Source organism: Streptomyces africanus, from assembly GCF_030816955.1.
Lineage (GTDB): Bacteria > Actinomycetota > Actinomycetes > Streptomycetales > Streptomycetaceae > Streptomyces > Streptomyces africanus.
This window is the reverse complement of the sequence record NZ_JAUSYP010000001.1, coordinates 677,612-735,282: the sequence shown is the minus strand read 5'-3', so window position 1 is coordinate 735,282 and position 57,671 is coordinate 677,612. Positions and strand designations below refer to the sequence as shown.

Below are 57,671 nucleotides of genomic sequence, written 5' to 3'. Positions count from 1 at the left end.
TGCGCTGCGGCCACATCGGACTGCCCCGCCGCCGTATCCCGCTCTCCCAGGTGGCGGGCGCCACGTACATCTCGCACGTCACTCCCCGGCACTGGGGTGGCTGGGGCTATCGATGGCGGCCGGAGAAGGGCACCGCGGTGGTCGTGCGACGGGGTGAGGGCGTCGTGCTGGAGCTGTGGGACGGACACACCTTCACGATCACCGTGGACGACGCGGAGGCGGCCGTACAGGTGATCAAGGCGCGGCTGGGGCCGACCAAGCCGGGCGCCCCCGCGCACTGAGCGGACGTCCGGTCACCACGCCGGGGTGCGTCCGGCGCCCCGGGGACGCGCGTCCGGTGTGCGGCTCGACGGTTCCTCGGTGAGCGGCCGGGCCGTGGCCATGCCCGCCAGCAGGCCCGCACCGACCGACACCGCGGTGAAGCTGAGCGCGTTGCCGATCGCGGCGATGACCGCGAGCGCCGTCAGGGCCGCGCCCGCGGTGAGCGCCACCGGGGTCGGGCGCGGGCTGCGCCACAGCGCGTACAGCACCCAGCCGAACGCCGCCGCCAGCAGGGCCACGCCCACGATCCCCTGTTCGGCCGCCTGCTGCAGGGGTGCCGAGTGGGGCTTGCCGTCGGACAGCAGTGACTGCGCGGACGTCTGGCTCAGCTCCCCGAAGCGCCCCGGGCCGACGCCCAGGGCGGTGTCGTCGCGCAGCAGCTGCCAGGCGTCCTGCCAGAGCCGCACGCGGTGCGGTGTCAGCCGCTCGTCGAGCGCGGCCGCGTGCCCGCCCGGTACGGCCCGCGCCGCGACCGCCCACGTCAGACCGGTCACCAGGACGGCGACGGCGCCCAGGACAGCGAGGCCCGCGCCGCGGTGACGGGTGCGGCCGGCGGCCAGCGAACACAACAGCACCGCGACGGAGGCGACGCATCCGGTGGCCGAGCCGAGCACGGCCGCCAGCACCGCGGCACCGGCGGCCGGCAGCCGCAGGGCGAACCGCACGGCCGGAACGCGAGCGGCCCAGGCCGCGCAGCACGCGGCACCGGCCGACAACGTCAGCACGGCGGCCGTCGCCCCGGCATGCCCCAGAGGTGTGGTGATCTGCGGGCCCGGCGCGAGGTGCGGCACGGCCACCGTCAGCCCGATACCGGCCAGGGCCCCGGCACAGGGCGCGCCGACCGGCAGAACCGCCCCGCCGATCCGCCCGGCGGCGTACCCGGCCGCCACGGCCAGCACCGCGAGCAGCACACCCTCGGGCCGGCCGTCGTGCATCGCCGCCGTGACCAGCGACCAGCCGGCGCAGGCTCCCAGCACCACGACGCCGGCGGCGTCCACAACAATTCGTCTTTCACCGTCCGCGTCCTGCCCGGACGCGGACGTCAGCCCACTGGAACCCACCCCGCCCCCCCGCGCCACGTCGCCCCCGACCTGTGAAGAACCCGGCCGCACGGGCCGCCACCGGCCGCGCGACTGAGGCTTCGGGACACCGTAGCCGCTGGTGGACGGTTTGTGGATGTGTCGTGACGAAATGAGCAGGAACGTTGCGGCAGACACGCCGCGAGGATGTGACGCCGCCGCCTCGTGGACCGCGCTGTCGGCGTCAAGGTCACTCGCCTTACACTCCGGGAGTGACCGTCACCGCAACCTCCGTCGGCGAGTCGGACCAGCTGCGGCCGCGGACCGCGCGAGGAGCGCGGACCTGGGCCCCGCGTCTGGTGCGCCTCCTCCCGGCCGCCGCAGCCGCGCTCTCCGGCCTGCTCCTCTATGTCAGCTTCCCGCCCCGCACCCTGTGGTGGCTGGCCCTGCCGGCCTTCGCGGTATTCGGCTGGGTGCTGCGCGGCCGCGGCTGGAAGGCGGGGCTCGGCCTCGGTTACCTCTTCGGGCTCGGCTTCCTGCTGCCGCTGCTGGTGTGGACCGGAGTGGAGGTCGGACCGCTCCCCTGGGTCGCCCTGGTGGCGATCGAGGCGATCTTCGTCGCGCTGGTCGGCGCGGGGGTCGCCGTCGTGTCCAAGCTGCCGGGGTGGCCGGTGTGGGCGGCCGCCGTGTGGATCGCCGGAGAGGCGGCACGCGCGCGCGTGCCGTTCGACGGTTTCCCGTGGGGGAAGATCGCCTTCGGGCAGGCCGACGGTGTGTTCCTGCCGCTCGCCGCGGTGGGCGGCACCCCGGTGCTCGGCTTCGCGGTGGTCCTGTGCGGCTTCGGACTGTACGAAGTCGTCCGCCTGGCCGTGGTGTGGCGGCGCACCGGCACGGTGCGCCGGGCCGCGGCGGCCGTGGGTCTGGTGAGCCTGGCCGTCCCGGTCGTGGCGGCCGTGGCGGCACGCCCGTTGGTCAGCGACAAGGCCGAGGACGGCAGCGTGACCGTCGCGGCGATCCAGGGCAACGTGCCCCGAGCGGGGCTGGAGTTCAACGCCCAGCGGCGGGCCGTGCTCGACAACCACGCGCGCGAGACGGAACGCCTGGCCGCGAAGGTCAAGGCCCGCAAGGTCGCACGGCCCGACTTCGTGCTGTGGCCGGAGAACTCCTCCGACGTCGATCCGTTCGCCAATCCCGACGCCCGTGCCGTGATCGACGCGGCGGCCAAGGCCATCGGCGTGCCCGTCTCGGTCGGCGGCGTCGTGGAGCGGGACGGCAAGCTGTACAACGAGCAGATCCTGTGGGATCCGGTGAAGGGCCCCGTCGACACCTACGACAAGCGGCAGATCCAGCCGTTCGGCGAGTACCTCCCGCTGCGCTCGCTCGTCGGGGCGATCAACAAGAACTGGACGGAGATGGCCCGCCAGGACTTCAGCCGGGGCACTGAGCCGGGCGTGTTCACCATGGACGGCGCCAAGGTCGGTCTCGTCACCTGCTACGAGGCGGCCTTCGACTGGACCGTGCGCTCCGAGGTCACCGACGGCGCCCAGATGATCTCCGTGCCGAGCAACAACGCCACGTTCGACCGCAGCGAGATGACCTACCAGCAGCTCGCCATGTCCCGTGTCCGCGCGGTCGAGCACAGCCGGACCGTGGTGGTGCCGGTGACCAGCGGTGTCAGCGCCTTCATCATGCCCGACGGGAGGATCACGCAGAAGACCGGCATGTTCGTCGCCGACTCACTCGTGCAGAAGGTGCCGCTGCGCTCCTCGCAGACGCCCGCCACACAGCTCGGAGTCCTGCCGGAGATCGCCCTCGTGCTGGTCGCGGCCGGCGGACTGGGCTGGGCCGTCGGCGCCGGACTGCGCGGGCGACGCGCCGGTGACGTGTAGTCGTACGCCGGTCGCACACCTCTGGAAACCCGCCGGGGCGCCGCAACCCGCCTATTAGGGTCGGGCCATGGCTACTCCCGATTTCATCCGCACCCTCCGCGCCTCGGCCGGTCACCAGCTGCTCTGGCTCCCCGGAGTCACCGCCCTCGTCTTCGACGACGAGGGCAGAGTGCTGCTCAACCGCCGGGCCGACACCCGCAGGTGGTCGGTGATCGGCGGCATCCCGGAACCGGGTGAGCAGCCCGCGGCCTGCGCCGTGCGGGAGGTACACGAGGAGACGGCCGTGCACTGTGTCGCCGAACGGGTCGTCCTCGTCCAGGCCCTGGAACCCGTCACCTACGGCAACGGCGACATCTGCCAGTACATGGACATCACCATCCGCTGCCGGGCCGTCGGCGGCGAGGCGCGGGTCAACGACGACGAGTCGCTGGACGTGGGCTGGTTCGACATCGACGCCCTGCCCGCGCTGGACGAGTTCGGGCTGTTCCGGATCAAGCAGGCCCTGTCGGACGCCCCCACATGGTTCGACCCCACTACATCCGGCTGAACTGTAGGGCGTCACCACATGGGGCGCGACCATCGTGCTGCCTAGGGTCGAGTCATGACCGCGCCCCATGTCCTTCCGGCTCCCCCCGCCTTGCCGCTCGACCTCGGCGGCCGCACCGCGCTCGTCACCGGCGCCGCCGGCGGCATCGGCCGCGCCTGCGCGCTGCGGCTCGCGGCCGCCGGGGCGAAGGTGAGAGCGGTCGACCGGGACGCCGCGGGACTGGAGGCGCTCGCCGGACAGGGCCGCGACCTCGCGGGCACCGTGGAACCGCACGTCCTCGACCTCACCGACCTGGACGCCGCCGAACTCGCCGCCGCGGGCACCGACGTCCTCGTCAACAACGCCGGGCTCCAGCTCGTGCGCCCCATCGAGGAGTTCCCGCCCGACGTCTTCCACACGGTGCTCACCGTGATGCTGGAGGCACCCTTCCGGCTCATCCGCGGCGCCCTGCCCCACATGTACGGACAGGGCTGGGGCCGCATCGTGAATGTGTCGTCCGTCCATGGACTGCGCGCCTCGGCCTACAAGTCGGCCTATGTGGCCGCCAAACACGGGCTGGAGGGACTCTCCAAGACCACCGCCCTCGAAGGCGCGTCCCACGGTGTCACCTCGAACTGTGTGAACCCCGCCTATGTGCGCACCCCCCTGGTCGAGAAACAGCTCGCCGACCAGGCCAGGGCGCACGGCATCCCCGAGGAGCGCGTCCTGTCCGAGGTGCTGCTCCAGGACAGCGCCGTCAAGCGGCTCATCGAACCGGAGGAGGTCGCCGAAGCCGTGGCGTATCTGTGCGGTCCGCAGGCGTCCTTCGTGACCGGTACCTCACTCCTGCTCGACGGCGGCTGGACCGCCCACTGAGCCTCTGACCCCGTCGGCCCGGGAGTTGTCCACAGGGCTGACGGGACGGCCCGGTCATGGTGAATCCTGAGAGCATGTCCAGCGATCACGTCCAGTCAGCCGAGCGCTCCGCCGGCCGCGCCGAACCGCCACCGGCCGGCGCGGAGACGCCGTATCTCGAGCTCCTGGCCCGGGGCGCGTCCGCCGACGCCTACGAGCAGCCGGTGCTGCTCGCGCGCGCCGAAGGGCGCCCGGCGGAGTGGATCGCCGCACTCCAGCGGGCCAAGCCGCTCGCCCTGCGCGTGCGCTCGGAGCTGGAGGGACGGCGCCGCCGCGAGGCCGAGCTGTCCGCACTGTTCGAGACCGCCCACGACCTCGCCGGGCTGCGCGACCTGGACGCCGTGCTCCAGGCGATCGTGCAGCGCGCCCGGTCGCTGCTGGGCACCGACGTCGCCTACCTCAGCCTGAACGACCCGGTGAGGGGCGACACCTACATGCGGGTCACCGAGGGCTCGGTCGCGGCCCGGTTCCAGCAGCTGCGGCTCGGCATGGGGGAGGGGCTCGGTGGACTCGTCGCCCAGACCGCACGTCCGTACGTCACCGACGACTACTTCAAGGACGACCGCTTCCAACACACCCTCACCATCGACGCCGGCGTACGGGACGAGGGGCTGGTGGCCATCCTCGGCGTGCCGCTCACACTAGGGCACCACGTCATCGGCGTGCTGTTCGCCGCCGACCGCCGCGCCCGGGTCTTCGAGCGGGAGCAGATCGCCCTGCTCGGCTCCTTCGCCGCCCTCGCCGCGGCCGCCATCGACACCGCCAACCTGCTCGCCGAGACCCGGTCGGCCCTCGCCGGTCTGGAGCGGGCCAACGAGATCATCCAGGACCGCAGCGGCGTCATCGAACGCGCCTCCGACGTGCACGACCGGCTCGCCGAGCTCGTCCTGCGCGGCGGCGGGGTCCACGACGTGGCCGCCGCCGTCTCCGAGGTCCTCGACGGCACGGTCGAGTTCATGGAGGCCGCCGCGGCACCGGGTGAGGCGCTGGAGGCGTCCCGCGCGGAGGGCCACGCCGTGCGGCACGAGGACGACTGGATCGCCGCCGTCGCCGCCGGCGGAGAGCTGCTCGGGGCACTCGTGCTGCGCGGCCACCCGGGGCTCGACCCCGTCGACCAGCGCACCCTGGAGCGCGCCGCCATGGTCACCTCCCTGCTGCTCCTGGCCCGCCGGTCCGCGGCCGAGGCCGAACAACGCGTGCGCGGCGAACTCCTGGACGACCTGCTCGACGCCCGCGACCGCGACCCGCGCCTGCTGCGGGAGCGGGCGGCCCGCCTCCACGCCGACCTCGACGCGGTCCATGTGGTGCTGGCCGCGCGACTGGAGGGCGACGCGCCCGACGCCGACCAGGAGGCGGACGCCCGCAGACGCCTCGCCGCAGCCGCGTCCCACCTGGCCGCGACCCGGCACGGCCTGGCCGCCGCACGCGACGGCGGCACGGTCCTGCTGCTGCCCCTCGGCCCCGGGGACACCGCCACCGAACTGGCCCGCCGCGCCGCCCGGCATCTGGGCACAGCGGTCCACGCACCGGTCACCGTCGGAGCCTCCGCACCCGCGGAGGAACTCGCCACCCGCCCGGACTCCGTGGCCACGGCCTACGCCGAGGCCCGGCGCTGCCTCGACGCCCTGCGGCTCCTCGGCCGCTCGGGGGACGGGGCCGCCGCCGACGACTTCGGCTTCCTCGGGCTGCTCCTGGCCGGTGACCGGGACATCCCCGGCTTCGTCGAGCGCACCATCGGCCAGGTCGTCGCGTACGACCGGCGACGCGGTACGGAGCTGCTGCGCACCCTCGACGCGTACTTCGCCTGCGGGATGAGCCCGGCCCGCACCAAGGACGAACTGCACGTCCATGTGAACACGGTCGCCCAGCGCCTGGAGCGCGTCGGCCGCCTCCTCGGCGACGACTGGCAGAGCCCGGCCCGCGCCCTGGAGATCCAACTCGCCCTGCGGCTGCACCGGTTGTCGGCGCCGGCACGGCACTGACCCCCGTGCGCGGGCCCCGCAGACGGGGACGGACGCACGGGGGCCGGTGCCGGATCGTCTCAGAGGGTCCGGGCGTCCGCCGCCGGTGCCGCGGTCCGGTCCGCGTCGGCGGGCGGGGCGACGTCGGCCAGATCCCGGTGGCGGGTCTCCTTGGCCGCCGCCACCGCGATCACCGTGAGCACGGCGGCGGCGATGACGTACAGGGCGATCGGCGTGGAGCTGCCGTAGTCGGACAGCAGCGCGGTGGCGATCAGCGGCGCGGGCGCCCCCGCCGCCACCGAGGCGAACTGGGCGCCGATGGACGCGCCGGAGTAGCGCATCCGCGTCGCGAACATCTCGGAGAAGAACGCGGCCTGGGGCGCGTACATCGCCCCGTGCAGCACCAGCCCGACCGTGACGGCGAGGATCAGGTTGCCGAAGCCGCCGGTGTCGATCAGCGAGAAGAACGGGAACATCCACAGCCCGACCCCGACCGCACCCATCAGATACACGGGACGGCGGCCGATGCGGTCGGAGAGCGCGCCCCACGCCGGGATGGCGGCGAAGTGCACGGCCGAGGCGATCAGTACGGCGTTGAGCGCGGTCTGCTTGGAGACGCCGGCCGAGGTGGTGGCGTAGACGAGGATGAACGCCGTGATGACGTAGTAGCTGATGTTCTCCGCCATGCGCGCCCCCATCGCCACCAGCACATCACGCCAGTGATGCCGCAGCACGGCGACCAGCGGCAGCTTCTCGGCTTCCGCGGCCCGGTCCGCCTTGCGGGCCTCGGCCTGCGCCAACGCCTGCTTGAAGACGGGAGATTCATCGACAGACAGACGAATCCACAAACCGACGATCACCAGCACGCCGGAGAGCAGGAACGGGATCCGCCAGCCCCAACTGCCGAACGCGGCGTCCGACAGCACGGCGGTCAGCACGGACAGCACACCGGTGGCGAGGAGTTGCCCCGCCGGTGCGCCGGTCTGCGGCCACGAGGCCCAGAACCCCCGCCGCCGCGCGTCCCCGTGCTCCGACACCAACAGCACGGCACCGCCCCACTCGCCGCCGAGCGCGAACCCCTGGACCAGCCGGAGCACGGTGAGCAGGACCGGCGCGGCCGTCCCGATGGTGGCGTGCGTGGGCAGCAGCCCGATCGCGAAGGTCGCCCCGCCCATCAGCAGCAGACTCAGCACCAGCAGCTTCTTGCGCCCGAGCCGGTCGCCGTAGTGCCCGAACACCAGCGCGCCCAGCGGCCGGGCGGCGAACCCGACCGCGTACGTCAGGAACGACAGCAGCGTGCCGACGAGCGGGTCGGAGTCCGGGAAGAACAGCTTGTTGAACACGAGCGCGGCGGCGGAGCCGTACAGGAAGAAGTCGTACCACTCGATGGTGGTGCCGATGAGGCTGGCGGCGACGATGCGTTTGAGGCTGGCGGGGGGTGGGGGAGCGGTTGCGGGGGCGGGCATCGGCACCACTTCCAGGCGGTTGGCGGGGACTGTTGTGTGTCGCCATACCGTAGGAATCCGCAGGTCAGCGGCACATGTGGTGGGACACCATAGTTTTGGGCGTGGAGGTGCGTGCGGCCACCATGGGACTTCTCCGTGCTCGGCAGCAGAGGTCAGAGCACCGTTGGCGACCGACCAGCCGACGTTCGCGCCGGTGCGTTCGGGTATGACGTCGCGAACGGCGTGATGGGCGGCGATGAACGGTGCAGCGAACTCAGGGGTCGGCACGGGAAGGTTCGCCGCGATGTGTTCCCGCTCGGCGTCGCCGTCGACGGTCGGGCTCTGCCACTGCGAGACCTTTCCTGAGCGCATGGCCTCCTGCACCATCGCCATCATGTTGGGCTCGTTGATGGTCACAACCCACTCGACACCGTCGAGAATCTCGCTGGCCCGGTTCACGTATGACACGAAGCGGTCGGTCGCTTTCGGGGAGAGCCAGCCGCCCTGTTCGGCGAACCATAGGGGTCTGGTGAAGTGGTGCAGGGGCACCACGGGCGTCACACCGAGCTCGAGAAGAAGACATGGGTGTTCCCGGCAGGCCGGTGGCGAGGACCGTCACCAGAACCGCTCCGTCGCCGGGGACAGGATCGGAGTGCTGCTGGTAGCGGGGCGGCTGCCCGAAGGGCTGACCGCGCCTCACCAGGCCGGCCTCCAGGAACCGGCCCGACCCTCGTGGTCTTCGGGCGCCCATGCCTTCTCGTCCGGAGCCGTCGGCGACTCGTCGTCCCGCGAGCCGGATCCGTTCGCCGACCCGCACGGACGCGCGCCGTCGCGCGTCCGTCGCCACAGCCCGCCAGCCACCGCTCACCGTGGCCCCGCCCGGTCCAGCACAGAGAGAATTTGCATGGCTGGAGTCGACCTGGACTCCCTCTCGCTCGAATTGAGGGCGTCGTTGCTCACCGGCAGTGGCTTCTGGCCCACAGCGGCCATTCCCCCGTTCAGCACGCTCCGCCCCGGCCACAGCTGACACCCACACGTCTCACGACGGTACCCCCGTGTTCTGAAGGAGGTGAGTGCCTGCCGCGAGGGTCCTCGCACAGCGTGGATGCCGGTGCACCCCACACCGACGTCCGGCGCAGGGGCGTGCGCCCGAGACCTGCGTCGGAGGTACGCCTGGCACCGCACAAGCCACGCCGCGGAGTTCAACAACCCCGTCCTGCTCCCGTCGATTTCGGGTCCGCGCTCTCCTGCAGCTCACGAAGTATGCGGGCCTTGTCGGCCCGGTAGCGCTCGACGGTCGCAAGTTTGACGCCTTCGTATCCGCGAACGGCATCCGGAAGCTCCGCGAGCCGGTGGACCTCGGCCAGGTTCTCCTCGTTCAAGAGCCCGAGCGCGGTGTTGATCGACTCGCGGTACTCGTCGACGAGTTCACGCTCGATCCGTCGCATGTGCTGAAGTCCGAACACATCAAGGCGGGTCCCTCGAACGCGCCGCAGTGCTCGCAGCAGGCCGAGGATCGGACGGAACCAGCTCCCCAGAGCGACTTTCCTCTTCATGCCCGCGGCTCGCAGAAAGGGCGGATGCAGCCGGTAGGAGCGTCGGCTCGCGCTTCCGAATGTGGCAGTGATGTGGTCGTCCACGACGGGATCGAGGGCGAGCCGCGCCACCTCGTACTCGTCCTTGTACGCCATGAGCTTGTGGAGATAACGGGCGACAGTTTCGGTCACCTCGGTGGAACCGCCGCCCGCAGCGCGTTCCGCCACCGCCACCGCCTTGACGAAGTCGACGTACGTGCGGGCGTAGCGCCTGTCCTGGTAGTCGATGAGGTCGGCCACGCGCATGGTGAGGAGACGATGCAGCTCCGACTCCTCGTCATCGGTGACCGAGGCCACGAGCTCGGTGGTTCCGGCGGCGAGCCGCGGCTCCGCCTCCGGGAATGTCGAGCCCGTCAGCGCGGCACGCAGCGCCTCCGGGTCGGCGACCGCCTGGCGGCCTCGCCGGAAGGCCTGCACGTTGCGGTCGACGGCGACGCCGTTCAGGGCGATGGCCTCTTCGATGGCCGAAGCCGGCATCGGCAGCAGCCCCGTCTGGTACGCGGCTCCCACCAGCAGCATGTTGGCGTACTGCTCGTCGTCGAAGAGCTGCCTGGCCAGTGAGCCGGAGTCCAGAGCCACGAGCTGGCGCGCCGCACCGCCGACGGCGTGGCGCACGGCATCGGGAGCCGGAAAGCCGACTGTCGTGTCGACCACCATCTCCCCGGTGGGTATCTCGGTCGTGGTCATGACCGCGACAGTGCGGTCCGGGGAGGCGGCGGACAGGTACTTCGGATCGGTCGCGACGAGCGGGTCGCACGCAAGGTAAAGATCGCACTGCCCCTGACCGATCTTGGCCCCTTGTTCCACGACACCTTCTGTGATCTTGATGTCGGAGACGACGGCGCCGCCCTTCTGGGCGAGACCGGTCTGGTCGAGGCTGCGCGCGTGACGGCCGTCGATGACAGCCGCCGTCGCCAGCACCTGCGAGGTGGTGACGATGCCCGTCCCTCCGATTCCGGTGATCCGCATGCCGAAGGAGCCGGCACCGGCCGTGCGGGCCGGCTCGGCGACGTCGGTGGCCGCCAGGGCGGGAAGTTCCGCGCGCTGCGGCTTACCGGCAGGCTCGATGGTCATGAACGCCGGGCAGTCGCCGTCGAGGCACGAGTAGTCCAGGTTGCACGAGGACTGGTCGATCGTGGTCTTGCGGCCGAACTCGGTCGGGACCGGGTGCACCGACAGGCAGTTCGACTTGCGGCCGCAGTCACCGCAGCCCTCGCAGATGCGCTCGTTGATCCAGACTCGCGTCGTCGGGGCCTGGGCCTTGCCGCGCCGACGGGCACGCCGCTTCTCGGCGGCGCATTCCTGGTCGTGGATGAGGACCGTGACGCCGGCGGTGGCCTTGAGCTCCGCCAGTGCGTCCTCGATCACGGCCCGGTCGAGAACCTTCACCGACTTCGGAAGCCGGGCCCGCGGGATGCGGGCCCGGTCCTCGGTCGTGATGATCACCTTGGTGACGCCTTCGTCGAGGAGCGTCGCGGCGAGCCGGTCGACCGGCAGGGCGCCGACGGCGTCCTGGCCGCCGGTCATGGCGACCGTCCCGTTGTAGAGCAGCTTGAACGTGACGTTCACCCCCGCGGCGATCGCCGCCCGGACGGCCAGACTGCCCGAATGCATGAAAGTGCCGTCCCCGATGTTCTGCACGAAGTGGTCGGCGTCGACGAACGGCTCCATCCCGATCCACTGAGCCCCTTCCCCGCCCATCTGGGTCATGCCGACGACCGGGCCGACCTGTTCGGGATCCATGAACACGACCATGGAGTGGCAGCCGATCCCCGCACCGACCGGCGAGTCCCCGCCGGCGGTGGTCGAGGTGTTGTGCGGACACCCCGAGCAGTAGTACGGGCTGCGGGCCAGGAGCGGCAGTGCCGACGCCGTACGGGCCCTGGGCCGCTGACGCCATGCGCGGGCGGCAACGATACCGAGCCGCGCGAGCACCCTGGACAGTCCGGTGGCGATGCCGTCCGCGTCGAGCTCCCCTGAGCGGCTGAACAGCGACCGCCCGTCCTGGTCCTGCTTGCCGTGGACGAACGGGGCATGGGAGCGGCCGAAGAGGATCTCCTTGACGGCGGCTTCCAGGAACGGCCGCTTCTCCTCGACGACCACCACCTGGTCGAGACCGTCCGCGAACTCGATGACGGCGTCACGTTCGAGGGGGAAGATCATGCCGAGTTTGAGGATCCTGATCCCGTACCGAGCGAGGTCCTCGTCGGTGAGTCCGATGATGCGCAGAGCCTCGCGGACGTCGAGGTAGGTCTTGCCGGACGTCAGGATGCCGATCCTGTCCGACGGCCCGCGCTGGATCACGCGGTTGAGGCCGTTGAGCCGGGCGTACTCCACGGCGCGGGGGAGCCGGACCTCGTGCAGGCTGCGCTCCAGCGCCATGAGATGGGCGCCGAGGAGCATCGAGCTCGGCTTGTGCGGGCCGGCGCCCATGTCGCCCTCCACGACCGAGATCCGGTCGCGCGCCACGACGGCCGTGGACGCCGAGTCCGCGACCGCGGTGGTGATCTTCAGGCCCGACCACAGGCCGCTGAACCGGGAGAGGAACTGCGCGTGCAGCCCGAAGTCGAGGACGTCCTGCGCATCGGCCGGGTACAGCGTCGGGATCGCCAGGTCCGCGAGCGTCACCTCGCTGGCGCACGGCACGCTGGACGACTTGGCTCCCGGATCGTCGCCGACCAGAGCGACAGCGCCACCGGACGGGCCCGTGCCCACCAGGTTCGCGTGGCGCAGGGCATCGGAGGCGCGGTCGAGGCCGGGGGACTTGCCGTACCAGATGCCCACGACGCCGTCGCACCGTGAGGTACCGATCTGGCCGGCCAACTGGCTGCCCATGACCGCGGTCGCGGCGAGTTCCTCGTTGAGCCCCGGTCGGTGGACGACGTCGTGCTCGTGCAGCAACGCCTCGCGCCGTGCCAACTCGATGTCGTACCCGGCGAGTGGTGATCCCTCGTACCCGGACACGAACGTCGCGGTGTGCAGTCCGTTCAGACGGTCACGCCTGGACCGATCCAGCAGGACGCGGACGAGAGCTTGGATTCCGGAGAGGTGCAGGACGCCTTCTTCACGCAGGTAGCGGTCTTCCAGGCGGAAGCGTCGGCCGCCCGGCTGCTGCGCCTCGGTGATGGATGCGGTCATCGTCCTCTCCCTGACAAATGATTCGGGGCCGCTGCCCCTCGGATGGCCGTTGGACGGCGAACTTCGCCGGCTGCCTCCGGGCAGGGCAGAGCCGGGATCTGCGACGGAGTTCCTCACCGCGGCCCCGGTTCGGTCAGCCGCGCGGTCGCCCAGCCGAGCAGCGCGCCGCGGAACGCCGACACCAGCCGGTGCGTGATCTGCGCGGGCGACAGCGCGAGCGTGTCACGGAGATCGAAGATCTCCCGGGGGTCGAAGAGGACGTTCCACAGGAAGGCGGCCTCGTCCTCGACGCCGACGAGCTCGCCGACCCCGAGAATCGCCACGAGTTCGCGGATGGGGCGGGCGAGGGCCTCCGCCTGGCCTCCCAAGTACGGCTCATCGGCCTTGTACCGCGCGAGGAACCCTTCCGACGACCGGCGGTGCACCAGCGCCGCGCCTTCGGCGAGGATGAGGTTCACCCAGAAGCCGCAGACACTCTCGAGCAGGGCCAGACCGTTGCTCGGCTGCTCGAGACTGTGATCGCGGAACTTGCTCACGATGTCCCGTCGGTACGCACTGAGGGCGTCGTCCGCGGACTCGAAGTGCCGGTAAGCCGTCGCGACCGACACGTCCGCCTGCCGAGCGATGTCGGTGAGACTGATCGGCTGCTCGCAACGCTCGAAAAGCTCTGCGGCGGCCTGGATCAGCTTGGCGTTGTTCAACCGCTGATCCCTGCGCATGCGCGCCCTCTTCATGTACGCGGCTCATTTCGTGGGCGCTTGCTTGGCCTGCATGCGCATGCCCTGCTCGGATTCCGCGATCTGCGCCAGCTCGGTGGCGATGTCGTGCGCCTTCTTCAGGGGTACTGCGACGATGCCGTCGGCGTCGGCCACGACCACGTCACCGGGGTTGATGACGACACCGCCGATGGCGACGGGCGTCCCGACGGCTCCCGGGCCGTGTTTCCACGGCCCTGCCGGCGTGACCGAACGCGACCACACGGGGAATTGCTGCTGCCGGATCTCGTCGCGGTCCCTGACCGCTCCGTCGACGATCGCTCCCACGGCTCCCCGCGAGGAGAAGTACTGGGTGAGGATGTCGCCCATCACCGCCCGGCCCGGGTAACCGAATCCGTTGATGACGAGGAAGTCGCCGGGTTCGATGTGTGCGACGGCGTCGATCACGGCCAGATCGTCTCCGGCGACCGTCAGGACGGTCAGGGCGCTGCCCGCGGCACGGCAGCCGTCCCAGAGGGGTGTGATGCCACCGTCGGGCATGCCGAGGCGCCCGAGTGCGTCACCGATGTTCGCGACCGAGTGCCGCTGGAACTGTGCGAGCAACTCCCCGTCAGGACGCTGCCACTTCGGGCCGACCTCGATGTTGGGCGAGCCGGCCGCTGTCGGCGCGTAGGTCATTTCTGTCCTTCCCCTGTCACGTGATGAATGGGTGCCTGGACGACGTCGATCTCGATGGAGGCGTCCGGGAGTCCGTGTGCCCGGGCTGTGACGGTGATCCGCCCCGTTTCCCCGGTGGCCCGGACGATCGCCAGGGCACGTCCCTTGAACGAAGTGGCGGAATCGCCGAGGAAGCTCTCCTCGGTGGACGGCGCTCCCGTACCGAATCCTTGGAGGACACCGGGACCGTCCACCTGGATCGTGATCTTTGTGTCCCGGTTCGGGTTGAGCACACCGCTGTCGTCGATCAGGGTGATGTCGATGTGGACCAACCGCTGCGGATCGGCGCCGAGTTCGGTGCGGTCCGTCTCCAGGCTCAGGTGCGTGGGTTCGCCGGCGGTGCGCAGCGCCGAGCGCCCCACCTCCGCTCCGTCGCGGTACGCCACGACCTCCAGGAGACCGGGCTCGTAGGGCACGTCGGCTTCGGCGACGAAGTTCCGCTCGGTGCCGACGGTCACGGTCGCGACGGTGGTGCCGTTGAGCCGGAACTCGACCTCCTCGGCCGCCGCGTACGCCTCGACATGGAGCGGCGAGCCGTCAGGAACGTCGAAGGTCCAGCTGGGGGAGACATCGGTCCAGGTCCATGCCCTGGGCTTGATGACGTAGCCGTCCTCGCGGGGGCGTCGCACGGCGAGGTAGGGCGTCTGTGTGAGCCCGTAGACGATCTCGCGGTAGTACGAGATCGGGTGACGCTGTCCGATGATGTCGATGTCCCCGCATTCGGCGGTGAGCCACGGGTAGGGGGCGCGGTGCACCTGCTGGTCCTCGGGATAGACGTGCCGGCCGGTTCCGACCTCGCCGAGGAAGTCCCATGCGGTCCAGGTGAAGTCGCCGATGACGTGGGGGTTCTCGGTGACGAGCTGCCACAGCCGGTCGATCTTCGTCGGGAAGGTCTCCGAGCCCACGACCACGCGGTTGGGGTGGGCCTCCTTGTCCAGCACGTATCGGCTCTCTCCGTAGTTGAGCCCCACGACGTCGAGCACGGAGGCGGGCTCGGCGAGTCGCTCACCGACGACCGGCGAGGCCATGAGGGCGTCGATCAGATGCGTCACCTGGCCCAGGTAGTCGTTCAGCCCCCGGACAGGGGCGGAGTCCTGCCCCAGTTCCGCCTTCAGCGCGGGGATCTTGTCGCGGGCGATGTACATGCCCTGGAGTGCGTGGGTGACCAGGCGGGTGGGGTCCTGCGCGCGTACCCGGTCGGCGATGCGGCGGCCCAGGCGCGTGCCGTGCGGGGTTCCGGCTTCGATGATCTCGTTGCCGATCGAGTACATGATCACGCTGGGGTGGTTGAAGTCCTTCGCCACGAGCGAGTCGACGTCGCGTTCCCACCACTGCGGGAATCTGCGCGAGTAGTCGTCACCGGACTTCGCGACCGTCCACACGTCGAACAGCTCGTCCATGACGAGCATGCCGAGACGGTCGCACGCGTCGATCAGGGCAATGCTCATCGGGTTGTGCGCGGAGCGTACGGCGTTGAAGCCCGCGGCCTTCAGCATCCGCACCCGCCGCTCGGCGGCGTCGGCGAAGTCGGCGGCGCCGAGGATGCCGTTGTCGTGGTGGATCGCACCGCCGCGGAGCTTGACGGTCTCGCCGTTGATCCGCAGGCCGCGGATCGGGTCGGCGGTGACGGTGCGGATACCGAAGTGCGTGGAAGCCGCGTCGAGCGGGCCGCTGTCGTCAAAGAGGCGCACGGACGCGTGGTAGAGGTGGGGCGAGTCGACGCTCCACAGTGACGGCCGCTGGACGTAGGCCCGCTGATGGGTGGTGATCCCTTCGCCCGCCAGGAGCGTGACCCGGGCCCGGTCGGACGCCACCACCTCGCCGCCGGCGTCCAGGATCTGGAGAAGCACTTCGACGACGCGAGTGGAGACGTCCTCGTTGACGATCTCGGTCGCCGCCACCACGGTGGCGAGATCGGCGTCGATGTCCGGCGTGGTGAGTCGCAGGCCGGTCGGGGTGACGTGGACGAGGTCGCCGACGAGAACGTTGACGGGGCGGTGGAGGCCGCCCCCCGAGTACCAGCGGGAGTCCTGGTGTGCCTGTGCGTCCACCCGGACGGTGTTGACCCGGCCGTACTGCAGGAAGGGGTCCGCGCTGACGTGGAAGCGGGAGTATCCGCCTGCCCACTGTCCGGCGAGAGCACCGTTGATGTAGACCATCGCGTCGCGGTAGACACCTTCGAACTCGAAGGTGACTCGCTTCGTCGCCCATTCCTCCGGCACGTCGAACTGCTTCTCGTAGGTCCACTTTCCGTCGCGGAAGTAGCCCGTCTGCGGTCCACCGGAGTTCTCCGCGGACCGCCCTCCCCCCAGCATGGCGTCGTGCGGCAGGGTGACTTCTTCCTCGCCGGCACCGGCGACCACGATCGCCTCGTGAACGGACACGAGAGGGCCGACGCGCCACGCGTCGTTGAACGGGATGCGGATCATTGAACTTCCTTGCTCGATCGTTCTAGAGGGTCGCGGCCGTGGGGTCCCAGTCCTCGTCCAGGGGAGCCGGCGATGCCACGGTGGATTCGAGGGTCAGCGGTGTCCCGGCCCGTGCCGCCTCCTCGACGGCGAGGAGCACGTCGAGAACGTGGCAGGCGAGAGCGCCGGAGGCGCGTTCCGGTACGTCGTCGCGTATCGAGCGAGCGAGCTCCAGCACCCCCACTCCCCGGCCCCACGTGGACCCGACAGCGGGTACGTCTTCCGGTTCCGCATGGAGAGGGACGAACCTGCCTGTTCCAGCGAAGCGGTTGGGGTCGGGGACCTCGAGTGAGGCTTCCGTGCCGTGCAGTTCGAGGAGGTCGCGGCGGATGCCCGAATCGAAGCTCGTGACGAGGGTCGCCCGAGCGCCGGAGGCGAACTCGAGCAGAGCCATGTGCTGACTCGATACGCGCACGTCGAACTCGGTCCCGGCGCCCGCCCCGACGAGGACGCGCCTGACGGCCCGTGCGGTTGAGGAAACCGAGCTCACACGCCGGACGGCACCCATGGTCTGCACGAGCGCGGTGACGTGATACGGCCCCATGTCCAGCAGCGGGCCGGCTCCCTGGTCGTAGTAGAAGGCGGGATTCGGGTGGGTGCCTTCCGGTCCCGGGGACTGCATGATCGCCAGCGCGCTCTTCGGTTCGCCGATGCGGCCCGCGAGGACCGCTCGTTGTGCCGTCTGCAGGGCACCACCGAGGAACGTGTCGGGCGCGCAGGCCATGCGAAGTCCTCTCCGACCGGCCTTGTCCAGCAGCAACCGTGCGTCGCGGCGGCTGACGGCGAGGGGCTTCTCACTCCAGACGTGCTTGCCGCTCGCGAGGATCCGGGCCGACACGTCGAAGTGGGCGGCGGGGACGGTGAGGTTCAGCACGATCTCGATGTCGTCGTGGGCCAGGAGCTCGTGGACGAGCAGGTGCCGCAACCCGAACTCCCGCGCACGAGCACGGGCGCGCTCCTGGTCGAGGTCCGCTATCGCGACCACGTTCAGATCAGGGAACCGCGTCAGGTTCTCGAGGTAGTTGCTGCTGATGACGCCGGCGCCGATGACGCCGACACCCACTCGCTTGGAGTTCACTGGTCGACCTCCACCAGGTGACGCAGGCTCTGCCGCACGGCTTCGAACGGGTCGCCCGCGTAGTCGTCCAGTTCCACGACGCGGACCGCGTCCGGTGCGGCCTTGAGGATGTCCGCCATCGGCATCGCACCCTGGCCTACCGGCTGCTGCTCCAGGAGGGTTGTGGTGTACGGGCCGTCCTTGAGGTGCAGGAACCTGACGCGCGCCCCGAGCCGGGAGATCAACTCCACGGCGGAAACCCCACCGACCTCGGCCCAGAAGGTGTCGAGTTCCAGGACGACGTCCTCGTCCAGCGCCTCCGCGAAGACTTCGAGGCCGGTCCTGCCGCCGAAGTCCTGACGGACCTCGTGGTCGTGGTTGTGGTACCCGATGGTGACGCCTGCGTCCCGGGCAAGCCTCGCGACGCCGTTCAGACTCGCAGCCGCCGCTTCGATGTCCGCCCGCGTGGTCCAGCGCTGAGCGATGATGTGCGGTTCGATGAGCGTGCCGATTCCGAGCTCTGCTGCCATGCGGACAGCCGCGGAAGCGTTTCCATCGACAAGGCTCGCGTGTGCGCTGAGCGGGCGCAGCGGTGTCTCGGCCAGCGCACGCCGGTACGCGTCGCGGTACTGCTCGAACCTCCACAGCTCCACGTTCTCGAATCCCATCGCGGCAACACGCGCGAGTGTCCCCGGGAGATCGGTCTCGATGGCGTTGCGCAGCGTATAGAGCTGCACTGAGTACAGGCGCTCCGTCATTCGCGTTCTCCCTGGTCCGGCACGAGTTCTCCCGCATGAGCCGTTGTCACCGTCTCGGCCAGGACAGCGAGCGCGTGGTCCACCGGTTCAACCGAAGAGGGCAGGTTGAGGAAGCCGTGCAGTACGCCGGGCACCGTGACATGCCGCACGGGTACGCCCGACTTCACGAGTGCGGCCGCGAATGCCTCGCTGCTGGCGCGCAGATCGTCGTACTCGGCGTCGAGCACCAGGGTGGGACAGAGTCCGTCCAGGACGGTGCCCGCGGGGAAGGCGTAGCCGTGCGGATCCGGCGTGCCGCCCAGGTAGTTGGCCGTCATCTCGGCCACGTCCTCCGGCAGGATCCGGACCATGCGCGGCAACGGCGCGAATGCCTCGGCCAGCGCCGGCGCGAGGGGCGGCGAGACGGCGTGCATGGTCGCATAGGCCAGTACCAGGGTGGCGGGCAGCCAGTTGTCGTCGTCCCGCAGGCGAAGTACGGCTCCTGCGGCGAGGTTCGCCCCCGCGCTCGCGCCACCGACGGTGATCCGCGCCGGTTCGATGCCGAGCACCGCGGCGTTCTCGCGCACCCATCGGACGCCCGCCACGACGTCGTCGTGCGGCACCGGATACGTCACGCCGTCGACCGCGAGCCGGTAATCCACGCTCACGACCACGACGTCGGCCCTGGCGCACACCTCGCGGGCGGTCCAGTCGGCCTCGTGCATGTCGGGATCGCCGAAGACCCATCCGCCGCCGTGTACCCAGACCAGGCCAGGGCGAGGCCGCTGCGGTGCTGACGGCGGCCGGTAGACGCGGACGGCTATCGGGCCGTGCGGGCCGGGAATGCTCTCGTCGCTGGTTTCGACGGAGGGCAGTGCCGCTGCCGCCTTCCAGGTCCGGTATTCCTGCAGGCGCGGTTGCACGGCCGGATCGGCGAGTGCCTCGCGCCAGGACGGGAGGTCCTCGATCTGGCTGAGCCGCGCGGAGATGCTGGGATGCAGGGCCATCAGGGTCAGGTCTCCAGGGGTGCGGGGGAATCGGGTGCAGCGCGCGTAGGCGGGAGGCGGTGGGGGGATGTCCGCTCAGCCGCGTGGCCGGCCGGAATGCCGGGCGGGCAGGCCTACTTCACGCTCCCGGCGGCCAGTCCGGAGCGCCAGAACCGCTGCAGGACGAGAAACGCGACGATCAGAGGGATCACCGAGAGGAACGCGCCGGTGATGGTGATGTTGTAGGGGATGCCTTGGTTCACCCCTTCCCTCCAGTTGGCCAGCCCGACGGTGACCGGCTGAAGTTCGTCGCTGTTGAGCATGAGCAGGGGCAGCAGGTAGTTGTTCCAGATGCTGACGAACTGGAACAGGAAGATGGTGACCAGTGCGGGAGACATGATCGGCATGGCGACCCGCCAGAAGATCCGGGTCTCGCCGGCACCGTCGAGTCGCGCGGCTTCGATCAGTTCGTCCGATACCGACGCTCCGGCGTAGATGCGCGACAGGTAGACCCCGAACGGGCTGACGACGCTGGGCAGGAAGACGGCCCAGTAGGTGTTGACGAGGTGGACCTGGCTGAACATCAGGTACAGGGGCAGCGCGAACATGACGTCCGGGATCAGGACGGCACCGAGGATGACGTTGAAGGTCAGGTCGCGACCGCGGAAGGCGTACTTGGCCAGTGCGTACCCGGCCATGGCCGACAGCGTCGTGCTCACCGCCGCGCCGCCGATGCTGTAGAGGGCGCTGTTCAGCAGCCACCGGGCGAAGATGCCGTCCTGTTCCTGGAAGACATCACGGATGTTGGTCCACAGGTCGAAGTGGGAGAACCACAGCCCGTTCGTGGTGAACAGGTAGCCCTTGTTCTTCGTCGCGGTGACCAGCAGCCACCAGACCGGGATGAGCGTGTACAGGGCGAAGAGCGCCATGACCGCGAACACGCCCGCCCGGCCGGCCAGCGATGACGTACGCAGTCGCCCGGGAGACCCGGCGGCGGCACGTGTTGCTGTGGGAGTGACGGTCGTCATGCGAAGGTGCCCTTCCGCTGGGTGAACTTGAGGAAGCCGAACGACAGCACGAAGGTCAGCAGGGCGAGGATGACCGACTGGGTGGCCGCGTAGTTGTAGTTGTTGATGTCCGCCGACTGCTGTGTGGCCAGGATCGGCGTGTAGGTCGGGGAGACGGTCGGGGCGACCTGACTCAGCACCGCGGGCTCGTTGAACAGCTGGGCGGTGCCGATGATGGAGAACACCGTGGTGAGGATCAGCGCCGGCCGTACCGCGGGAATCTTCACGTGCCAGGCGACCCGCCACCCGGAACAGCCGTCCATCACAGCGGCTTCGGTGAGTTCGCCGGGGATCGCCTGCAAGGCCGAGTAGATGATCAGCATGTTGAAGCCGGTCCAGGCCCACGTCATCATGTTGCCGATCGAGGCGAGCACGAGGTCGTCGGACAGGAAGTTCACTTCGAGCCCGACGTGCCGCAGGGCAGCGGTGAACGGGCTGACGCTCGGTGCGTACAGGAACGACCACATGATCGCGGCGATCACGCCCGGCAGCGCGTAGGGCAGGAAGTAGATCTGCCGGAAGACCTTCTTGAACACGGCGCCACGCGAGTCCAGCAGCAGCGCCAGGAGGAGCGCCAGGCCCAGCATCACCGGCACCTGCACGATGCCGAGTGTGAACACCCGCAGGAACGACGACATGAACCGGCTGTCGTGCAGAGCCGTCACGTAGTTGTCGAACCCGGTGAAGACAGTCGTCGACGGTCCCAGTCCGAGGCCGCTGCGGTGCGTCCTGAAGAAGCTCTGGTACACCGCGTAGCCGATCGGTGCGAGCAACATCGCCGTGAACAGCAGCCCGAACGGTGCCAGGAAGAGCACCGCGGAACGAGTGTGGCCACGGCCGGGGATACGCTTCGCTGCCGAGCCGGCGATGGGGTGGGCGAGAGCGTCGCCAGGCGTTCTTGTCGCCATGCCTGCTCCTTGCTCGAGAAGTGGTCCCGTGAAGGGAGGGACCGGCTGGTCATTGGTGCTGGTCGGGCTGGTCGTCGCCCTGCGGGGGCGCGGGCGGTGGTGGCACGGGGGAGGACGGACCCCCGCATGTCGGGGCCGAGGGTGTGAAGTTGCGGCGCCGGCGCCCGGCAGGTCAGGAAGGCCGCCGGGCGCCCGCCGCCGTTCTCCGCGCGCGTCACTTCCCGACGCTCAGCCCCTGGCCCTTCATGGCCGCGACGGTGCTGTCCTGGACGGAGGTCACGGTCTTCGGGATGGTGCCCTGTCCGGCTCCGGCCTTCTTGAGCCCGTCCTTCATGTCGGACTGAACCTGGCTCATCGTCGGGCCCCACACCCAGCCCGTGCTCGTGTTCGCGGCCGCTGTCTTGAACACTTCGTAGATGTTCTGTCCGCCGAAGTACTTCGACGGCTGGTCCACGGCAGGCAGCTGCTGTCCGCTCGTCGCGGCCGGGTAGATGCCCGTGTTCTTGATCAGATTGGTGACACTGTCGCTGTTGGTGCTCATCCAGGTCGCGAACTCCGTGGCTTCCTTCGGGTGCTCGCAGCCCTTGAGCACCACGGTCGCCGAGCCTCCGCGGTTACCGGCCGCCTGCTGCCCGGCGGACCACTGGGGCATGGGCGCCACGGCCCACTTGCCGGACAGCTCGGGCAGGTTCTTGGAGATCAGCGGAGCCGCCCACACGGCGCTGACGAGCGACAGCAGCTGCCCGTCCTGCACCTTCTTGAACCAGGCCGTGTCCAGCATCGGGTCACTGGTGACCAGCTTCTTGTCCAGCAGGCCCTGCCAGTACTGCGACACCTTCTCCGTCTGCGGGTTGTCGATGGTCACCTGCCACCGGTCGTTCGCGGTACCGAACCACTTGCCTCCGGCCTGCCAGGTCAGCGCCCCCAGGTCATAGGCGTCCTGCGGCGTGGTCGTCAGGTAGGCCGAGGGGTTGGCGCTGTGCACCTTCTGCGCGGCCACAGCGAAATCGTCCCAGGTCTTCGGTGGCGAGATCTTGTACTTCTTGAACAGGTCGGTGCGGTAGTACATCGCCATGGGCCCGGTGTCGACCGGGATGCCGAACACCTGGTCGCCGACGCTGGACATCTGCCAGGTCCACGGCACGAACTTGTCCTTGCTGGCATCGGCGTACTCGTGGATGTCCTCCAGCGCGCCGGTGGCGATGAAGTTCGACAGGGTGTCGTAGCCCACCTGACCGAGACAGGGTGCGTTGCCGGCCTTCACCGCGTTCTGCATCTTGGCGTAGCCGCCGATGCTGCCCGCCGGGATCTGGCTGTACTTGACCTTGATATCCTTGTGCGTCTTGTTGAACAGCGCCACGGACTTGTCGAGGCCGACCGCCGCCCCCCAGAACTCCACCGTCACCGGCTTGCCGCCGGAACTCGAACCGCCCGAGTCGCCGGAACCGCTACAGGCGCTGAGCGTGACGAGCGAGGCAACGGCCAACATGACCCCAGCCTCCCTTGCCCACCGTGAAGCCATGGGAACTCCTTCCGTCGGCCGTCCGCCTAGCGGAGCCTGCCGGTTGATCTGCGAGCGGCGTGTCGCGCACGGAGTCGTTGAGACCTTCCCGTCATCGGGGACTCATCCCTACGAACACTGCCGAACGGCTTGCGATTGGGGTTTCACTTGAGGTGTGCGCCAGCCCTTGTTGGCCCGTCTGGCCTACGTGATGCGCCGGCCCGCAGAGCAGCGTCCGAGGCTCGGAGTGCTTGCGTTCGAACCGAGCGGCTCACTCTGAAGTGCGAAGCGAATCTCAGTTGCGTTGACTATGGGGCCGGGTGCGCCGCCTGTCAACGCTTTCTCGTCGACTTTTGGTAAAGAGCTTGGCTCTTCATCAAAAGGGTCGCTGGGGATCACGGACTTCGGGACCTCCGTGACGCACTCGAGATCTCCGGGGTCCATGTATATGCGCGCTGTCGGCCGAGTCGATATGTGATCGAAATCGAGGGGGCGGTGCTAAAGCGCGTTGATGACGTGCGTAAAGCGGCGCAGACCCTCTTCGAGTGCAGCCTCGTCCGTGGCGAAGGACAGGCGTACGTGCCCCTCGCCCGACGGGCCGAATTCGGACCCGGCGCGTACGAGCACGCCTCCGTCGGCGAACCGTTGCACGAGTTCGACGGAGGACAGGGCGCTGTCGATACGGGGGAATGCGTAGAACGCTCCGAGAGGCCGAACGACGCTCACCGCATCGAGACCGTCGAGGTGCCGCATGACCAGATCACGGCGGCGCTGGAAGCGCGCCGAGAGTGCGTGCAGATCTTTGTCGGGAATGCGTAGCGCCTCGACGGCCGCGTCCTGGACGAAGGTGTTCAGAGGCCCGTTGATCGTCCGGTGAACGAGGTTGATCTTTTCGGCGACAGCGGCTGCGGCGCAGATGAAACCGATGCGCCAACCGGTCATCGAGTACGACTTGGAGAACGTGCCGGAGAGTACCACCCGGTCCCGCACGGAGATCAGTTCAGCTGCCGAGGTGAAGGCGATCTCGTCGAAGACGATGTCGCTGTATGCCTCGTCCGACAGGAGGTAGAGGTCGGGGTGATCGCGGAGAATGGCGCCGACTCCTTCGATATCGGCCTTGGAGAACACCATTCCGGTGGGGTTCACGGGATTGCACAGGATGAGCATGCGGGCACCCGCTGCGGCCGCCGCGAGTTTGTGCAGGTCGATCGAGCCATCCGGCCGAGTGGAGATCCACTCGACCTTGGCCCCTGCCATGGCCGCGTGGTCCGCGTACAGGGAGTAGGTCGGTTCGGGGAGCAGCACTCGATCGCCCGGGTTCAGCAAGGCGAGGACGGTGGCTGCGAGGCCGGCGCTGCCTCCGTGAGTGACGACGACATTGGCCGGGTCGACCCCGGGGCCCTGGGAAAGCGCCAGGTGAGAGGCGATCTCCCGGCGGAGGTCCGGAGACCCGGTGATCTGCGAGTAACGAGTGCGACCGGCGCGCAACGCCCGGACGGCAGCCTCCACCACTGGCTGCGGCGTGTTGCTGTCTGGTTCACCCATGGCCAGAGAGACGGCGCCCGGCACCGCACCGCCCAGTGTTTTGGGCCGCCTCGACGCTGCTCTGATGCGTTCCGGGAGAGAACCGGCCGTTCGGGAGGGGAGGGCGCTCATCCGATCTCCAGGGGGTCACGACGGATGTAAAGTGCGAGCACATTCTCACATCGTGATGAGCGGTTCAAGGGTGGCGGCGCGGCTGGATCTGCCGGAGGCAGGTGGTTGCACATGCCCGAGCGGGTGCGCGGTGGGCGCGCTGTGGTCCGGTGGGCATGCCTGAAGCCCACCGCAGACGCCGTGGGTGGTTGGCTCCTGGTGCTGAGCTACAGCCCCCGCGGGGAGCCGCCCCTCACCGGCTGCCGGTCCGTGTGCCTCAGGCGCCGGCCCAGCCCTGGAGAGCCCCGTAGTAGGCCGTCGTCAAACGGCTGATCGCTTCCTCCTCCGGGAGGCCGGTGCTGATCAGGTCCAGGATCTCGCGTGGATCGAACATGGCGTTGTACAGGAACAACGCGTGATCGAAATGCTCATCCGGCACGTCCAGGTGCCGCATCACACTGCGAATGGGGCGTTCCCAGGCGTCCCGGACCGGGGTGATCACCTCGTCGTTGCTGCGCAGGCGGGTGAGGAAGCCCGTGCGCGATCGGATCTGGACCATGGCGGGGCCGTAGCTGCGGACCAGGCGAGCCCATTCCCGCACCACGTCCTCGAACAGGGCCGGGCCGGTCTTGGGGCAGTCGTGGCTGTAGTTGCGCAGCTGGACGATCACGCCGAGCAGGTAGGCCTTGAGGAGCTCCTCGACCGACGGGAAGTACCGGTAGGCCGTGGCCAGCGACAGGTTGGCCCGCTCCGCGATGACCGCCATGGTCATCCCGCCGGGCTCGGTCCTGAGCGCTTCTCCCACGGCCTCCAGGAGCTTGCGCCGGTTACGGACCGCGTCGCGGCGCATGCCGCGCCCAGCACCCTGTTCCTCGTTCTTGACCGTCAGGGGGAGCCTCCTGGGATGCCTCATCGGAGAGAGGTGTCTCACCTCTGGGCAAGACGATAGTGACGTCCGTCCGAGTCGCTCAAGCGGCGGGGCCTTGCCCGGTGCCGGGATGCGCATGAATGGCTCTGGCCGAGCTGGTGCCAAGGCTGCACCATGCGCCGTTTTCCTCGGTGTCCCCCCGGGCCTCTGACCCGGAGGGCTGGGCGAGCAGATCTCAACGCGGCTGATCGTCACCTCGGCCCGGTTGAAGCGGGAGCTGTTACCCCTGGTGTGGAACGGCACGTCGTCAGGGCTGGGGCCCGTACTCGACGACTCGGCCCGCGGCGAGTACTGCTGGTGCGGGTTGCCGGTGCCCAGTACGAGGGGAATCGTCAAGCGCCCCTGGGCGTCGGCGGTGGCCGACCGCGCTGAAGCGCCCTCGTGGTCGCGGACGGTGACGCGATACCGCGTGCCCGGGCGAGCCAGTGAGGGCGTCCGTACCGTGGCCGTGCCGTTCCCGACCACCGTGAAGCGGCGCTGGCGCGCAACGTTCAGCGCACTGAACTCGGTGACGCCCCGCCGCATCCGTACGGTCCAGCCGTAGGCGCTGTACTGCGGCCTGATCGACGACAAGGTGAACGACCGGGGAGTGGCGTGGTGCTGCGCGTGGCGGGCGAAGTAGGACTTCAGGTGCGGTATCCAGGCCCGGAGGTCGGCCTGCCAGTAGGGCCATGTGTGGCTGCCGGGTCCGTAGTCGTGCCACCGGTGCCGGATGCCGAGATCCAGCAGGCGCTCGTGGAAGGACACGTTCTCCTGCCGGATTCGTTGTTCCGTGGGGTCCACGGCCTCGCCGTCGTGCCGGGGCCGGCCGTTGCCCGTGTACAGGGACACGTCCGTGTGGGCCAGATTGGCCGCCAGGTCCCAGGGGTTGTCCCCGCGCCAGCGGACTTCCTGCGTCGCCCACGGGCCCCAGAGGGAGGGGTGGAGCTGCTCGATGATGGTGCGCATCTCCCGCCGGCCGAGGCCAGCAGCATCATCGCCCGCCGGTACCGCACCGAACTGGTGCTGCCCCGGCGCACGATACGCTGTAGCCGCTGTCCTTCCTGGTCGGTCAGTCTGCGCGCACGGACAGGCTCGGCCACTGCACCTCCAGCGGTCGGATCGGACGTCACCGCACATCCAACCGCCACGACCACCGACCCGGCGAACCTCTGCGGTCACAGCACTAGTCGATCCAGGGGCAGTCGTCGTGATGACCTTTCAGACGGCTGCGCGAAGGATTGCCGCCGCCATGTCGGGACACTGCCCGCCCTGTTGCCCGAGCGGTGCCCCGACAGGTTCCGGTCAGACGCGGCGGCGGGTGAAGCGCTGGTTGGGGTTGCCGGTGTAGGTGTACTGGGCGATGCGGGCGCCGTCGGCGGTCGAGTACTCCCAGACATCCATCGCCAGGCCGGACTCCCGGTTGACGAGGCTGATCACGCCACTGCCGTGGTCGACCACGCGCCACTGCTGGCCGGTGGCGCCCGTGTCGGCCTGTTGGACGACGTCCGCGCCGGTCGCGGTGCCCGTGGGCTGGAGGAACAGGCCACTGTGCAGTGCCTTGACGCGGACGTGGCCGTTACCGGCGTCGACGAACTCGAACTGCTGGTTGGGGCGACTGTTGGGGGTCCGCTGAACGAGCTGTGCGCCGGCGGCGGTGGAGGCCGCGTTGATCTCGGCGGCCTTGCCGCTGTGCTGGGCCAGCAGGGTGTAAAGGCCCGGACCGCCGGGCGAGTCGCCCAGTTGGGCTTCCCACCTGGTGTTGGACCCGGACGCGTCAGCCGGGAGGCGGTCCCGGGCGGCGGTGTCGCCGTACATGGTCCAGCGGGCCCAGTCGACGACGGTCCTCGGGAAGCGCTGGTCGCTCCAGAAGCTGGTGTGGCTGCCGCCGACGAAGGTGAGGAACGCCTTGGGCCAGGTGATCTCCGAGTACGCCTGCCGGGCCGAGGAGTACTGCGTGGTCGAGTCCCGGTCGCCGTGGACGAACAGGACCTTGGCCGAGACCGAGCTGGACGGGTTGCCCATGTCCACGCAGGACTGGGGGTTGGCGGAGATGATCCGGCTGTCGGGCCAGGAGGTCAGCAGACCGTGGGTGACCATGCCGCCCAGGGAGTGGCCCGAGACGCCGACGCCGATGCCGGTGTTGATGTGCCCGGCCAGAGGTCCGCTCGCGTTGAGCGCGAGGGTGTTGGTGAGGATCTGCGAGACGTCCTTGGAGGTGTTGCCGTTGTTGACGTCGGTGAAATTGTGGTTGAAGTGCGGGGCGGGGACGATGAAGCCCGCCGAGGCCAGGGCCCGGATGATGAACAGGGAGTTCTGCGGGCTGCTTCCGTAGCCGTGGGTCATGTTGTAGACGGGGAAGACCCCGCCCGCGACTGGGGCGTCCGTCACCGGGTTGCCGCCGGCGGTGCCGGTGGCCGGGTAGTAGACGTAGGTGGTGCACGGGCGGCTGCCGCGGGTCCAGTTGTACCGGCGCACGCCGACCGCGAACGGCGTGGTCGGTGCTGTGTCCAGTGGCCCGGCGGCGGCCGGTGCCTGTCCTGCCCCTAGCAAGGACAGGCCCACGCCCGTCGCTCCGGCCGCGCTCATGCTGAGGAAGGTCCGTCGTCGCAAGGTCATGGTGACTCCTTGGGGTGCGGGGATGGGTGGGGGGTTTGGCGTTCGGCTGGTCCCGTTGCCGGGTGCGTCCCGTCGGCGACAGAGGCCGACAGGCCGACGGGGCGCACGGTGCAACAGTCGGTGTGGGTGTTCCTGCCACCCGCGAGGGGCGACAAGAGCGGCGTGCGGTTGGTCGGGCGCACCGGATGTCGGGGGGAGTGTGGCCGTTCCGGTCGAAAACGGCCTGGTTCTCCCAGGCGCTGCCGCAGTTGTTGCCGTCGCCACCGAGTGGGCGGAGCACTGCTGTGAAGCAGTGATGATGTCGCCGGTGCCGTCGTGGCCTCGACGGTGCGACGTCGCTGAAGCAGGCTATGAGGTGGTCACGTCACGTTCGCCGTGGCTGGGCATGACGTCGATGACCGCCGTGACCGGCCCTGTGCCGGTCGTCCCGGTGATTGTGACCTCACCCGGCCTGTCGGTCGCGCCAGGTGGCAACGGCTGCCAGCGGACGGGGACAGTGGTGATCTTGTTGTTGGCGGTGGTGAGCATGCGGATGGAGGAGGGCAGCTTCGGGGCGGCTCCCACCACGGTGGCGGTGTGGACGGTGTCCTGGAGGATGTGCTTTGCGCGGCTGGCGTTGAAGACGTTGATGGACGCGTGCGGCTCCCATGTGTTCGCCAGTCCGGGCACGGCCCGGAACATGGGCTGGTAGCCGGCCGGCTCCCACACCAGGACACCTGAACCTCGGTTGTCGACCACGTCGTTGGCGGCCTGGAACACCCTCCGGATCGCGTCAGCCTGCCCCTGAATGGTTCGCGGGTACGGCGAGTTGGGCAACGGCGAGCCATCGCCGCCCGACGCGGGGTAGGCGGTTTCGGCGATGTCGATCTCGTAGCCGGGATAGGTGGTGGCCATGGTGTTCAGGTTGAGATCCAGTGCCTCGGGCGTACCGTGCCATTCCGGGTAGTACGAGACGGCCAGCACATCGGGGTTCTGGCCCTTTGCCCTCACCCGGGTGAGGAACTGGTGCCAGAACTCCATGGTTTTGGCGAGCTTGTCCTTGTCGACGATCACGTGTATCTCGACCTTGGATGTCGGTGACGCGTCGCGGACGGCCTTGATCCCAGCCGCGGCCAGGGTGGTGAACCGGTCCCACGACTGGTCGTAGAGCTGTTGCTCCACCGGGTCGGTTGACCGCCAGTACTTCCACAGCAGGCCACCGCCGGGTTTGGACTGGTAGATATCGGCCTGGTCGACGAAATACGGCGGATTCGTCGTGCCGATGTGGGCCGCCTCGCTGCCGTACATGAAGCCATTGATGATCTCGTTGCCGACGGCCACCTTCTCCGGCGTGGTGCCCTGACGGATCAGCCGCTTCAGATAGTCGGCGGTGAAGTCGTACACGGCCTTGGACAGGTCCGCGAACTCCAGCTCGGCCCAGGCGCGTGGTTTTGGTTGCTTGCTCGGGTCCGCCCAGGAGTCCGCGTAGTGGAAGTCGATCCCCAGGCCCATGCCCCGCTGCTTGATCCACTTGGCTGAGGCCAGTGAGCGCTCCGGGCCCTGGCGCGGTATCGGCGTCGGTCGACCGGTGCTCTCGCTGCGCGGCTCGTTGAATATCCGCAGCCGGCTGTACTCGATGCCACGGTCCTTGGCCACGTCGAGCAGGTGTGGCCCGGCGCCGCGGTCTTCGGCCAGGGGGTCGACCCAGTACTGCTGGTCCTGGACGTCGTCCATCCAGGACAGATCGGCGCCGAGGGTGAGGTCGTCGCGCAGGTAGTTGAAGACCTGGAGCTCGCTGACACCTGCCCGGGCACGGCCCGACCCACCTGTGAAGGTCAGCCGGACGAAGCGCGTTGCCGGCCGGGTGAACAGGTGCACTTCCCCCCGCGACACGACTCGGTTGTGGGACCTGTCGGCGATGGTCTTCCACCGGCGACCGTCGGATGAAGCCTCGACGACGTACCGGTGGGCCACGCCACGGTCCGGGAAGAGCACCTTGACCTTACGGAGGTTGTCGTAGGTTCCACCGAGGTCGACGGTGAGCCACTGCCGGGCGCCGGCACTACCGGGTTGCCAGGACGTCGTCGGGTCGCCGTCGATGGCCAGACGGGCGTTCGACGAGCCGGTGGCGGCCGTCGCCGAGGCCCAGGGCTTGGCAGCGATATTGCTCTCGATCGGCTTGATGTCCGCGGTTCCGAAGGTCGCGTGGGCCGGCTTGGGCACCATGAGTAGATTCGCGGACATTATGGTGACCAACGTCGTCGTGACCGCGATGGCGCGGGGCAGACGCTTGCTGCTCATGTCCTTCTCCTGACGATGTGACGTACGTGCGGCATGGGCTGTTCCGTACGCTCTGCCGGTCGAGAAGACCGGCGGAGCACGGGATGTCAGCCGGCCGCGGCACCGACATCGAGGTAGTCGACGTTGGGCAGTCCGGTTGCCGTGGTCGGATCCAGCCGGATGGTGTTGCTGCCGGCGATCAACGGGACCGTCACGGTCTTGGTCGTCCACGTCGTCCACGCACCGGTGGACTCGAACGAAAGCGCCCCTGCCGTGGCTCCGTTGACGACGAGGTTCGCGGGCCTCGCACCGGTGGTGGCGCCATTGGCGAACCGGATCCCCAGCGTCGCCGTACGGGCGGTCTCGGAGTTCACGGTGAACTCCGCGAAGGCCCCCACAGCGGGGTCGCCGTTGCAGAACCCGCTGCCGGAATAGCCGGCTTGATTCGAGTCGATCGTGCCCCGGCACTGCGCCGGAGCGGTCTCTGCCTCGTAACGCCCCGAAGGTGCTGGTGTGCCGGCCGAGGTCTTGACGAGTGAGAGCTGGTCGACGGTGACGCCGCCCGAACCCGACGCCCGCACAGTGACGGTGGCGGCCCCGCCGGGCAGCTCGATACCGGTGAGCTCGCGCTTGGCCCAGCCGCTCGACGACGGGATGCCGAGGGTGCGTTGGCTGCCGTTGGCGCCGGTGATCACGACCTGTCCGGCGCTACCCCGAGCGTGCAGGGACAGGGTGTAGGTGCCTGCGGGCACCGACTCGACCCGCTGCTCGACGCCGCCGCTGTTGCTCACCTGAAGGGCGAAGCGAGACCCGTTCACACCACCGTTGACGTTGGTCACCGAACCACCGAGGTTCCGCCATCCCCGTACGCTGGAGACGATGACGCGGTCGGCCTGGATGTCGGGGTTGAGGATGTAGTTGTTCGTCGGCCCGACGCGCCACTCCCCGGTCGTGGCGTTGAACTGCCACTGGCTCACCGAGTGGAACTGCGGCCTGGCGCCGGTCTTGGTCACCGGCATCCACTGGTTGTACCCGATGCCGTTCCAGGCGAAGTCGGCCCAGCGGTCGCCGGCGAAGATCACCGTGTTCTGCTTGGTGCCCTTGACCGTCACGAAGAACCCGGTCTGGGTCACGTGGCTGTAGTCCATCTCGGTGCCGGCAAGCGTGTACTCGCCGGTGTAGGAACCCTGGATGTTGCCGCTGGTCGACTCCAGGACGTGCGCGACCGAACTGTTCCAGCCGTGCAGGTCCGACGCCGCGTGGTAGTACTTGCCGTCGAGTTTGAACATGGCGTTGCCCTCGCGGCCGGAGGAGTTCTGGCCGATCTGCACGCCGGGCTCCGCCCGCAGCGAGTCGGACTCCCTGAGCTTGCTGACGAAGGCGCGAGAGCGTCCTTCGCGGTTGGAGAAGATCAGGTAGTCCTTGCCGTCGTCGTCGGTGAAGACGGTCTGATCTCCGGTGCCGGTCGTGGGCGAGTTGGTGATCTGGGTCTGGAAGTAGCCGTAGTCGAAGGTGTCGGTGGGTGAGTCACCCTGGAGGAACAGGACCCCGTGCCCGCCTCCGACATAGGCCTGGGTGGCGAGCACATACTTTCCGGTGTTCTCGTTGTACGAGACCCCCAGCCGCCCGACCCACCCTGCCTGACCGAGGGTGGCGCCGTTGTTGATCGCGGTCGAGCGCGTCGCGACCCGGTTCTCGAACTTCCAGTTCACCAGGTCCTTGGACGAGTACACGGGGATCGAGACGAAGCTGACGTTCCCGTCGTACTTCCTCGTCGGATTGGCGCGGTAGAGCTCGGCGCCGGTGTAGTGCACGCCGTACCAGTAGTAGGTGTCACCGAACTTGAAGACCCCACCGCCCTGTGAATAGATGGGGTTGCCGCTGGTGTCGTTCCAGAAGGTGTTGTTCGTGACGGTCTGGAACGTGCCCTCGTCAGCGGCCTTCAGATCGGCGGCGGCGGTCATCAGTGCCGTCTTCGCGTCGGCGACGTCCGACGTGGTGGCCGAAGTGTCGCCGGCGACCTGGGCCGCGGCGGTCAACGCCTTGGCGAAGGGCTTCCAGGAGTCAGCCGTGTACTTCGTCGGAGTGCGCGTCTGGTAGTCGGACACCAGGTACTTGAGGCCGCGATCCACCACCGGTCCAGCAGCCGCCCCCTGGTCCTGGAGCTCCGTTGCCTGCCTCTGCGTTGCAGGTGTCTCCGCCGCGGCGGTGCTCGCCGAGAGCGGCGCCGCCAACGCCACGGACAACAGGGTGGCGGCGGCCAACTTCCAAAACTTCGAGACGACACGCGATCGTTGCCTCAAGAGGTCACCTTCCGTCACTCTCAAAGGCGCCGAGATCCGGCGCGCTTCCGTTGAAGGGCAGCCCCACGTCGGTGCCCTTGTCGATCAGGGCACTGTTCGCCGCGAGACCGAGGTGGGGCAGGACGGGCAGGTTCCCGTCGGTCTGGCGGGGCGCGTCCCAGCCGGACGTCGACACACTGCGGAACTGGGAGTCCGACAGGGGGACGCCGAGGTTCCAGGAGTTGTACGCGGCGTTCGTGCCGCTCATGTTCGACGTCGCCGTTCCGGTGTAGGCGATGTTGTTGCGCAGGTTGCCCCGGCCGACGGCGGCGCCGCGCGAGTCGATTCCCAGCATGTTGAAGTTGGGGTGGTTTCCATAGCCGGTGTTGTTGAAGAAGTCGTTGGCCACCGGGTGGTGGTTGGCGTAGAAGCCGGCCGCCTTGTTGAGGAACGCCACCGAGGAGCGGACGGTGTGCTTCGGCGCGTTGGCCTCGTAGTCGCCCCCGTAGCCGCCGGACTTGAAGCCGGCTCCGTTGCCGGAGGGCGCCGTCGTCCCCGGCACGTACCCGTTGCGCCAGGCCCACGAGTTCTCGATGATCACGGGCGAGTAGGTGGAGATGAGGTCGAACCCGTCATCGGCGTTCCACCACGCGCGGCAACCCTGGAACACGTTCGCGGGGCGGCCGGCCGGCGTGTAGTGCGAACCGAACCCGTCGGCGTTCTCGCCGGGCCCGTCGTTACTGTGCAGGTCGTAGTTGTCATGCGCGTCCGAGTTGAGGACGAGGTTGCCGCCCCCGCCGCTGATGAACAGGCCGGTCCCCATGTGGTGGTGGGTGTTGATCTGCTCGAAGACGTCGTTGCTGCCGGAAACCCAGATCCCCCAGGACTCGGCGTTGCGGTTGTTGTTCTGGGGAACGCCCTTGACTTCCAGTCCTTTGAAGTGGATCCAGCTGCCGGTGACGTTGAAGCCCTTGATGCGGCAGTTGTCCGTCATCCGCGAGAAGTCGAAGACCGGCTTCTCGCCCGGCTGGGCCCAGTACCGGATCGGGTTGCCCGAGCTGCCGCTCTTGTTGAGGGTGATCGCGTCGACCTTGGCGGTCTGGCTCGGGCAGGCGCTGTTCGCGCGGGTGTAGGCGTAGGTGCCGCCCCGGAAGTAGACCGTGTCGCCCGCCTTGGCGACGGCCTGTGCACGGGCGATCGATGCCCACGGAGCGGCCTGCGTACCTGCTGCTCCGTCGTTCCCGTTCGGGGCGACGTAGTAGGTGTTTGCGGCCGCCGCGGCGCTCGCGGACGCCGAGCCGGGGGCCATGGCGACGGAACTCGCCGTGACCACCGAGAGCAGGAGTACAGGGGTGCCGAACTTCGCGGTTCTCACAGCGTCATCTCCCGAGTGGACCGTCTTCGTGACACTGCCATGGACGCGTGTACCACCTTCCGAGTGAGCGGCCCACTCCCTGATCGCTCGGGCGGGGGCCGAACAGACATCGCGAACCGGTTGCTCTGGTTGAACGGGGGCGGCGTGTTGAGGAGGCTCAGCACTGCCGCCGACACGCCGCACACATCGCTGACCACGAGCGGCGGTGCGGACCTCATGGCCCACGGGACGAAGTGGCCGCGCAGTCCGTGTCCGCAAGCCCGGGCGGCCGACCTCCGGCCATGGAGAGGCCTCCTGTCACCACCGATGCAGAGCTTGCTTCGCCGGTCGTACCCTCGCCCCGGCCTCCGTCTGCGTCGCACGCCCCGCGGCCCGATCGGAGCCGAGCCGTTTCCGTACGCCAGCGTCAGGTTGGTAGGGACGACTGCGTCCTAGGTCTGCTGCACCGCCGTCATCGAGACCACCCGCGACCGACCGGCCTCGGTTCGCGCCCACCGCCGCGTCCTACGTGAGATACGCGGCGAGCGGGAGGTTCTGGCGGCGCACGTCACCGGCGACGAGCCCTGCGACCCGCTGGGCGCCGTAGGTGTCGAAGTGGGTGTGGTCGTTGCAGAAGAAGGTGCCCAGGGGACCGCTGCCCCCGTAGTCGCCGTTGTTCGGGCAGAAGCGCAGACTGTTGTAGAGCGAGACACTGAGCGTCTGCAGGTCGATGACGGGGGCCCCGGTGGCGGATCCGGCGGCGAAGGTCTCGCCCACGAAGCCGCGGTTCTTGGTCGCTGTGCCGCCGGAGCAGGTGATGGCGGCCACCGGGGTGAGCAGCACGGGGTGCGCGCCCCGGGCCAGGGCGGCCTGGGCCATCATGGTCATCAGATGTCGGTACCGGGCCGGGCCGACGTGCCGGGGGCAGGTCGAAGAGGAGTCGTTGATGCCGAACTGGATGAACAGGTAGTCACCGGCCTTCATACCGGTGCTCGCGTTCAGCATCGCCTGCCAGCGGGACGAGTACGTGGTGGACGTGAGGCGGCACTCACCGTCCGAGCCCTTGGTGCCGCTCACGTTCCCCTCGTACAGCCAGGTCTGGATGCTGCGGCCTCCGACGGCCTGGTTCTTGACGGTCACGTCGCTGTTGAACAGGGCGTCGAACTGGCTGCCCCAGCCGACCGGACAACGGCCGGAACTCGGGTTGGCCATGGTGGAGTCGCCGGCCAGCCACACGGTGACCGGCGCGGCGACCGCCCGTGCGGCCGGGGCCTGGGCGCGGGAGGCACTGGCGCAGTTCGTGGCGACGCGGTCCCCCGCGGATGCGGCGCTGAGACCGAGGCTCGACAAGGCGATCACGAGCGCGGTCGTGATGAGAATCCGTAAGTTCCTCAACGGGTCCCTCCTTGGGACTGGCGCCGGGCGTCGGTCAGCGCAGGTACGCGGTCAGAGGCAGGCGCTGCTCGCGGATGCTCTGGAGCACCAGCCCGCCCATCTGGCTCGCGCCGTACTGCGAGAAGTGGGTGTTGTCCGTCACGCCGTCGACGGAGGAGCGCAGGAAGAGCTGTGCGGAGGCGGACGGGCCGAGGGACTCGACCAGCGTCTTGCTCTTGGTGGTCAGATCGATCACTGGCACGTTCTGCGCCGTGCCGACCTGGCGCATCTCCGCGGGCAGGTTCACTCCGAGGCCGTTGACGTGCAGTGCTGTGGGCGTGAGCCGACTGCCGTTGAACTGCCGGCGGACCGGCGGGGTCACCAGGACGGGGATGCCGCCCTTCGCACGGACCTGCGTGATCATGGAGGTGAGGTTGCTCCGAAAGGCTGACGCGCTGGTCTGCTTGTCGTTGTGGCCGAACTGGATGAAGACCGCGTCGTTTGCCTTGACCTTCGGCAGCAGCGCCGGGAAGAGCGCTGAGTTCCTCAGGAAGCTGCCCGAACTCTCCCCCGAGTCCGCGTAGTTGGCGACGGACGCTCCGGGACCCACCGCCGGCGTGATCATCTGGCCCCATCCCGTGTACGGGGCCACGGGCTGGTCGCACACGGTCGAGTCACCGGCCAGGTAGGCGACGAGCGGCTGGGTCGCCGGTTTCACGGAGACGGCCGACACCTGCGGGTTGGCCCCCGCGAACCGGATGTCCAGACCGGGGTTTCCGGTGCCGCCCTGGCCGGTCGGCTGCCCCTCCGGCTGCCGCACGTTGACCGTGAACGAGTACGTGGCGGCGGCACCGGCCGCCGTCTTCGTCGCCGGAAGCATCAGGCGCCGGGCCTCCACCCACATGTCGGTCGCGGCGGCAGTGGCACCACCGATGGAGACCGTCACGTCGTAGTTGCCGGGTGAGACCGCGTAGTGACACTTGATCGGCGCAGTGCCGGAACAACCGGCCGGCAGTGCCCGCGTGGCGGCATCGGCATGCGCCGCACCGGTGCCGACCAGCGTCGCAAGGGTCAGCAGACCCACTGCTCCCAGCCTGACCCCGTGCCCTTCCAGACTCAATGTCATGCCCATTACAATCACCAATCCCAGTTCTCGACCGGAGAGTTGCCCGGGTTGAGGTCCATGGCCCGTCGCTCAGGCCTGGGCGAAGCCGTTCATGATCGCGGTGGGCCGCTTGCTGGAGGAGTCCCAGGCGCCCATGTTGTAGCCGGTGAACGGGGACATGCACTCCGGCTCCCAGTAGAAGATGCCCTGCCCGCCATTGGCCTTGAGGGCCTTGATGTAGGCGACCAGCGCGGCCTGGGTGGAGGAGGCGCGGTCCACCCGACCACCGAACTCGCTCTGCAGGAACGGCTTGCCGTAGGCGTCGGAGATCCTCTTCATGTTCCCCACGATCCCGGCCGCGAGGTCGGCGCTGCCGTAGGAGGAAAACACCGACATGTCCCACTTCCCGCCGTTCGCGGCGAAGCGACTGAAGAACGTCGTCATCACGTCGTACTTCTGTGGCTGGGCCAGGTGAATACACACGGTCGAGTTCGGTGCAACCGCCTTGACCTGGTCGTATGCGGCGTTGAGCAGTCCGGTCAGCTGCGCCGGGCTGGAGACGCTGCCGACTGGGCGGCAGATCCCGCTGTTGATCTCGTTGCCGATCTGCACCCAGGTGGGGAGCACGTCGTTGTTCCTCATGACCGTCATGGTCTGGTTCACGTACGTGCCCATCGCGGTGCGCATCTGGCTGTAGCTCATGTTCCGCCAGGCCGCGGGCGGGTTCTGCACGCCGACGGAGTTCCAGGTGTCGCCGAACATGTAGTCGAGCATGATCGACATGCCGGCGGCCTTGACCCTCTTGGCGAAGGCGGCCACCTCGTTGATGCCGCAGTGCCCGTTGGCCGGGTCGTTGGAAGGGTTGACGAACGTACGCAGGCGTACGGCGGTGATGCCGTATCCCTTGAGGATGGTCAGCAGGTCTTGGGTCTGCCCGCCGGCGTTCTTCCAGGAATAGCCGCGCGCCTCCATCTGAGGTGCCCAGCTGATGTCGACGCCCTTGACGAAGCTCGCCGCGGCCTCGGCGGGCGTCTCGAGTTCGGCGAACGCGACGGCGGTGGCGAGCGCCCCGGCGGTGGCGGTGGTGGCCTTGAGCAGGGTTCGCCGGGTGATGCGCCCGGCAACTGGTGTGGGGGGTTGCGGGAACATGGTCGGTCCTTTCCTTCCGTCGGCCGCGGGTGAGACGTCACGGGCGGCGGAGAGCGGGTCAGCGAGAGACCTCCAGGAGCGAGGCGGGTTCTTGTGGTAACTGACGCTCAGGCCCATGGAGTTCGTGTAGCCGCGTGCGATCCCAGCCGATGCGCCTCCCTCGGAGTGGCAACAACTGAGGCTGGAGTGCTTACGAGTGGCACGTGTCGAAGGGGGCGGCCTTGGCGTGCCAGGGCGCTCCTCCAGGTCGGGACTGTGAGCGATCACAGAGGTGTTGCGACGGCAGTGCGCAGTCACATCACAACGAACTTGAGGTACATCACGCAGCTTCTCGATCGGGCACGAAGCTGTCAACCATTGCTCACCAATCCATGGAAGAAGAAGTGCGATCCTGTGGGTCGGGGGCTCGCCGTGCCTCGGCCGTGAGCTGTTTGATACGGCGGGAGTCAGACCAGTTCAAGTGCCCTTTCAGCAGGATTGCGGCGAGGAGGACAGGGCTGCGCACGGGACCTCTCGTTGGCTCACACCCGCACGCACTCGGACAGAAAGAGCCAACAGGATGGTTGACGGGCTATCAATGAATCTCTGCCTCTTGACGGCCGCCACCGCGGGGCCACGGCGTCCGTCACCTCGGCCGACATGGTTTCGCCGTAGCCCCGTTCCAGGTCTGCGTAGTACGCGTATGACACTCCCGCCGGCTGCGCCGGCTCCTCGCGCCGCAGGCCGGGTACCCGCCGCCGCTCGTATGAGGGCAGGCTGATGTCCTCGGGATTGAGGCGGGCTCTGAGAGGCCGCAGAAGCTCCTTGAGCTCGGCCCGCTGGTCAGTCCGGCAGACACCTCGTCGTCGGTCGCCACATGTGAAGACATCGCTGTCGTCCGTTTGCCGAACGTGCTCCCGGATGCGGAGCAGCGTGGCTTCTCCGGCTGGTCGGCGCGCAGTTGACGAGATGGCACACCGTGTCGCATCGCCACCCTGCCCAACTGCGCGCCCACGAGGTATCTAGAGGTACGTACCCATCGCCGAGATTCGGGTCCTGCTACGTGCCGGACGCAAGGCCGGAGCCGGCAACACTGCCGCTGACGCCGGTCATGATGGCGTTGATGATGCCCTGTTGGGTGACCGTGAGGGAGCGCCGGTTGAACAGCCCGAACCCGTACCGATCGGTTGCACCGTTGTCCCAGTAGACGGTGGCCGCGCCGTATTTCTTGGCCGCGGCCACGACGGCCCGTGCGAAGTCCGCGCGATACCTGTTGTTCGACGAATCGAACGATGACTTGTCGATGGCACCGTATTCGCCCACCACCACCGGATACCCCTTCGAGACGAACACATCGCGCATCATCTTGAGCTGCGCGTCCAGATAGTCCTCCTGTCCCCAGGTCGACGTCCTTGATGGGTTGGTCGCTGCTCGGCCCCATTGCGTGATGGTGCCGTTTTCCTCTCCGGCGAAGTCCCAGGGGCTGTAGTGATGAACGGAGATCATGATCCGCCGCTCATTTGCGGGAATGGAGGGGGAGCGGTACCGGTCGGACGGAAGCGCGAAGCCGTAATTCCCCGCGGTGTAATCGATGTTCGTGTTCCAGCCGGCCACGAGCAGCCACCTCGAAGTGTTGTTTCCGCCCGTTTTCCGCACGGTGTCCACGAAGATCTGGTTGTAGCTGTTGATGTTCGAGTAGCACGGTTGGGTCGGGCGGCCGTACTGCCCGTCGAACTCCTCGTTCATGGACTCCAGGATCAGGCGCTGGTCGTAGTTCTTGAACCTGTTCGCGATCTGCTGCCAAGATTTCTCGTACTTGGCCTTGATCGTCGCCTGGGAAGGTGAATCGCAGATCAGCCAGGAGCCGTTTACGCTCTTGTACCCGTCGCCGTGCATGTTGATCAGCACATGCAGGCCCCTGTTGTACGCGTAGTTGACGACTTCTTGGACTCTGTTCAGCCAGGAGGCGTTGATCGTATAATTCGGGCCGGGCCCTATGTATCCCAGGTAGGAGACCGGGATCCTGATCGTCTTGAACCCTGCCGCCCTCACTTTGTCGATGAGGGCCTGTGTCACCGTCGGCTGGCCCCACGCTGTTTCGCTCGGGTATCCGTTGGTGGTGGCTTCGAGTTGGTTCCCCAGATTCCATCCCGCGCCCATGTCGGCCACGATCTGTGAAGCGCTGGACTTTGCCGCGGTATCGGCCGATGCCTGATGCGCCGCGCCGTACACCGATGCGGCAACTGCCAACAGGACGGCAAGGAAAATGACTCTGATCTTCCCTGCTAGTGAAACCATGAGCTTTCCTCTCTTGCGTCCTTGAGGGCGTCGGACCCCCAAGTGGATCTATCTGTACGAGTGGGAGCGGCCGGAGCCGCCGGCTGTTCGGGCGGTGGCGTCCACGCTGGCCTGGAAACGAGCACAGTCGATTGCGCAGCGGCTGACCTCACGGGCGTCCGTGGGCGGCCACGCACCCTGCACCGCCCGGACGCGCGGCGATCACGGCAGCTGCGCGCACCCGGGCCGTGCGTGGTTGCTCCTCAGCTCAGGGCGGATTCCCAGGTGGTCGTGCTGGAGGTGGCGTCGGCGCGAAGGCGGTCGCGGGCCGCGGTGTCGCCGTACAGACTCCACCGCATCCAGTCCACGAACGTGTTGACGGCCCGGGAGTCGCCGAAGTAGTTGCTGTGGCCGGCGCCGCGGAAGGTGCGGAACGCCTTGGCGGCGGCAGTTCCCGGTACGCCTGGCGGGCGGAGGAGATCGGGCACGTTCCGTCCCGGTCGCCGTGCGTGAACAGGACCTTGGCGCGGACCGCCGGGCTCGGGTTGCCCATGTCCACGCAGGACATGGGGATCGCGGCGGTGATCCGTGCGTCGGGCCAGGACGTGAGCAGGCCGTGGGTGGTCATGCCGCCCATCGAGTGCCCGGAGGCACCGACTCCGACCGCTGTGTTGATGTGGCCTGCCAGCGGGTCGCCGGCCGTGTTGAGGGCGAGGGTCCGGGTGATGACTTCGGAGACGTCCTTGGACTGGTTGCCGTTGTAGACGTCTTGGCCGCTGAGGTTGGCGAAGTGGGGGGCGGGGACGATGAAGCCGGCCTCGGCAAGGGGGCGGATGATCGCCAGGGACTTCTGCGGGCTGCTGCTGAAGCCGTGCATGAACTCGCAGACCGGGAAGACGCCCTGGGCGACGGGGGCGCTGGTGACCGGGGAGCCGCCGGAAGTGCCGGTGGCGGGGTAGTAGACGTAGGTGGCCCACCGGCGGCTGCCGCGGCTCCAGGCGTACTGACGTACGCCGACCGCGAACCGCTGGGTCGGAGCGCCGGCGCTCGCGGTGGCACCTGCGTGTCCCGTGCCGAGCAGGGACATGCCTACGCCCGCGGCTCCGGCTGCGCTCAGGGTCAGGAAACTACGCCGTTGCATGGTCATGAAGACTCCTGGAGTGGGGGGTGCGGAGCGCTGCTCGGTCAGGTGCCGGGAAGAGGCGTCGGTGATGCCGCGGCGGTGAGACTGACCTAGGTGGTGGGGGAGTGGTCGTGGGGGTGGTCAGGTCGGCGAATCGCGCACGGTGGAGGACGTTCCGGCCCTGCCCGTGGTGGTCATCGGCGTGGTGTGGCCTTGCCGGCAGAGACGCGGCGAGCCGCTGAACGCCGGCCGAACCGTGGCTCGTTGAGGGAGCAGCCCTTCGCGCCCACCCGCCCGCCTGTCTGACGGGGAGGTGTTGATTCTGCGGAAACGGCGCAGCGGTGCCTCTCCTTCCACTCGCTGTGTGCTGCACCTCTGGGAGCGTTCCCACATGTCTTGCAACAGGTACATTCCCGACCGGGTGCCGATCTGTCAATCATTGGCGCTCAACTCTGTTGTCTTCGACGCGCATTCGACAGATCGCAGGCGCAGGAGGCACGGTGTGACGTCTTCGAGGCCCGCCCGATCACCCTCGCGGCGGCCCGCCGTCAGCCGTGGCCGATACCCGCACTCATGCCGGCGATCGTATGGGCCCTGATGTCGGGGTGCGGTCCCTCCGCGAATCGCGTCACCACGGAGCGGACGTGGTCCTGGGCCGGCTGGAGCAGACCGTCGTACACCGCGACGCAGACTTCCCGCGCCCGCGACCGGGGCCAGCCGGGCGGCAGCAGCCCGATGGGGAGCAGCGGGTCCAGAATGGGGAAGTGCCGGTAGGCGTGCATGACCTCGGTCCGTGCGCGCACCGCGTCGGCACCGGTGACGCGGTCGGCGCTGATGTGCGCAAGCAAGCCGCTCCAACGGTCGATGAAAGCCCGGTAGTGCTCGGCGATGCCGGGCAGGTCCCACGCCTGGACCGGGTTGCGGTCGACCTCCGTGTCCAGTTCCTCCTGCCGCGCGCGGAACACGGTCACCGCTCCCCGCGCCAGGTCGGCCACCTCGATCCGCCCCTTGGGGGTCAGGGGGTGTGGCGACACCCAGAGCGCGTCGTACAGCGGCGCGAATCCGCGCCAGCGCAGCGCGGTGCGCAGTGCGCGCCGCCGCGTGCTCTCCTGTTCCGGGACGGAGAAGGCGATCAGTGTCCACCGACCGTCCCACGAGTCGGGTTGGGTGGTGAAGGTGGCGATCGAGCTGGCGCCGCTCCACAGGTCGACGGCGGCCTGCGACGTCAGCCGGTAGGAGCTGTACCGTCCTTGCCGGCTGCCCTCCAGCACCCCACGGCGCATCAGCCTGCTGATCGTCGTACGGGCGGCGCCCGCGGTCACGTGGAACTCGCCGAGCAATGCCACGATCGCCGCCGACGGCAACCACGCCCGGACGGGGAACGTGTAGTCGGCGATCAATGTCACCGTGAGTCCCTGCGGCGAGACGTTGCTTTGCCAGCCGGGCGATCGCACGGGGCCGACGGCGCCGTCACCCTCGTCGGAGAAGATCTCCTCGAGGTGGGACAGGTTCGGCAAGGTGGGCTCCGGCGCGGTGGACAGGGTCGGCATTACTGTAACGGTTGTGAAATCGCCGAGTGTAGCTCCACCACGATTGCCTCACCAGGCGGGATCTCCGCGCGCAGACGAAGGCGCCCCGGCAGTGTGCCCAGGTGTGTGACACGGGTGTACTTGGAGGGTGACGGCAGCGAACAGTCCGTCCCTCTTCGTGACGACTCGTCACTACGACGAGGCGGCCTGAACAGTATCGACCCGGCGCAACGTCACCGAGGTTCTGGAACTGCTTGGGGCCACGCGCGTACACGCGGATGCACTCCACGACGACGCAGCGCTTGCACATCCTGACGAAGCCCGGCACCCACGACCGTGGCGGCGGGCTCAGCCCATTGTGCGCCGGATCGCTGTGCCCCTGGCGGGGCTCGCGACTGACTCCTCGGGAGACGGCAACTCCCGGCCCCGGAAAGTACCCGCAGCCACAGTCAGCCCACCGATCACCGCACCCCCGATGAGCATCCTCGGTGCGCTCCAGCGAGGCCGAATCGCCTCACCGCACAAGCGGGTTCACGCCATGGTGATCGAGAAGCACGCGATCAGGGCGCCGGTGGCCTCGCTGAGACCGCGCTCCTGCACACCGAACAGCGCCGACCAATCCTCGGTCGCTCCTTCGGCTATTGAGGCACACGGAACCCACAACGCCGGACACCGTCGTCACGACGCGAGCGCCGAGCGCGTGGCACAGCCGGCCGGCGAGAATTCGTGCAGGAACCGGCGCAGCTTGTTGCCGATTGCGGTGCGCGGGGCAACCGGGCGCCGTTGGTCGACCAACAGCTTGTTATCCCGACTCGGGCCGTCCAGGCAGGACTTGGGCTGGTCGGGCCGGCGCGAGCGACCCGGGACACCGCCTCGGCATCGATCGGGTCGGATTTCCCGCGCTCCCGGGCTGAGCGTCGTGCGCCGGCCATCAGGCGGGTGTGAACCCGCACTACCGCGGTCCCACAGTCGAGCAAATCGGCCTCGCACCGGCGGGTCATGTGGCGGCAGTCCTCGACGAGCCGGTGCCTGTGACATCAACGGGCGAACGGTGACGCAGGCGGGGCCGTCCTGCGTTCGAGCGGACAATCAGGGCCGCCATGGTGCCCGTACGTGTCTGGTACTTCTTCGCTGCCGTTCGCAGGCACTTGCGTCTACGGCGATCACAGCAGCCGGGGTGGCGAGGAAGGCGTGCACTCCCTGGTGAGCGGGGAGTGCACGCCGGGGCTTGCATAGCGAGCAGGATCGGATCACTCCGTCGCGAAGGGCCCTGAAGACGATTCCGCGGCACGTGCGGACGGCGTATCCGACGGTGTGAGCACCCGGCGTACCGCTTCGGCGAGTGCGGGAGCCGCGCTCGCCTCGGCATCGGCGATCCCGACACCGTAGCGGAACCGCACGGTCGCGCCGTCCTCGACGGTCAGCTCCTCGCTGAAGAACGGTGCCGGATTGAGGCAGGCGAACTCCTCGGTCCGGGCGAACCACTGCGGTGGGTGACTCGGGTTCGCCGTGTCGTCGAGCATGAGTACGAGCGACTGTGCGTCCCTCTCGTCGTGGCGACCCGCGAAGCCCATCCATTCCATGCGCCGCCCACGGACCTCGTCGCCACCCATGCCTTCCTCGGTCACGAACTGTCCGCCGGTGAATGACCGCGGGCCACGCCAGAACAGGCCGCCGTAGCCGGCGTTCTCCCGTCCCTTGGTGGTCGGCGATCCCATGGCGACGTTCCTTCCGGAGACATTCGTCATCCGCGTCTCGAACGTCAATGCCCAAGCGTGCGGGGAGATCAGGCTCGCTCGCAGCGTCCTGCGTTCGGTGAAGAAGAGCGCGCCGGACTGGGTGGTCCAGTCCAGGTCGTGAGTGAACGTCGCCGCTCCGTCGGTCCTGTCCAGGTCGACCACTCGGCGGTGGGCCTGGGTTCCGTTGTTCTCCAGCTGGACGTAGAAGCGTCCGTGGATGTACGTGGGACCGCCCCAGAAGTTTTCCTCGCCGACGTGGGGCAGGGACCAGGCGATGCCCTTGTGCCAGACGTGGTCGTGGGGACGGAACAGGCTGACGACCTTGCCGGCCCGGGTGCGCAGGGGATGGATGTAGGGCTTGGGGGATTCCAGCTGGACGGTGTCCGGCTGGTACACGTAGCGGAACAGCTCGGTGCCGCCGTCGCGTACGGTGACCGAGGTGCCGAGGTCGTGACGAATCTCAAGAGCGTTCATACGAGGGCCTCCTTGACCGGTTCCCACGGCACGGCGCCACCGTCCATGCTTTCCGCGAACGGGTCGTCGTCGGTCAGTTCGCCCGCGGCGACGCGGACACCGCGGAAGGCCGAGGCGTATGTCGCCGCCGCGAACTCCAGCGTGCGACGCGCGTCCAGCAGGCAGACGCCGGGTTCCTCACCGGCCTCCCAGGCATCGAACACGGCCTCGATCTGGAGCCTGTGGCCGCTCGTGACGTCCGGCTCATCACCATTGGTCCAGAGGTCGGAGAGCTCCTCGTGGCCGGGGGCCGGCGTGAACCGCCAGTGTTCCTCGCGGTAGCCGTAGAGGTGCTCGAGTTCGACCGTGGCGTGTTCGAAGTCGAAGCGCAGGCGCGAGGTCTCCCGGGGGGACAGCAGGGAGTTGACCACCGTGGCGAGGGCTCCGCCCGCGAACCGGACGGCGGCGATCGAGACGTCCTCGGTGTCCGTGGGCCGGGTCTGGCGGTCGGCGAGTGCGGTGATCTGCGACCAAGGGCCGAGAACCGACAGCAGCAGGTCGAACTGATGGATACCGTGTCCCATCGTCGGGCCACCTCCCTCGACGTCCCAGCGCCCCCGCCACGGCACCTCGAAGTACGCGTCGGGCCGGTACCAGAGGGTCTCGCAGGTGGCGACCAGTGGCCGGCCCAGTGCACCGGACCGGGCCAGCCGTCGCAGGCGTACGGCCGCCGCGCCGTAGCGGTGCTGGAAGACGGTCAGGACCTTGGAGCCGGTCTGTTCCTGCACGGTGGCCAGCTGGTCCATCTCGCGCAGGCTCAGCGCCGTCGGCTTCTCCACCAGCGCGGTGACGCCGGCTCGCATCACCTTGGACGCCAGGGGTGCATGGGTCTGCGGGGGCGTACAGATGTGTACGAGATCGAGGTCTCCGCTCTCCAGCAGAGCCTGCGTGTTGTTGAAGACGTGCGGCACGGAGAATCGGTCGGCGAACTCGGCGGCACGGGTGGGGTCGACGTCGGCGACGGCGACCAGCCGGGCGCGTTCGGAGAGTTCGGTGAGGGCTTCGGCATGAGCGTGGGCGATACCGCCGGTGCCGATGATGGCCACGCGGTACGGCGGCCGGGGGCTTGGCATGGGTGTTTTCTCTCTCTTGGTTCCTGCCCCACTTCTCGTGGGGCCTCCCGGGGGCCGTGGGCAGCGGCGCCGGCCCCCGGGAAGGAGGTCACTTGGCCGCGTCGATCTCGCCCTGGAGCTCCTTGATGAAGGCCTTAGCGGCGGCTTCGGGCGAGGTCTTCTTGAAGTAGACCTCCTGGCTGTAGCGCTGCAGCTCCGGCTCGATGCCGCTACCGCCGTTGGGGGTCACGACCGGCGACTCACCCGGGGTCACGGCCTTCTGGTAGTCGGCTGCCGCCTTGTCGGTCCCGGCCAGCCCCGGCTGGAGGTGCTTCAGCATCTCCTTGTTGGCGGGGATTCCGCGCTCCGTCTTGAGGATGTCGGCGGCCTTCTGGTCGTTGAGCATGAAGTTGATGAACGCGGCCGCCTCGGCCGGGTGCTTGCTCTGGCTGGAGACCGCCCAGTACATGGAGGGCTTGAAGAAGTTGGCCTTGGTGCTGCCGACACGAGGCATCTGCAGCAGCTTCACATGGGCGCCCGCGGCCTGCTGGATTGCGGTGATCTGGGTGTTGTACGCCCCCATCATGGCCGCCTTGCCGGTGGCGAAGCTGCCGGCGGTGACACCCGCGGTCAGGTCCTCGACCATCGTCGACGCCTTGACGCTGGCCCCCGAGGAGGTCAGGTCCAGACCGTACTTCCACATCCCGGCGAGCGTCTCGGGCTTCAACGAGACGTTGCCGTCCTTGTCGAAGAGGTTTTCACCGTGCTGACGAGCCCAGTACTTGACGTCGCCGGCGGAGAAGCCGGGCGCGCCGGCGGCACCATGGATCTTGCCGCCACTCTTGTCGGTCAGTTCCTTCCCGATCTTGGCGTAGTCGTCCCATGTCCATGTCTTGTCGTCGGGAACCTTCACTCCGTACTTCTTGAAGAGGTCGGTGTTCACGAGGATGGACATGACGCCGACGCCGACGGGAAGCGCGTACTGCGTCCCGTCGACCTGCCCGGTGGCCAGGGCCTGGTCGTCGAACTGTGACGTGCTGAGGAGCTTCTTGGCCTTGCCCAGGTCGTACAGCGCTCCGCGGTCGGCGTACGACGCGAGGTACAGCTCGTCCATCTGGACGACGTCGGGAGAGTCCTTGGCCGCGGTCGTCGTGGCGAGCGCGTCCCAGTAGCCGTTCCAGTCCTTGTACTGGCCCTTGACCGTGATGTTGGGGTACTTCTTCTCGAACGCCTTGATGACCTCGTCGGTGAGCTGGGCGCGGGCGTCCGCTCCCCACCAGGTGGCGCGGATGGTGACCGGCTTGTCGCTGAGATCGGAAGCGGATTCGGTGCTGCCGCCGGAGCAGGCGGTCAGTACGAGCGAGAGTGAGGCGATCGCTCCGACCGCGACGCGTCTGAAGGGGCTGGGGTTCATGGGCTTGTCCTGACTCTGATGGGTGGGTCGGGTTGATGTCTGCGGTGCTCCCGAGCGGCCGTGGCTCCGTCGCCTCCGCATGTCCGGCAGTGGCCCCCGCGGTTACTTGCCGCCGGTGGTCGCGATGCCGCGCAGCAGGAAGCGCTGTCCGGCGAGGAAGACGAGGAAGACGGGAACGAGCGACACGACGCTCATGGCGAACACCGAGCCCCAGTCCGTCGCGGTCTGCTGGTCGACGAACGTGCGCAGCGCGAGGGGCGTGGTGTACATGTCCGGGTCGGTCAGATAGATCAGCTGGGTGTAGAAGTCGTTCCAGGTCCAGATGAAGGTGAAGATCGCGGTGGTCGCCAGGGCCGGGACCATCAGCGGCAGGATGACGTGGAAGAAGATCCGCGCGTGCCCGGCGCCGTCGATCCGCGCCGCCTCGTCGATCTCCCGCGGGATGCCACGGATGAACTGCACCATGAGGAAGATAAAAAAGGCGTCGGTCGCCAGGAACTTCGGGACGATCAGGGGCAGGAACGTGTTGACCCAGCCGAGCTCCGAGTACAGGACGTACTGGGGCACGATGATCACGTGGATCGGCAGCATGATGGTGACGAGCATGGTCGCGAACAACACGCGCTTCGCCCGGAATTCCAGCCTGGCGAACGCGTACGCGGCCAGGGAGCAGGCGAGTAGATTGCCGAGGATCGCGCCGATCACGACGATCGCCGAGTTGATCATGTAGTGGCTGAACGGTTGGGAGAAGGCGTTCCAGCCGTTGCTGTAGTTCTCGAGGCGCGGGTGCGTCACCGCGAGTCCCGCGCTGCGGAAGATCTGGTTGTTGGGCCGCAGCGAACTGGCCACCATCCACAGGACGGGGTACAGCATCGTCAGGGCACAGAGAGCCAGCAGGCAGTGCTTGAGAGGGGCGCGCACCGCCCGCCTGATCCGGCGCGTCGCGTGGGGGCGGTAGGCGGGCAGCGAGCGAGGTACGGCTGCGGTGGGGTCAGTCATCGTAGAACACCCAGTACTTTGAGGCCCAGAAGTTGACGGCGGTGAAGGCCGCGACGATGAGGAGCAGGACCCACGCGAGCGCGGATGCGTAACCCATGTCGAAGTGGCCGAACCCGCGCTGGTACAGGTACAGCGAGAAGAAGAGGGTGGAGTCGGCGGGCCCTCCGGTACCGCCGGAGACCACGAAGGCCTGGGTGAAGGTCTGGAAGGCGTGGATGATCTGCAGCACCAGGTTGAAGAAGATGATGGGTGTCAGCAGCGGAATGGTGATGCTGCGGAACTGGCGCCAGTGCTTCGCGCCGTCGACGGAGGCCGCCTCGAAGAGGGAGGTCGGAATCTGCCGCAGCCCGGCGAGGAAGATCACCATGGGTGAGCCGAAGGTCCAGACGTTCAGGACGACGAGCGTCGACAGCGCCGTTCCCGGCTCCGAGATCCAGCCCTGCCCCTGGACACCGACGAGGGCCAGGGCCTCGTTGACCAGGCCGTTGGTCCCGAACATCGCGCGCCAAAGCACCGCGATCGCCACGCTGCCGCCGATCAGTGACGGCAGGTAGAAGACGGAGCGGTAGAAGGCGAGGCCACGCACTCCCCTGTCCAGCAGCAGGGCGAGCCCCAGTGCCATCGCCAGTTGCAACGGGACGGAGACCAGCACATAGCTGAACGTCACCTGGAGCGACTTGTGCAGGCGCTCGTCGGAGAGCATGCGCGTCCAGTTGTCGAGTCCGCTGAACTGCGGCGGTTGCAGCAGGTTGTACTTGGTGAAGCTGAGGTACAGCGAGGCCAGCATCGGACCGAGAGTGATCCCGAAGAGTCCGATGAACCATGGCAGTAGGAAGAAGAACGCCGCCTTGTTCTGCTGGCGCGCGCCCCGTTGGGACCCGCGCAGCCGGCGTAGTTCGTTGATGGAGCTCACGGCACTGCTCCCTTGAGCGGCGGCATCGAAACACACTGGTGCGGGCCCGTCCCGGGCCCCGTGTGACCAAAAAAGTGATCGTTCACTCTTCGGGTTGCGAGGACCATAGTGAACGTTCACTTTTTCCGTCAAGGGTGTGTACTCTCTGATTTCCGGAACGTTGGCGGATGGGCGGGAGAAGCGGATGGACGGCGCTGACACGGCGCGACGACGACCGACGATCACCGATGTGGCGCGACTCGCCGGTGTGTCGCCCCAAACGGTGTCGCGGTACCTGCGATTCAACAGCGGACTGAAGCCCGCGACCGTGGAGCGGGTGGAGAACGCGATCCGCGAACTGGACTACCGTCCCAACCTGGTGGCGCGGTCGATGCGCACGCGCAAGACCGGCCGGCTGGCGATACTCATGCCCGCCATGGCCTTCAACCCGTCTCGCATGCTGGCGGGGGCCAGCGCGACGGCGCAGGCCGGGGGGTTCTTCGTGGACGTCGTGAGCGCCGGGGGCGGCGTACGCGCGAGGAGCGAACGACTGCTGGAGCTCGCAGATTCGGGACAGTTCGAGGGCATCCTCTCCCTCGCCCCTGTGCTTCCCGCGGTGGAGAGCAAACTGCACCAGAGGACGACCGTGGTGATCTCGGCCGACTTCGACGACGAGATGCGGGGCATCGGGCAGCTGGCCGACGCCACGCCCCTGGTGCGGATGATCGAGCACTTGGCGGCGCTCGGTCACTCCCGGTTCCTTCATGTGGCGGGCGACGCGCAGTTCGCTTCCGCGAGGGCGCGCAAGCAGAGCTATCTGGACACCGTCGAACGCCTCGGGGTCGAGTCCGTCGGGGTCTTCGACGGGGACTGGTCGGGGGAGTCCGGCATCGAGGCGATACGGTCGCTCCCGAGCCATGCGCGGCCGACCGCGGTGATCGCGGCCAACGACCTCGTCGCCGCCGGCGTCGTCCGGGGCGCCCGGGAGCGCGGCTGGGACGTGCCGGGCGACCTCAGCGTGACCGGTTGGGACAATGCCGGGGTCGGGCAGTTCATGACCCCGTCCCTGACCACCGTCGACGTGGAGCTCGAACAGCTCGGCAGCACGGCCATGGCCAAGCTGATCGCGGGTCTGAGGGACAGCGCGCCCGAGACGGCCGAGGGTTCCCTGTTCCGGATCATTTGGCGGGAGTCGACGGCCGAGCCGCCTGCGACAGGTCGTGCCGGCCGCAAGCGGTGACCGAGGGGGTGCCGCTGCCGGAGGGGGCGGGGGGCAGGCGGACCAGGTCCGTCCGCTCTGTCCGCACCTCCCGTCCGGTCCGGCGTTGCGATGCGGGCCGAAGCGGCCGTGAACGCCGCGCGGCCTCAGGTACACATCGCCGTCAGCTCTCGTATGCGTCAAGCCGACCGCACATCCCGAACTTCCCACGGGAAACGGGCTGTTCGGCCCTCACGGCAGCATCCGCGAGGTGCGGGGCCTCCGCCTGCTCCAGCCAGTCGAGCTGCGCCCCGGTTGCTGCGGCGGAGGCCTCGGCCCCCTGTCGCCACCGCTCGCGCCACTCGGCGATGCGCGGCCGGACCAGCGCGGCGGCGGCCCGGTGGAACGCGGCCAGGGCCTGGGGACCCTCGGCCGCGCACAGTGCCTGGTAGCCCTCCAGGGCGAGGTCCCGCCGGGCCCGGGCGACGCGCTCCTGCTCCTCCCTGGGCGCGTCGACGGGGATGGCGGTGGCTCGTGCGTACGTCTCCGGATCGGTCAGGTACTCCGGTGGCAGCGTGAGGACCGCGTCCCCCGCCTCCGGCAGCCCGCTGTTCTGCATCAGTACGGTGATCCGCAGATCACCCTCGTTGACCAGCCGGTGGATGGTGCCGGGCGTGAACCAGGCGACCGTACCAGCCTGGAGCGGAGTGACCTCGTACCCGGATGCGGTCAGCGTCTGCACGGCCCCACGTCCGCCGGTGACGACGTAAGCCTCCGAACAGGCCAGATGCATGTGAGGGGTGCCGCCGCACGCCCCGTCGGCGGCAGGCCAGTCGTACACCGACAGATGTGAGATGGCGACGCCCCCGGGCAGGCCGGCATACGTTGTGGTCATGATGCCAGAACTCCGTTTTCGCGATAGTAAGCGCTTTCTTAAATGCAATTTACGCGCCCCTGGACCAACGGGTCAATGCCCTGATTAAAATCGGACTGCTGAAGAGTCGTGTGATGAGGAGATTGATGTGGGAACGGGGTTGGCGGGCAGGAGTGTCTACGCCTTCGGTGACAGTATCGTGTATGGTCACGTGTATCCGCGCAGTTTTGTGGACGTCGTTGCCGAGCGTGCTGGAATGACCCTTTCGAAATTCGCCCGGAACGGCGCGACCGTCGGCGCCGACCCGCATGCTTCCGGGGGGCAGATCCTCGCGCAGGTCGAGGAAGCCCCGGCAGCCGCACCGGACTTCATCCTCTTCGACGGCGGTACCAACGACGCCGAGTCGGTCTTCAACGGCCGCTATGACGTGGGGACTTACTCCGCCGAACTCGAGAAGACGCTGCGCACGATGAAGCGCAGGTGGCCTGCCGCTCACGTTGTGTACGTGTCCGCCCACAAGCTCGGTTCGAGGGACTGGGACACCCAGGTGGCACTCCGCGAGGAAACCTTGCGGGTCTGCCGGAATGGGAATGTCGCCATCGCCGACGTCTTCGGGGACACTCCGTTCGACACGCGCGATGACATCCACCGGGCTAAGTACACCTTCGATGACCTGGTCGACGGATTGCCAGGTGCGGAGGGGTCTGGAACGCACCCCAATATGGCTGGGATCACCATATTCTATGTGCCGGTGGTCACCGCCGGACTGGAACAGATATCGTCCAGTTGATCAGGACTGAAATTACAGCTCTGCCGGGCCGGTATCGGCCCGGCAGAGCTGATTTCTCATTACTTCACTGGTCGAATCCGGTGCCGCGCGAGATCCGGACGTCGTCCACGTGCACCGCCCCGCGCTCACCCCCGTTCGAGTACCACGCGACCTTCGCGATCCCCGGCATCGAGGTGCGGAACGCCGCGTCGTTCAGCACGCGGTGGCCGTCGATGTCCAGGTCGAAGCGCTGGTTCACGGTGTCCACGGTGAGCGTGACCCGGTACCACTTGCCATTGGTGTACGTACCGATCACGGTGTCCGTGGTTCCCTTGTACGCGTGGATCTGGCCGCGGGCGAAGGCGACGCTGACGGCTGGGGCACCGCTGGCGTTGTACACGTAGGGCAGCCCGAACCAGCCGGCCTGCGTGTCGTTGCGCATCACCTGCGTGTCGATGGTCACCACGCCCTGCAGCGGGGTGCTGAAGAGGCGGGCGAGGTTGGTCCCGTCGGTGCCGCCGCCTTCGATGGTGCGGGTCAGCCGGACGCTCTTGTCGGTGGCGGACGGCGTCTCCACCACGGAGACGTCGTTGTTGGTCGAGATGACTCGCCATCCGTTGGTCCCGTTGGCGAGCGCGCCCGTGGCCAGGCCGTCGAAGGTGTCCGTGAACGCGATGTCGGGCGCGCCGCGTTCGAAGGCACCGATCTCCGGACCGTTCCCGATCGGCACAGGAGACCCGGCGTTGTCGAGGCCTCCGTTGCCGGTGACCGTGGCTCCGGCGTCGACGAACACCGATCCCGACTGGAGCGCGAAGTTCGCCGCCGTGTCGAGCCTCGGGCCGTTCTCGTCGCCGTAGGGCCCCGTGACGGAGGCATTCACGAACTGCGGAGCGCCGACCACGGCGTTCGCGTCCGACGCAGGCCGAGTTGTCAGGTTGGACGAGTATCCGTTGTTGTTGTAGGTGATGCTCGACTGTTGGACGAACTGGGGGGCGGACTGACCGGAGACGAACAGGTTGTTGGTGAACGTCGCCTTGCCGGAGACACCGCCGGTCACCATGTTCTGCGAAGTGGTGTTGGCGATGGTGTTGTTGTAGATGTTCGCCACCGTGCCGCTCTGCTGCGACATGTGGATGTTCCACCGTGTGCTGCCGGTGATGACGTTGTAGCGGAGCACCACGCTGCCGAACTTGACCGCGGAGTTGCACGCGCACAGCAGGATGCCGTCGCCGTTGTCGTGGAGGTAGTTGTACTGGAACACCTGGTCGGTGGTGCCGATGTCGGGGTCCAGGGCGTTCTGGTCGGCACCGCCCGAGGAGAGGTGGGTGCCCATGATCTCGTTGTGCTGGACGGTGACGCTGTCGGCCATGTTGGTCTCGACGCCGGAGACACCGACCCGGTCGATCACGTTGCCCTCGACGAGTCCGCCGCGGACGCCGGTGAGGTAGATGCCATTGCAGCCGTAGGGGGTGTTCGCCTGCGTGATGTAGTTGCCGCGGAACGTGACGTCGGTGTACGGGGTGTAGGCGGGGTCGGTGGCCGTGGCGCGCTTGCCCCAGCCGGTGAAGACGGCACCGGGCGCGTCACCGGCGTACTGCTTCGTCACGATCCCGCTGAACGAGGTGTTCTTGATGGTGGAGTTCTCCACCGTGATGCCATCGAGCACCGTGGGGGCGCCGGGCGCGGTGATGTCCTGGACGCCGGTGAGGAAGGCGATGCCGCCCGTGTCCTTCGAGCGGTCCCAGCCCTGCTGGAAGGTGATGCCCGGCTTGTTGTCGGCGGTGCTGCCGCCGACCCACTTGACCTCGCCGGTGACGTCGTGCACGTCCACCGAGTCGATCACGAAGTGGTGCAGGGTCTGGCCGTTGTCACCGTGCACGCCGATACCGCGGAAGTCGCCGAGTTTCGAACCGTCGGTCGTCCCCGTGGGTACCGCGTTCGACACGTCGAGGTTGCGGATCTCCCAGTACTGCTGGTTGTTCAGCCGCACCGCGTCGGCGACGGTGCCCTGGCCGGCGATTTTCGGCTTGGCGCCCGTTCCGTAGCTGTCGATGGCGATCGGGGCGCCGTCGGTGCCGGACCCCTTCGGCCACAGCTGCCCGGTCCAGCTGTCACCGGACTCGAAGCGAATGGTGTCGCCTGGCTGGAACGTCTTCGAGTTCACCTTGCTCAGCGAGCGCCAGGGCGCGCTGGTGCTGGTTCCGGCGTTGCTGTCGTTGCCGGTCGCGCTCACGTAGTACGTGGTGCCCGCGGCGAAGGCCCGCTGCGCCGGAGTGAGCACGATCGACGCGAGCACGACTGCCAGCGCGCACAGTGCGGCGGCTGTCGCTCGTGACAGAAGTCTTCGGTTGCCGGTCATGGTCCTCTTCTTGTCGTCTGTGGTGGTGAGGTACTGGCTCCTGTCGTGACGCGTCCGGTCGAGAGGTCGCGTGACGGCTCGGGGCGCGGGCAGTAGGGGGCCGTGCGGGGGGACGCACCGAGGGTGCCCGAGGACACGGGCGCGCGTCCGGCCTGACATGGGGGAAAACGTATTCCGCGCAGTGTGCCCAGCGGCGATCGAGTGCGTCAAGGTTTCGCGCAGATGAACGCGTCGACGTGATGCAGGGGTCCTTCGGCTCAAGGCTCCCGGCACATGGGCGGGGCAGGCCGGCGGTTCGGGCCCGCCCCGCCCAGGGGATCGGCCGGATCCTCAGCTGGTCACGAGAGCTTGACCAGCTTCCACCGCTGGTTGTTGCTGCCGTTGGTGAACCACTGGTCGATGGGTGTGCCGTCGGTGGTCTGGGCCTTGTACACGTCGACCTTGTACCCGTTGGAACGGGACTCGATAGTGTAGGTGCCGCTGCCGGCCGGGGCGATCAGCCACTGCTGGCTGATGTTCCCGCTGGGAGTCCCCAGCTGCAACTGGGTGCCGGGCCACGTGGAAGCAGCGTTGATGTCGAGTGCCTTGCCGCTGCTCACGCCTGTGAGGGTGAGGTAGCCGCCGGTGTATGCCAGCTTCCACTGCTGGCTGCTGCTGTTCTGGTCGGTCTTCTGGACGATGGGCGTGCCGTCGCCGGTTCCACCGTTGGAGGCGGTGAGCGCCTTGCCGGTGCTGACGCTGACGATCTTGTAGGTGCCGGACAGGTCGCTGACCGGTTCGTGGGTGATGGACAGGTCGGAGTACTCGACGGGGTAGTAGCCTGCCGTGCCCAGGCCGACCAGGCCCGCACCGTAGCTCGTGTCGGTGACCGTACCGACGGTGCTCCCGTCGATCTTGGCGGTGATGGTGCTGTCCTGGAAGGTCAGGGCCAGCTTGTGCCAGGTGCCGGTGCCGGGTGCGGTGACGGTGCCGCTGGCGAGGGTGGTCCAGTTCCACGAGTTCGTGCCGGTGGTGCCGGTCTTCAGCAGCGACCAGGCTCCGGTGTCGGACAGGCGCAGGTGGTAGGCGTTCAGCCCGGTGCTGAACTTGGTCTGGGTGCCGACGCGGCCGAGGAGCTCGGCGGAGCTGCCGTTGTTCTCCAGCAGCACATCGGAGCTGACCGTGTAGTTGCTCCAGCCGACGTCGCCCATGAGTGTGTAGGGCTGGACGTCGTTCGAGGCCGGCGCCCACCAGATGATCGGCTTCATCGGCGCGGTCTGGCGCAGACACTGGCCGCTGCGGCCCCCGGTGCAGGGGGCGGCCTGGAAGGCGCCGTTCATCGAGGCGAAGTACTTCGCCTCCTGCCCGGTGCCGTAGCCGGCGAAGGAGTCCGAGTACGGCATGGAGAGCCTGTTGCGGGTGGGCGTAGCGGTCGTTCCGGCACCCTGACCGGTGGTGGTGGTCACGGTGTAGACGCGACCGGGGTCCAGGGTGAGGGTGTACGTGCCGCCGGAGGCGGTCAGGTCGCCGGTGTGCACCATGCGCGGGGTGGCGGCGCCCGGCTGCGACAGGTCGGTGGACCACACGTGCAGGGTGCCGCCGGGCAGGCCTCCGGCGACGTCGAGGCTGACCGTCTGGGGCGCGGTGGCGTCCAGGGTCTCGTAGACGGTGCTCCAGGCGCTCTTGTCGGGCGCGGCGTAGCTGACGTAACTGCCGTTGGCACGGTCGCCGCCGAGGTATCCGGAGGCGGTGTCGAGGTACTTCCAGCCGGGCGAGGTGAACTGCGTGGTCTGGGCGATGGACCAGGCGGTGCGGGACACGCTGTAGGCGCCGGACCAGGGCTGGTTCGCGGTGATCAGGCCCTGGTCGTGGAAGAAGAGGTTCTGGTAGTCGGAGGCCACCATGGGCCAGTTGATGTACGCGCTCATCTTGGCGTCGAGGTAGCCGCGGTTGATGGCGCGGGCGACCGGGGCCGCCCCTGTCTCGGCGTTCTCCGAGCCGTTCTCGCTGGCCCAGATCGGCTTGCCCAGCGACTGGGCGTCGGCGGAGGAGGAACAGGTGGTCATCGCGGACTGGTACGTGCAGGGGTAGTGCGCGCCGGCGATGTCCACGGCGTTGTACAGGGCGCTGCTGTTCTTCATGCCGGTGGCGATGTTCCAGGTGGTCTCATCGCCGCCGACCAGCTTGGTGGAGGCGTAGCCGTTGGCCGCCATGGCCGACTTCAGGGTCTGGTAGAACCAGGCGCTGTACGGCTTCTCGTTCCGGCCGCCGATGTAGTCGATGGTCAGACCGTGCTGCTTGGCGCAGCCCAGCCAGTCGATCATGTAGTCGATGCCGTCCTGCGTGTAGAAGTTGCCGTCGCCGATCCAGCCGGGGGCGCCCCAGGCCAGGGCGAAGAGCTTGATGCCGGGGTTGCGGGCCTTGGCCTGCTCCATCACCCACCACTCGTAGCCGGCGTCGCAGTCGATGTCGCCCTTCGTGTGCTCGAAGCTGATCTCGGAGCCGTCGGTGGAGTTGACATCGCCGCCTACTTCGACCTTCAAGATCTGCAGGGCCGCGCCGTACCCGGGCTTGAACAGGTAATCCAGGATCTGGTCGCGCTGGGTGGCCGGGTAGTCGACCAGCAGGCGGGTGTTGCCACCGCCGCCGCTGATCGCGCCGACGCCGTCGAAGGTGCGTCCTGCGCTGGTGCCGTCGACGGTGATCGCCGTGTCGGTGGCGGCGTACGCGGGCGACAGTGCTCGGCCGGTCAGCAGGGCCAGTCCCATGAGCAGGGCGGCCAGGGCCGCCAACCGTCTGATGTGCCTGTCAGGCAGCCCTATGACGTCGTGCACGGGAGATCCTCCTAGGAGGGAGTGCGGGTGTGGGTGCGGCTTGCCCTGAAGATTCGGTGCGGGGCCTGTCGCGTGGATCGCAGAGGCGGGGCGCGGCCCCGGGGGAGGAGTCTTTCTCAGTGGGAAATCGTATTCCGCGCAGTGTGCCCGTCCGTGATCGAAGGCGTCAAGCGCCGGTCAGCTGGTAAAAACGCGGCTTTGACGTGGCAGGTTCTGGTGGCCCGAAGGCGCTGTGCGCGTCGGCGGGAGTGATCGGCTCAGGGGCGGTTCAGACGACGCGGATCGCCGTGCTGTCGCGCACCACGACCTGCCCGCGCATCATCAGATGCTCTGCTTCCGTACGGTCCGCGAGTGCGAGGCGGACCGCCTCGGCACCTGCCTGCGCCAGCGGCAACGACACGGTCGTCAGCCGCGGTGTCACGTCGATCGCGAGCTCGATGTCGTCGAAACCGGTCACCGAGACCTCGTCCGGCACCGCCACCCCGGCAATA

40 protein-coding genes and 2 pseudogenes (2 of these 42 running past the window's edge) are annotated in these 57,671 nt (G+C 68.4%); 7 read left to right on the top strand and 35 right to left on the bottom strand.

Annotation, left to right across the window (positions count from 1 at the left end; all coding sequences use genetic code 11):
• Nucleotides 1-281 carry the 3' portion of a hypothetical protein gene (locus QF034_RS03615; protein WP_307173523.1) on the top strand. It extends 274 nt beyond the left edge of the window, so only the last 281 of its 555 coding nucleotides appear in the window; the start codon falls outside the window, past its left edge; it ends in the stop codon at nt 279-281.
• A 12-nt stretch (nt 282-293) separates the two neighbouring features.
• Here the strand turns inward: QF034_RS03615 and QF034_RS03610 are convergent, their stop codons facing one another.
• Complete coding sequence (locus QF034_RS03610; RefSeq protein ID WP_307173522.1) at nt 294-1,319, bottom strand: O-antigen ligase family protein; 1,026 nt, start codon at nt 1,317-1,319, stop codon at nt 294-296.
• 293 nt (nt 1,320-1,612) lie between these two features.
• Here QF034_RS03610 and lnt point away from each other — a divergent pair, with 293 nt between their 5' ends.
• From lnt to QF034_RS03590, 4 genes are all read left to right on the top strand, one after another.
• Entirely contained in the window at nt 1,613-3,229 is a 1,617-nt protein-coding gene (gene lnt / locus QF034_RS03605; RefSeq protein ID WP_307173521.1) for an apolipoprotein N-acyltransferase, read from the top strand.
• A 67-nt stretch (nt 3,230-3,296) separates the two neighbouring features.
• Complete coding sequence (locus tag QF034_RS03600) at nt 3,297-3,776, top strand: NUDIX hydrolase (RefSeq protein ID WP_307173520.1); 480 nt, start codon at nt 3,297-3,299, stop codon at nt 3,774-3,776.
• 54 nt (nt 3,777-3,830) lie between these two features.
• A complete protein-coding gene (locus QF034_RS03595; RefSeq protein WP_307173519.1) occupies nt 3,831-4,631 on the top strand; it encodes a 3-hydroxybutyrate dehydrogenase in 801 nt (266 codons plus the stop codon).
• Between the two features lie 74 nt (nt 4,632-4,705).
• Entirely contained in the window at nt 4,706-6,652 is a 1,947-nt protein-coding gene (locus QF034_RS03590) for a helix-turn-helix domain-containing protein (RefSeq protein ID WP_307173518.1), read from the top strand.
• A gap of 59 nt (nt 6,653-6,711) precedes the next feature.
• Here the strand turns inward: QF034_RS03590 and QF034_RS03585 are convergent, their stop codons facing one another.
• The 30 genes and pseudogenes from QF034_RS03585 to QF034_RS03440 form a co-directional block, all read right to left on the bottom strand.
• Nucleotides 6,712-8,097, bottom strand: a complete 1,386-nt coding sequence (locus tag QF034_RS03585) for an MFS transporter (protein WP_307173517.1) — start codon at nt 8,095-8,097, stop codon at nt 6,712-6,714.
• 372 nt (nt 8,098-8,469) lie between these two features.
• Nucleotides 8,470-8,640: pseudogene (locus QF034_RS41425) on the bottom strand (family 1 glycosylhydrolase); the annotation flags it as partial.
• Between the two features lie 638 nt (nt 8,641-9,278).
• Nucleotides 9,279-12,809: an indolepyruvate ferredoxin oxidoreductase family protein gene (locus QF034_RS03580; RefSeq protein WP_307173516.1), complete on the bottom strand. Its 3,531-nt coding sequence runs from the start codon at nt 12,807-12,809 to the stop codon at nt 9,279-9,281.
• A gap of 113 nt (nt 12,810-12,922) precedes the next feature.
• Nucleotides 12,923-13,510: a TetR/AcrR family transcriptional regulator gene (locus tag QF034_RS03575; RefSeq protein ID WP_307173515.1), complete on the bottom strand. Its 588-nt coding sequence runs from the start codon at nt 13,508-13,510 to the stop codon at nt 12,923-12,925.
• Between the two features lie 42 nt (nt 13,511-13,552).
• Nucleotides 13,553-14,203, bottom strand: coding sequence for an RraA family protein (locus tag QF034_RS03570; RefSeq protein ID WP_307173514.1), 651 nt, complete (start codon nt 14,201-14,203; stop codon nt 13,553-13,555).
• The gene (locus QF034_RS03565) at nt 14,200-16,671 is read right to left on the bottom strand and encodes a glycoside hydrolase family 2 TIM barrel-domain containing protein (RefSeq protein ID WP_307173513.1); all 2,472 of its coding nucleotides are present in this window, start codon (nt 16,669-16,671) and stop codon (nt 14,200-14,202) included. The genes QF034_RS03570 and QF034_RS03565 overlap by 4 nt, the downstream gene beginning before the upstream one ends.
• 22 nt (nt 16,672-16,693) lie before the next feature.
• Nucleotides 16,694-17,788 carry a Gfo/Idh/MocA family protein gene (locus QF034_RS03560; protein ID WP_307173512.1) on the bottom strand — a complete coding sequence of 365 codons (1,095 nt, stop codon included), beginning with the start codon at nt 17,786-17,788 and terminating at the stop codon, nt 16,694-16,696.
• Nucleotides 17,785-18,525, bottom strand: a complete 741-nt coding sequence (locus QF034_RS03555; RefSeq protein WP_307173511.1) for a sugar phosphate isomerase/epimerase family protein — start codon at nt 18,523-18,525, stop codon at nt 17,785-17,787. The genes QF034_RS03560 and QF034_RS03555 overlap by 4 nt, the downstream gene beginning before the upstream one ends.
• Nucleotides 18,522-19,511: an alpha/beta hydrolase gene (locus tag QF034_RS03550; RefSeq protein WP_307173510.1), complete on the bottom strand. Its 990-nt coding sequence runs from the start codon at nt 19,509-19,511 to the stop codon at nt 18,522-18,524. The genes QF034_RS03555 and QF034_RS03550 overlap by 4 nt, the downstream gene beginning before the upstream one ends.
• Before the next feature lie 113 nt (nt 19,512-19,624).
• On the bottom strand, nt 19,625-20,518 hold the full coding sequence (locus QF034_RS03545) for a carbohydrate ABC transporter permease (protein ID WP_307173509.1): 894 nt from the start codon (nt 20,516-20,518) through the stop codon (nt 19,625-19,627).
• On the bottom strand, nt 20,515-21,465 hold the full coding sequence (locus QF034_RS03540) for a carbohydrate ABC transporter permease (protein WP_307173508.1): 951 nt from the start codon (nt 21,463-21,465) through the stop codon (nt 20,515-20,517). Before QF034_RS03540 ends, QF034_RS03545 begins: the two co-directional genes overlap by 4 nt.
• Nucleotides 21,466-21,679: 214 nt before the next feature.
• Nucleotides 21,680-22,954: an ABC transporter substrate-binding protein gene (locus QF034_RS03535; protein WP_307173507.1), complete on the bottom strand. Its 1,275-nt coding sequence runs from the start codon at nt 22,952-22,954 to the stop codon at nt 21,680-21,682.
• Nucleotides 22,955-23,464: 510 nt separating this feature from the next.
• Nucleotides 23,465-24,511 carry a pyridoxal phosphate-dependent aminotransferase gene (locus QF034_RS03530; protein ID WP_307173506.1) on the bottom strand — a complete coding sequence of 349 codons (1,047 nt, stop codon included), beginning with the start codon at nt 24,509-24,511 and terminating at the stop codon, nt 23,465-23,467.
• Nucleotides 24,512-24,878: 367 nt separating this feature from the next.
• Nucleotides 24,879-26,468 (bottom strand): alpha/beta hydrolase-fold protein, encoded by a 1,590-nt coding sequence (locus QF034_RS03525; RefSeq protein WP_370880931.1) that lies wholly within the window; start codon nt 26,466-26,468, stop codon nt 24,879-24,881.
• A pseudogene (locus tag QF034_RS03520) lies at nt 26,468-26,611 on the bottom strand (IS630 family transposase); the annotation flags it as partial. The gene QF034_RS03525 and the pseudogene QF034_RS03520, both read right to left, overlap by 1 nt.
• A 202-nt stretch (nt 26,612-26,813) precedes the next feature.
• Nucleotides 26,814-28,127, bottom strand: coding sequence for an RICIN domain-containing protein (locus tag QF034_RS03515; RefSeq protein WP_307173504.1), 1,314 nt, complete (start codon nt 28,125-28,127; stop codon nt 26,814-26,816).
• 348 nt (nt 28,128-28,475) lie between these two features.
• Nucleotides 28,476-30,407, bottom strand: coding sequence for a glycosyl hydrolase 53 family protein (locus tag QF034_RS03510; RefSeq protein WP_307173503.1), 1,932 nt, complete (start codon nt 30,405-30,407; stop codon nt 28,476-28,478).
• An 86-nt stretch (nt 30,408-30,493) separates the two neighbouring features.
• Entirely contained in the window at nt 30,494-32,521 is a 2,028-nt protein-coding gene (locus QF034_RS03505; RefSeq protein ID WP_442480582.1) for a family 43 glycosylhydrolase, read from the bottom strand.
• 172 nt (nt 32,522-32,693) lie between these two features.
• Nucleotides 32,694-34,043 carry a right-handed parallel beta-helix repeat-containing protein gene (locus QF034_RS03500; protein ID WP_307173501.1) on the bottom strand — a complete coding sequence of 450 codons (1,350 nt, stop codon included), beginning with the start codon at nt 34,041-34,043 and terminating at the stop codon, nt 32,694-32,696.
• A 504-nt stretch (nt 34,044-34,547) separates the two neighbouring features.
• On the bottom strand, nt 34,548-35,417 hold the full coding sequence (locus QF034_RS03495) for an SGNH/GDSL hydrolase family protein (RefSeq protein ID WP_307173500.1): 870 nt from the start codon (nt 35,415-35,417) through the stop codon (nt 34,548-34,550).
• 34 nt (nt 35,418-35,451) lie between these two features.
• A complete protein-coding gene (locus QF034_RS03490) occupies nt 35,452-36,522 on the bottom strand; it encodes a rhamnogalacturonan acetylesterase (RefSeq protein ID WP_307173499.1) in 1,071 nt (356 codons plus the stop codon).
• Between the two features lie 69 nt (nt 36,523-36,591).
• Nucleotides 36,592-37,650, bottom strand: coding sequence for a glycosyl hydrolase 53 family protein (locus QF034_RS03485; protein WP_307173498.1), 1,059 nt, complete (start codon nt 37,648-37,650; stop codon nt 36,592-36,594).
• A gap of 1,038 nt (nt 37,651-38,688) precedes the next feature.
• On the bottom strand, nt 38,689-39,927 hold the full coding sequence (locus QF034_RS03475) for a glycoside hydrolase family 5 protein (protein WP_307173497.1): 1,239 nt from the start codon (nt 39,925-39,927) through the stop codon (nt 38,689-38,691).
• 247 nt (nt 39,928-40,174) lie between these two features.
• Entirely contained in the window at nt 40,175-41,053 is an 879-nt protein-coding gene (locus QF034_RS03470; protein WP_307173496.1) for an alpha/beta hydrolase, read from the bottom strand.
• Nucleotides 41,054-41,577: 524 nt separating this feature from the next.
• Nucleotides 41,578-42,579: a PaaX family transcriptional regulator gene (locus tag QF034_RS03465; protein ID WP_307173495.1), complete on the bottom strand. Its 1,002-nt coding sequence runs from the start codon at nt 42,577-42,579 to the stop codon at nt 41,578-41,580.
• A 1,229-nt stretch (nt 42,580-43,808) separates the two neighbouring features.
• Nucleotides 43,809-44,771, bottom strand: a complete 963-nt coding sequence (locus tag QF034_RS03460; RefSeq protein ID WP_307173494.1) for a DUF6807 domain-containing protein — start codon at nt 44,769-44,771, stop codon at nt 43,809-43,811.
• The gene (locus QF034_RS03455) at nt 44,768-45,883 is read right to left on the bottom strand and encodes a Gfo/Idh/MocA family protein (RefSeq protein WP_307173493.1); all 1,116 of its coding nucleotides are present in this window, start codon (nt 45,881-45,883) and stop codon (nt 44,768-44,770) included. The genes QF034_RS03460 and QF034_RS03455 overlap by 4 nt, the downstream gene beginning before the upstream one ends.
• A gap of 88 nt (nt 45,884-45,971) precedes the next feature.
• Nucleotides 45,972-47,276 carry an ABC transporter substrate-binding protein gene (locus tag QF034_RS03450; protein WP_307173492.1) on the bottom strand — a complete coding sequence of 435 codons (1,305 nt, stop codon included), beginning with the start codon at nt 47,274-47,276 and terminating at the stop codon, nt 45,972-45,974.
• A 102-nt stretch (nt 47,277-47,378) separates the two neighbouring features.
• A complete protein-coding gene (locus QF034_RS03445; protein WP_307173491.1) occupies nt 47,379-48,275 on the bottom strand; it encodes a carbohydrate ABC transporter permease in 897 nt (298 codons plus the stop codon).
• Complete coding sequence (locus QF034_RS03440) at nt 48,268-49,188, bottom strand: carbohydrate ABC transporter permease (protein WP_307173490.1); 921 nt, start codon at nt 49,186-49,188, stop codon at nt 48,268-48,270. Before QF034_RS03440 ends, QF034_RS03445 begins: the two co-directional genes overlap by 8 nt.
• A 184-nt stretch (nt 49,189-49,372) precedes the next feature.
• On the opposite strand from QF034_RS03440, the gene QF034_RS03435 reads away from it, so the two are divergent.
• Complete coding sequence (locus QF034_RS03435) at nt 49,373-50,407, top strand: LacI family DNA-binding transcriptional regulator (RefSeq protein WP_307173489.1); 1,035 nt, start codon at nt 49,373-49,375, stop codon at nt 50,405-50,407.
• A 142-nt stretch (nt 50,408-50,549) separates the two neighbouring features.
• Here QF034_RS03435 and QF034_RS03430 read toward each other — a convergent pair whose 3' ends face one another.
• A complete protein-coding gene (locus QF034_RS03430; protein ID WP_307173488.1) occupies nt 50,550-51,260 on the bottom strand; it encodes a cupin domain-containing protein in 711 nt (236 codons plus the stop codon).
• A 127-nt stretch (nt 51,261-51,387) separates the two neighbouring features.
• On the opposite strand from QF034_RS03430, the gene QF034_RS03425 reads away from it, so the two are divergent.
• Nucleotides 51,388-52,029 carry an SGNH/GDSL hydrolase family protein gene (locus QF034_RS03425; RefSeq protein ID WP_307173487.1) on the top strand — a complete coding sequence of 214 codons (642 nt, stop codon included), beginning with the start codon at nt 51,388-51,390 and terminating at the stop codon, nt 52,027-52,029.
• Between the two features lie 64 nt (nt 52,030-52,093).
• Here QF034_RS03425 and QF034_RS03420 read toward each other — a convergent pair whose 3' ends face one another.
• From QF034_RS03420 to QF034_RS03410, 3 genes are all read right to left on the bottom strand, one after another.
• Nucleotides 52,094-54,367 (bottom strand): right-handed parallel beta-helix repeat-containing protein, encoded by a 2,274-nt coding sequence (locus tag QF034_RS03420; RefSeq protein WP_307173486.1) that lies wholly within the window; start codon nt 54,365-54,367, stop codon nt 52,094-52,096.
• Between the two features lie 338 nt (nt 54,368-54,705).
• On the bottom strand, nt 54,706-57,180 hold the full coding sequence (locus QF034_RS03415) for an RICIN domain-containing protein (protein WP_307173485.1): 2,475 nt from the start codon (nt 57,178-57,180) through the stop codon (nt 54,706-54,708).
• A 268-nt stretch (nt 57,181-57,448) separates the two neighbouring features.
• Nucleotides 57,449-57,671 carry the end of a LacI family DNA-binding transcriptional regulator gene (locus QF034_RS03410; protein WP_307173484.1) on the bottom strand. 773 nt of this gene lie beyond the right edge of the window, so 223 of the gene's 996 nt are visible here — the last part of the coding sequence; the start codon falls outside the window, past its right edge — the gene reads right to left on this strand; the stop codon is at nt 57,449-57,451.

Excerpts from the sequence above, each read along its gene's own strand:
- QF034_RS03600 (WP_307173520.1), top strand. The coding sequence starts at position 3,297 with ATGGCTACTCCCGATTTCATCCGCACCCTCCGCGCCTCGGCCGGTCAC.
- QF034_RS03595 (WP_307173519.1), top strand. The coding sequence starts at position 3,831 with ATGACCGCGCCCCATGTCCTTCCGGCTCCCCCCGCCTTGCCGCTCGAC.
- QF034_RS03590 (WP_307173518.1), top strand. The coding sequence starts at position 4,706 with ATGTCCAGCGATCACGTCCAGTCAGCCGAGCGCTCCGCCGGCCGCGCC.
- QF034_RS03585 (WP_307173517.1), bottom strand. The coding sequence starts at position 8,097 with ATGCCCGCCCCCGCAACCGCTCCCCCACCCCCCGCCAGCCTCAAACGC.
- QF034_RS03580 (WP_307173516.1), bottom strand. The coding sequence starts at position 12,809 with ATGACCGCATCCATCACCGAGGCGCAGCAGCCGGGCGGCCGACGCTTC.
- QF034_RS03570 (WP_307173514.1), bottom strand. The coding sequence starts at position 14,203 with ATGACCTACGCGCCGACAGCGGCCGGCTCGCCCAACATCGAGGTCGGC.
- QF034_RS03565 (WP_307173513.1), bottom strand. The coding sequence starts at position 16,671 with ATGATCCGCATCCCGTTCAACGACGCGTGGCGCGTCGGCCCTCTCGTG.
- QF034_RS03555 (WP_307173511.1), bottom strand. The coding sequence starts at position 18,525 with ATGACGGAGCGCCTGTACTCAGTGCAGCTCTATACGCTGCGCAACGCC.
- QF034_RS03550 (WP_307173510.1), bottom strand. The coding sequence starts at position 19,511 with ATGGCCCTGCATCCCAGCATCTCCGCGCGGCTCAGCCAGATCGAGGAC.
- QF034_RS03545 (WP_307173509.1), bottom strand. The coding sequence starts at position 20,518 with ATGACGACCGTCACTCCCACAGCAACACGTGCCGCCGCCGGGTCTCCC.
- QF034_RS03540 (WP_307173508.1), bottom strand. The coding sequence starts at position 21,465 with ATGGCGACAAGAACGCCTGGCGACGCTCTCGCCCACCCCATCGCCGGC.
- QF034_RS03535 (WP_307173507.1), bottom strand. The coding sequence starts at position 22,954 with ATGTTGGCCGTTGCCTCGCTCGTCACGCTCAGCGCCTGTAGCGGTTCC.
- QF034_RS03530 (WP_307173506.1), bottom strand. The coding sequence starts at position 24,511 with ATGGGTGAACCAGACAGCAACACGCCGCAGCCAGTGGTGGAGGCTGCC.
- QF034_RS03515 (WP_307173504.1), bottom strand. The coding sequence starts at position 28,127 with ATGACCTTGCGACGACGGACCTTCCTCAGCATGAGCGCGGCCGGAGCG.
- QF034_RS03510 (WP_307173503.1), bottom strand. The coding sequence starts at position 30,407 with ATGAGCAGCAAGCGTCTGCCCCGCGCCATCGCGGTCACGACGACGTTG.
- QF034_RS03490 (WP_307173499.1), bottom strand. The coding sequence starts at position 36,522 with ATGACATTGAGTCTGGAAGGGCACGGGGTCAGGCTGGGAGCAGTGGGT.
- QF034_RS03485 (WP_307173498.1), bottom strand. The coding sequence starts at position 37,650 with ATGTTCCCGCAACCCCCCACACCAGTTGCCGGGCGCATCACCCGGCGA.
- QF034_RS03475 (WP_307173497.1), bottom strand. The coding sequence starts at position 39,927 with ATGGTTTCACTAGCAGGGAAGATCAGAGTCATTTTCCTTGCCGTCCTG.
- QF034_RS03470 (WP_307173496.1), bottom strand. The coding sequence starts at position 41,053 with ATGACCATGCAACGGCGTAGTTTCCTGACCCTGAGCGCAGCCGGAGCC.
- QF034_RS03465 (WP_307173495.1), bottom strand. The coding sequence starts at position 42,579 with ATGCCGACCCTGTCCACCGCGCCGGAGCCCACCTTGCCGAACCTGTCC.
- QF034_RS03460 (WP_307173494.1), bottom strand. The coding sequence starts at position 44,771 with ATGAACGCTCTTGAGATTCGTCACGACCTCGGCACCTCGGTCACCGTA.
- QF034_RS03455 (WP_307173493.1), bottom strand. The coding sequence starts at position 45,883 with ATGCCAAGCCCCCGGCCGCCGTACCGCGTGGCCATCATCGGCACCGGC.
- QF034_RS03450 (WP_307173492.1), bottom strand. The coding sequence starts at position 47,276 with ATGAACCCCAGCCCCTTCAGACGCGTCGCGGTCGGAGCGATCGCCTCA.
- QF034_RS03445 (WP_307173491.1), bottom strand. The coding sequence starts at position 48,275 with ATGACTGACCCCACCGCAGCCGTACCTCGCTCGCTGCCCGCCTACCGC.
- QF034_RS03435 (WP_307173489.1), top strand. The coding sequence starts at position 49,373 with ATGGACGGCGCTGACACGGCGCGACGACGACCGACGATCACCGATGTG.
- QF034_RS03430 (WP_307173488.1), bottom strand. The coding sequence starts at position 51,260 with ATGACCACAACGTATGCCGGCCTGCCCGGGGGCGTCGCCATCTCACAT.
- QF034_RS03420 (WP_307173486.1), bottom strand. The coding sequence starts at position 54,367 with ATGACCGGCAACCGAAGACTTCTGTCACGAGCGACAGCCGCCGCACTG.